Source organism: Streptomyces sp. NPDC039609 (assembly GCF_055596705.1).
Genome location: NZ_JBVIUJ010000016.1, coordinates 1 through 56182 on the forward strand (window position 1 = coordinate 1; position 56182 = coordinate 56182).

Annotated in this window: 52 protein-coding genes and 10 pseudogenes (1 of these 62 cut by a window edge); 30 read left to right on the forward strand and 32 right to left on the reverse strand. The window is 67.8% G+C overall.

Translation table 11 applies throughout. The features are described from left to right. Positions 1-490 precede the first annotated feature (490 nt). Entirely contained in the window at positions 491-1468 is a 978-nt protein-coding gene (locus ACZ561_RS34675; RefSeq protein WP_471002961.1) for a phage baseplate protein, read from the forward strand. Between the two features lie 366 nt (positions 1469-1834). Here the strand turns inward: ACZ561_RS34675 and ACZ561_RS34680 are convergent, their stop codons facing one another. Further along, positions 1835-2845 (reverse strand): hypothetical protein, encoded by a 1011-nt coding sequence (locus tag ACZ561_RS34680; RefSeq protein ID WP_471002964.1) that lies wholly within the window; start codon positions 2843-2845, stop codon positions 1835-1837. Positions 2846-3066: 221 nt separating this feature from the next. Next, positions 3067-4011 (reverse strand): hypothetical protein, encoded by a 945-nt coding sequence (locus ACZ561_RS34685; RefSeq protein ID WP_471002967.1) that lies wholly within the window; start codon positions 4009-4011, stop codon positions 3067-3069. Between the two features lie 378 nt (positions 4012-4389). On the opposite strand from ACZ561_RS34685, the gene ACZ561_RS34690 reads away from it, so the two are divergent. Then, positions 4390-4737: a hypothetical protein gene (locus ACZ561_RS34690; RefSeq protein ID WP_471002970.1), complete on the forward strand. Its 348-nt coding sequence runs from the start codon at positions 4390-4392 to the stop codon at positions 4735-4737. Positions 4738-5012: 275 nt separating this feature from the next. On the opposite strand, the gene ACZ561_RS34695 is transcribed toward ACZ561_RS34690, so the two are convergent. The 3 genes from ACZ561_RS34695 to ACZ561_RS34705 form a co-directional block, all read right to left on the reverse strand. Next, positions 5013-6518, reverse strand: a complete 1506-nt coding sequence (locus ACZ561_RS34695) for a SulP family inorganic anion transporter (protein ID WP_471002973.1) — start codon at positions 6516-6518, stop codon at positions 5013-5015. A gap of 14 nt (positions 6519-6532) precedes the next feature. Continuing rightward, positions 6533-7114 (reverse strand): carbonic anhydrase, encoded by a 582-nt coding sequence (locus ACZ561_RS34700; RefSeq protein ID WP_471002976.1) that lies wholly within the window; start codon positions 7112-7114, stop codon positions 6533-6535. Between the two features lie 69 nt (positions 7115-7183). Next, positions 7184-7567, reverse strand: coding sequence for a hypothetical protein (locus tag ACZ561_RS34705; protein ID WP_471002979.1), 384 nt, complete (start codon positions 7565-7567; stop codon positions 7184-7186). A 706-nt stretch (positions 7568-8273) separates the two neighbouring features. On the opposite strand from ACZ561_RS34705, the gene ACZ561_RS34710 reads away from it, so the two are divergent. After that, positions 8274-8651 (forward strand): hypothetical protein, encoded by a 378-nt coding sequence (locus ACZ561_RS34710; RefSeq protein WP_471002981.1) that lies wholly within the window; start codon positions 8274-8276, stop codon positions 8649-8651. Between the two features lie 204 nt (positions 8652-8855). Here ACZ561_RS34710 and ACZ561_RS34715 read toward each other — a convergent pair whose 3' ends face one another. Next, positions 8856-9182 carry a hypothetical protein gene (locus ACZ561_RS34715; protein WP_471002984.1) on the reverse strand — a complete coding sequence of 109 codons (327 nt, stop codon included), beginning with the start codon at positions 9180-9182 and terminating at the stop codon, positions 8856-8858. Positions 9183-10032: 850 nt separating this feature from the next. Here ACZ561_RS34715 and ACZ561_RS34720 point away from each other — a divergent pair. Beyond that, positions 10033-10266: a hypothetical protein gene (locus ACZ561_RS34720; RefSeq protein ID WP_471002987.1), complete on the forward strand. Its 234-nt coding sequence runs from the start codon at positions 10033-10035 to the stop codon at positions 10264-10266. A gap of 11 nt (positions 10267-10277) precedes the next feature. Here ACZ561_RS34720 and ACZ561_RS34725 read toward each other — a convergent pair whose 3' ends face one another. Further along, positions 10278-10856, reverse strand: a complete 579-nt coding sequence (locus tag ACZ561_RS34725) for a hypothetical protein (RefSeq protein ID WP_471002990.1) — start codon at positions 10854-10856, stop codon at positions 10278-10280. Positions 10857-11235: 379 nt separating this feature from the next. Continuing rightward, complete coding sequence (locus tag ACZ561_RS34730; protein ID WP_471002993.1) at positions 11236-11421, reverse strand: CsbD family protein; 186 nt, start codon at positions 11419-11421, stop codon at positions 11236-11238. A gap of 350 nt (positions 11422-11771) precedes the next feature. On the opposite strand from ACZ561_RS34730, the gene ACZ561_RS34735 reads away from it, so the two are divergent. Further along, the gene (locus ACZ561_RS34735; RefSeq protein ID WP_471003370.1) at positions 11772-12605 is read left to right on the forward strand and encodes an NAD(P)H-binding protein; all 834 of its coding nucleotides are present in this window, start codon (positions 11772-11774) and stop codon (positions 12603-12605) included. Positions 12606-13203: 598 nt separating this feature from the next. Here ACZ561_RS34735 and ACZ561_RS34740 read toward each other — a convergent pair. Beyond that, complete coding sequence (locus tag ACZ561_RS34740) at positions 13204-13971, reverse strand: SDR family oxidoreductase (protein WP_471002996.1); 768 nt, start codon at positions 13969-13971, stop codon at positions 13204-13206. A 410-nt stretch (positions 13972-14381) separates the two neighbouring features. Between ACZ561_RS34740 and ACZ561_RS34745 the strand changes: the two are divergent. Further along, positions 14382-14551 (forward strand): annotated as a pseudogene (locus ACZ561_RS34745) (IS5/IS1182 family transposase); the annotation flags it as partial. 25 nt (positions 14552-14576) lie between these two features. On the opposite strand, the gene ACZ561_RS34750 reads toward ACZ561_RS34745, so the two are convergent. The 3 genes from ACZ561_RS34750 to ACZ561_RS34760 form a co-directional block, all read right to left on the reverse strand. Next, complete coding sequence (locus ACZ561_RS34750; protein WP_471002999.1) at positions 14577-14975, reverse strand: VOC family protein; 399 nt, start codon at positions 14973-14975, stop codon at positions 14577-14579. After that, positions 14972-15493: a cupin domain-containing protein gene (locus ACZ561_RS34755; RefSeq protein ID WP_471003002.1), complete on the reverse strand. Its 522-nt coding sequence runs from the start codon at positions 15491-15493 to the stop codon at positions 14972-14974. Before ACZ561_RS34755 ends, ACZ561_RS34750 begins: the two co-directional genes overlap by 4 nt. Positions 15494-16528: 1035 nt before the next feature. Continuing rightward, a complete protein-coding gene (locus ACZ561_RS34760; protein WP_471003005.1) occupies positions 16529-17035 on the reverse strand; it encodes a MarR family transcriptional regulator in 507 nt (168 codons plus the stop codon). 106 nt (positions 17036-17141) lie between these two features. On the opposite strand from ACZ561_RS34760, the gene ACZ561_RS34765 reads away from it, so the two are divergent. Further along, positions 17142-17498: an HGxxPAAW family protein gene (locus ACZ561_RS34765; RefSeq protein ID WP_471003008.1), complete on the forward strand. Its 357-nt coding sequence runs from the start codon at positions 17142-17144 to the stop codon at positions 17496-17498. 97 nt (positions 17499-17595) lie between these two features. Next, positions 17596-17700: pseudogene (locus ACZ561_RS34770) on the forward strand (nitroreductase); the annotation flags it as partial. A 256-nt stretch (positions 17701-17956) separates the two neighbouring features. On the opposite strand, the gene ACZ561_RS34775 reads toward ACZ561_RS34770, so the two are convergent. Continuing rightward, positions 17957-19321: a HEAT repeat domain-containing protein gene (locus tag ACZ561_RS34775; protein WP_471003011.1), complete on the reverse strand. Its 1365-nt coding sequence runs from the start codon at positions 19319-19321 to the stop codon at positions 17957-17959. Positions 19322-19902: 581 nt separating this feature from the next. Next, positions 19903-20776: pseudogene (locus ACZ561_RS34780) on the reverse strand (sigma-70 family RNA polymerase sigma factor). An 88-nt stretch (positions 20777-20864) separates the two neighbouring features. On the opposite strand from ACZ561_RS34780, the gene ACZ561_RS34785 reads away from it, so the two are divergent. From ACZ561_RS34785 to ACZ561_RS34795, 3 genes are all read left to right on the forward strand, one after another. Further along, complete coding sequence (locus tag ACZ561_RS34785) at positions 20865-21323, forward strand: carboxymuconolactone decarboxylase family protein (RefSeq protein WP_471003014.1); 459 nt, start codon at positions 20865-20867, stop codon at positions 21321-21323. Between the two features lie 329 nt (positions 21324-21652). Beyond that, the gene (locus tag ACZ561_RS34790) at positions 21653-22618 is read left to right on the forward strand and encodes a TerC family protein (protein ID WP_471003017.1); all 966 of its coding nucleotides are present in this window, start codon (positions 21653-21655) and stop codon (positions 22616-22618) included. A 781-nt stretch (positions 22619-23399) separates the two neighbouring features. Then, positions 23400-24560: an ALF repeat-containing protein gene (locus ACZ561_RS34795; RefSeq protein ID WP_471003020.1), complete on the forward strand. Its 1161-nt coding sequence runs from the start codon at positions 23400-23402 to the stop codon at positions 24558-24560. 75 nt (positions 24561-24635) lie between these two features. Here ACZ561_RS34795 and ACZ561_RS34800 read toward each other — a convergent pair. Then, positions 24636-24810, reverse strand: a pseudogene (locus tag ACZ561_RS34800) (VWA domain-containing protein); the annotation flags it as partial. A gap of 209 nt (positions 24811-25019) precedes the next feature. Between ACZ561_RS34800 and ACZ561_RS34805 the strand changes: the two are divergent. After that, positions 25020-25601, forward strand: a complete 582-nt coding sequence (locus ACZ561_RS34805; protein WP_471003023.1) for a GNAT family N-acetyltransferase — start codon at positions 25020-25022, stop codon at positions 25599-25601. A gap of 318 nt (positions 25602-25919) precedes the next feature. Then, a complete protein-coding gene (locus tag ACZ561_RS34810) occupies positions 25920-26459 on the forward strand; it encodes an SMI1/KNR4 family protein (RefSeq protein WP_471003373.1) in 540 nt (179 codons plus the stop codon). A 66-nt stretch (positions 26460-26525) separates the two neighbouring features. Here ACZ561_RS34810 and ACZ561_RS34815 read toward each other — a convergent pair. After that, a pseudogene (locus tag ACZ561_RS34815) lies at positions 26526-27274 on the reverse strand (transposase). Between the two features lie 465 nt (positions 27275-27739). Here ACZ561_RS34815 and ACZ561_RS34820 point away from each other — a divergent pair. The 3 genes from ACZ561_RS34820 (at position 27740) to ACZ561_RS34830 (ending at position 29592) form a co-directional block, all read left to right on the forward strand. Further along, a complete protein-coding gene (locus ACZ561_RS34820) occupies positions 27740-28204 on the forward strand; it encodes a carboxymuconolactone decarboxylase family protein (RefSeq protein ID WP_471003376.1) in 465 nt (154 codons plus the stop codon). Positions 28205-28501: 297 nt separating this feature from the next. Continuing rightward, positions 28502-29065, forward strand: a complete 564-nt coding sequence (locus ACZ561_RS34825; protein WP_471003026.1) for a dihydrofolate reductase family protein — start codon at positions 28502-28504, stop codon at positions 29063-29065. Next, positions 29062-29592 (forward strand): IS5 family transposase, encoded by a 531-nt coding sequence (locus tag ACZ561_RS34830; protein WP_471003029.1) that lies wholly within the window; start codon positions 29062-29064, stop codon positions 29590-29592. Before ACZ561_RS34825 ends, ACZ561_RS34830 begins: the two co-directional genes overlap by 4 nt. Before the next feature lie 171 nt (positions 29593-29763). On the opposite strand, the gene ACZ561_RS34835 is transcribed toward ACZ561_RS34830, so the two are convergent. Then, the gene (locus ACZ561_RS34835; RefSeq protein WP_471003032.1) at positions 29764-30531 is read right to left on the reverse strand and encodes a transposase; all 768 of its coding nucleotides are present in this window, start codon (positions 30529-30531) and stop codon (positions 29764-29766) included. Positions 30532-30580: 49 nt separating this feature from the next. Between ACZ561_RS34835 and ACZ561_RS34840 the strand changes: the two genes are divergently transcribed. Next, positions 30581-30967: a DUF6221 family protein gene (locus tag ACZ561_RS34840; RefSeq protein ID WP_471003035.1), complete on the forward strand. Its 387-nt coding sequence runs from the start codon at positions 30581-30583 to the stop codon at positions 30965-30967. Positions 30968-31148: 181 nt separating this feature from the next. Then, the gene (locus tag ACZ561_RS34845) at positions 31149-31304 is read left to right on the forward strand and encodes a hypothetical protein (protein ID WP_366870508.1); all 156 of its coding nucleotides are present in this window, start codon (positions 31149-31151) and stop codon (positions 31302-31304) included. Between the two features lie 33 nt (positions 31305-31337). On the opposite strand, the gene ACZ561_RS34850 is transcribed toward ACZ561_RS34845, so the two are convergent. Together ACZ561_RS34850 and ACZ561_RS34855 are read right to left on the reverse strand one after the other, a co-directional pair. Then, entirely contained in the window at positions 31338-32213 is an 876-nt protein-coding gene (locus ACZ561_RS34850; protein WP_471003039.1) for an IS5 family transposase, read from the reverse strand. 45 nt (positions 32214-32258) lie between these two features. Next, positions 32259-33371, reverse strand: a complete 1113-nt coding sequence (locus ACZ561_RS34855; RefSeq protein WP_471003042.1) for a hypothetical protein — start codon at positions 33369-33371, stop codon at positions 32259-32261. A 722-nt stretch (positions 33372-34093) separates the two neighbouring features. On the opposite strand from ACZ561_RS34855, the gene ACZ561_RS34860 reads away from it, so the two are divergent. From ACZ561_RS34860 to ACZ561_RS34870, 3 genes are all read left to right on the forward strand, one after another. Beyond that, the gene (locus ACZ561_RS34860; protein WP_471003045.1) at positions 34094-34549 is read left to right on the forward strand and encodes a hypothetical protein; all 456 of its coding nucleotides are present in this window, start codon (positions 34094-34096) and stop codon (positions 34547-34549) included. A 407-nt stretch (positions 34550-34956) separates the two neighbouring features. After that, complete coding sequence (locus ACZ561_RS34865) at positions 34957-36279, forward strand: hypothetical protein (RefSeq protein WP_471003048.1); 1323 nt, start codon at positions 34957-34959, stop codon at positions 36277-36279. A 588-nt stretch (positions 36280-36867) separates the two neighbouring features. After that, positions 36868-37602, forward strand: a complete 735-nt coding sequence (locus ACZ561_RS34870) for a dienelactone hydrolase family protein (protein ID WP_471003051.1) — start codon at positions 36868-36870, stop codon at positions 37600-37602. Between the two features lie 440 nt (positions 37603-38042). Here ACZ561_RS34870 and ACZ561_RS34875 read toward each other — a convergent pair whose 3' ends face one another. Next, positions 38043-38168 (reverse strand): hypothetical protein, encoded by a 126-nt coding sequence (locus ACZ561_RS34875; RefSeq protein WP_471003054.1) that lies wholly within the window; start codon positions 38166-38168, stop codon positions 38043-38045. Between the two features lie 223 nt (positions 38169-38391). Here ACZ561_RS34875 and ACZ561_RS34880 point away from each other — a divergent pair, with 223 nt between their 5' ends. After that, the gene (locus ACZ561_RS34880; protein ID WP_471003056.1) at positions 38392-38925 is read left to right on the forward strand and encodes a barstar family protein; all 534 of its coding nucleotides are present in this window, start codon (positions 38392-38394) and stop codon (positions 38923-38925) included. Positions 38926-39057: 132 nt separating this feature from the next. On the opposite strand, the gene ACZ561_RS34885 is transcribed toward ACZ561_RS34880, so the two are convergent. The 6 genes from ACZ561_RS34885 to ACZ561_RS34910 all read right to left on the reverse strand — a co-directional run bounded on the left by ACZ561_RS34885 (position 39058) and on the right by ACZ561_RS34910 (position 45603). Continuing rightward, entirely contained in the window at positions 39058-39642 is a 585-nt protein-coding gene (locus ACZ561_RS34885) for a hypothetical protein (RefSeq protein WP_471003059.1), read from the reverse strand. A gap of 234 nt (positions 39643-39876) precedes the next feature. Then, positions 39877-41103, reverse strand: coding sequence for a hypothetical protein (locus ACZ561_RS34890; RefSeq protein WP_471003062.1), 1227 nt, complete (start codon positions 41101-41103; stop codon positions 39877-39879). A gap of 290 nt (positions 41104-41393) precedes the next feature. Beyond that, positions 41394-41672 (reverse strand): hypothetical protein, encoded by a 279-nt coding sequence (locus tag ACZ561_RS34895; RefSeq protein WP_471003064.1) that lies wholly within the window; start codon positions 41670-41672, stop codon positions 41394-41396. Between the two features lie 253 nt (positions 41673-41925). Beyond that, positions 41926-42489, reverse strand: coding sequence for a hypothetical protein (locus tag ACZ561_RS34900; protein WP_471003067.1), 564 nt, complete (start codon positions 42487-42489; stop codon positions 41926-41928). Positions 42490-42665: 176 nt separating this feature from the next. After that, complete coding sequence (locus tag ACZ561_RS34905) at positions 42666-42836, reverse strand: hypothetical protein (protein WP_471003069.1); 171 nt, start codon at positions 42834-42836, stop codon at positions 42666-42668. Between the two features lie 34 nt (positions 42837-42870). Further along, positions 42871-45603, reverse strand: a complete 2733-nt coding sequence (locus ACZ561_RS34910; protein WP_471003072.1) for a tetratricopeptide repeat protein — start codon at positions 45601-45603, stop codon at positions 42871-42873. Positions 45604-46319: 716 nt separating this feature from the next. Between ACZ561_RS34910 and ACZ561_RS34915 the strand changes: the two genes are divergently transcribed. The 3 genes from ACZ561_RS34915 (at position 46320) to ACZ561_RS34925 (ending at position 48095) form a co-directional block, all read left to right on the forward strand. Then, a complete protein-coding gene (locus ACZ561_RS34915; protein ID WP_471003075.1) occupies positions 46320-46619 on the forward strand; it encodes a hypothetical protein in 300 nt (99 codons plus the stop codon). 413 nt (positions 46620-47032) lie between these two features. Continuing rightward, positions 47033-47680 (forward strand): DUF6461 domain-containing protein, encoded by a 648-nt coding sequence (locus ACZ561_RS34920; RefSeq protein WP_471003078.1) that lies wholly within the window; start codon positions 47033-47035, stop codon positions 47678-47680. A gap of 118 nt (positions 47681-47798) precedes the next feature. Continuing rightward, positions 47799-48095 (forward strand): hypothetical protein, encoded by a 297-nt coding sequence (locus ACZ561_RS34925; RefSeq protein ID WP_471003081.1) that lies wholly within the window; start codon positions 47799-47801, stop codon positions 48093-48095. A gap of 7 nt (positions 48096-48102) precedes the next feature. Here ACZ561_RS34925 and ACZ561_RS34930 read toward each other — a convergent pair. From ACZ561_RS34930 to ACZ561_RS34940, 3 genes and pseudogenes are all read right to left on the reverse strand, one after another. Then, positions 48103-48803, reverse strand: a pseudogene (locus ACZ561_RS34930) (IS5 family transposase); the annotation flags it as partial. Beyond that, positions 48730-49088, reverse strand: a pseudogene (locus ACZ561_RS34935) (transposase); the annotation flags it as partial. The pseudogenes ACZ561_RS34930 and ACZ561_RS34935, both read right to left, overlap by 74 nt. A 717-nt stretch (positions 49089-49805) precedes the next feature. After that, positions 49806-50525 (reverse strand): hypothetical protein, encoded by a 720-nt coding sequence (locus tag ACZ561_RS34940; protein WP_471003084.1) that lies wholly within the window; start codon positions 50523-50525, stop codon positions 49806-49808. Positions 50526-50846: 321 nt separating this feature from the next. Between ACZ561_RS34940 and ACZ561_RS34945 the strand changes: the two are divergent. Together ACZ561_RS34945 and ACZ561_RS34950 are read left to right on the forward strand one after the other, a co-directional pair. After that, a pseudogene (locus tag ACZ561_RS34945) lies at positions 50847-51014 on the forward strand (IS481 family transposase); the annotation flags it as partial. Positions 51015-51132: 118 nt separating this feature from the next. After that, positions 51133-51642 carry an SUKH-4 family immunity protein gene (locus ACZ561_RS34950; RefSeq protein WP_471003086.1) on the forward strand — a complete coding sequence of 170 codons (510 nt, stop codon included), beginning with the start codon at positions 51133-51135 and terminating at the stop codon, positions 51640-51642. Between the two features lie 15 nt (positions 51643-51657). On the opposite strand, the gene ACZ561_RS34955 is transcribed toward ACZ561_RS34950, so the two are convergent. Beyond that, complete coding sequence (locus ACZ561_RS34955) at positions 51658-52539, reverse strand: IS5 family transposase (RefSeq protein ID WP_471003089.1); 882 nt, start codon at positions 52537-52539, stop codon at positions 51658-51660. 53 nt (positions 52540-52592) lie between these two features. Here ACZ561_RS34955 and ACZ561_RS34960 point away from each other — a divergent pair. Next, positions 52593-53118 (forward strand): annotated as a pseudogene (locus ACZ561_RS34960) (transposase family protein); the annotation flags it as partial. A 56-nt stretch (positions 53119-53174) separates the two neighbouring features. Here ACZ561_RS34960 and ACZ561_RS34965 read toward each other — a convergent pair. Next, positions 53175-53606 (reverse strand): DUF4259 domain-containing protein, encoded by a 432-nt coding sequence (locus ACZ561_RS34965; RefSeq protein ID WP_471003092.1) that lies wholly within the window; start codon positions 53604-53606, stop codon positions 53175-53177. 126 nt (positions 53607-53732) lie between these two features. After that, positions 53733-54278 (reverse strand): SMI1/KNR4 family protein, encoded by a 546-nt coding sequence (locus ACZ561_RS34970; protein WP_471003095.1) that lies wholly within the window; start codon positions 54276-54278, stop codon positions 53733-53735. A 37-nt stretch (positions 54279-54315) separates the two neighbouring features. On the opposite strand from ACZ561_RS34970, the pseudogene ACZ561_RS34975 reads away from it, so the two are divergent. Further along, positions 54316-54432, forward strand: a pseudogene (locus ACZ561_RS34975) (IS5/IS1182 family transposase); the annotation flags it as partial. Between the two features lie 1543 nt (positions 54433-55975). Then, a protein-coding gene (locus ACZ561_RS34980; protein ID WP_471003097.1) for a hypothetical protein crosses the window boundary here: on the forward strand, positions 55976-56182 show its 5' portion. 3 nt of this gene lie beyond the right edge of the window; only the first 207 of its 210 coding nucleotides appear in the window; it begins with the start codon at positions 55976-55978; the stop codon falls past the right edge of the window.

Sequence of the window (56182 nt, forward strand, 5' to 3'; positions counted from 1 at the left end):
CACCACCTCCCAGGGCGACATCGCCGCCCACAGCCTGTGACCCGCAGCCCCGACCCACAGCACCGACAAGGAGCAACACCATGACGAACCCGGCCGTCACGGCCGGAGCGTATACGGCTGATGGGGCTCCCCGAGCCCGCCCGCTGGGCAGCGCCTTCTGGGATGGCCGCCCGTACTACCTGTTCCCCTCGCACCGCCCCTGCGCATCGAGGAGGGCGAGCGCCAGCACCGTGACAATCTTCGCAACTGCTAAATCGGTGTCAATATCCGGGCATGCGCGTGCCGTCGCGAGGAGCCGCCATCGTCCGGTTCGGAGGGTGCGTGCCATGGGATTGTCGGCAAGGTCGTGACATTTCCGTGTCAGCCCGAGGTGCCTGCGAGCTCGCTGTCCTGCGGGCCGCCCCGCGTGGGGGAGGGGGCCCGCCTCGCTCTGCGGCCCGGTAGAATCACCTGTTCCTGATGCCCAGTTGATGCCTTCGGAGGTAACACCTTGAACCGCACCCCGGGTTCCCCCCTTTCTCGCCGCAGCCTCATACGCGCCGGTGCCGGCGCCTCGCTCGCCGCGCTCGGGCTCGGTGTGGGCGCGCAGACAGCCTCGGCCGATGTGGCCGTGACCAAGCGGTTCGATCTCACGCAGCCGTCGTACGACCTGTTCCGGTCCGCGAACACGCACGGTCCGCGCGTGCAGCAGAGCTTCGCCTTCGACTGGGTGAACAAGTACCTCTACGTCGCGACCAAGCGGGACGGAAGCCCCGAGTCCGCAGGCGACCTGTGCATCAACAAGATGGACTTCGACGGGAACTACATCTCGTACATGCACCTCAACGGCTTCGGCCACGGCGTCGCCTTCGCCGCGCTGCCGAACGGTTCCGACACCGAGCTGTGGATCGAGTGCGCCGCGAACACCAACGGGTACGGCACCGCGCTCGCCCCCATCCGTTACACCGCCAACACCACCCTCGGCTCGCCCGCTGGCTCGGCCGCCTACCGGCCGATCTCCGGGGCCACGGAGTACACCTGCTCCGTCGACCCGGTCTACAAGCGCATGATCGTGCGCTACCACACCAGCGCCGGCAAGCGCATCGCCGTGTACCCGCTCTCCGCCTTCGAGACGCGCAGCTTCGGCTCGCCGCTGGTCGACTTCAAGCAGCCGACGATCTCCGGCACGCCGCAGGGCTACACCCTCTACGGCTCGTACATGTACTTCCAGACGGGCGATGCCTACCCCGATCCCGGCACTCCCGTGGGTGACGGCAACACCTACCTCAGCAGCATCGACATCAACACGGGAACCGTGAAGCAGGGCCCCGTCCTCACCAAGGCCGGCTCCACCCTGCACCACCGTGAGCCCGAGGGCCTGGCCATCTACCGCACCGACGCGGGCGAGGCGCGACTCTTCATCGGCTTCGCCACGGGCGAGGTGGGCGACCGGCGCTCCAGCATCTTCTACAAGAACGCGCTGATTTGATCCGACCCGCAGCCGCCGCCCGGGCCACGCCCGGGCGGCGCCGTCGGCTCCTCAGCCGGCCGTGCCGTTCAGGTGCTTGTCAGCCCGACACGCCGGGGCCGGCCCCGAGGTTTCACGGCGGCGCCGCGCCGATACAGGGCAAGCGGTGCCTGCGGGGCAAGGCCCAGGCCAGACTGCGGCGCCCGAGGAACAGCGGCAGGACGACGAAGCCTGCAGCCGGCGTACAGGCGCAGGCCGACAAGCGCCGGCACCCCGCTTCGTGCCGGCGGCGGCGCCGGCTTCGTCGCGTACGGAGCCGGGGTGCGGTGCGTTGCATGGCTCGGTTCTCCAGTCCAGCAACCATGTGGTCGGGCGGCTCGCCTCGGCTCAGGCTTCCTCGAAGGCCAGACGGGGTGTCGAGTCCGAGATTCCTCGAACGTGGTGTCCGGGAGGCAGTACGGGTCGGAGCCGGCGGTAGACCATGCCGATCCGGTCGGGGGTGTAGGTCCGCATGTCCTCGGTCGCCTGGAGCACCAGGCCGCCGTCGGCCAGGACTGTGACATCCGCGAACGCTGCGGAGACGCGCAGCGCGTCGGCGCCGCCGAGTCGGTCCGCGACGCCAGGAGAGCACACCGTGACCCATGAGTAGCCGCGAAGGGTGGTGTCGAGTTCCACGAGGGTCTCGTCCTGGAACAACCCCAGGTGGGCTTCGAGCGCGGTCCGATGCGTCGTGGTGCAGACGTCGTCCGTCACGCTTCCGAACAGACACGTCCGTCCTGCTGCAGTGAGGCGGCGGTGGAGAAAATCGGTCCAGTGCCGCTGGACGTCGGGGGAGTGGTTCGGAGCGAAGAACTCCTCCGCCGACCGGTCGACCATGAGCTGCAGCCAATCGGGAGCATCGACGTCCCGCTCGGCGGTGACCTTCAGCCACGGGCCTGCGGGGTACCCGTCCGCACCCAGCCGCGCCAAACTGAGCGTCACCTCCAGCGGCATCTCCTCGAGGTCTTCGAGGAACGACGCCCACCCCTCCGGCGACCAGACCCGGCCGGAGCGAGTCCGTCTGCCTCGGCTCATCCTCGCGACCCACAGGCTGCCCCATAGCTCCCCGGGCTCACCGTACGGGGCGCCCCCCTTCCGTAGCACCGCTCCACGGCCCGAGAGGTCGAGATCATGCGCGAAGGGGTCCAGTGCGGCCCCGCTCAGATTCTGTGCAGCATCGTCGAACCATGCCTCCACCAGACGGCGATAGCCGGCCCCGTCTTCAGGGAGGGCGTAGTTCAACTCGCAGTGCACACTCGCATTGGGCGCAAACCCATCTGAGTTCCCCACAGTTTCCGCCGAGCTCGCGCACTCCGGGGCCAAGGTCCCTGCCGCCATCTCGCGGGCTTTCTCGGCCATCCAGGTACGCCAGTGGTCAGAGGGTCTGTTCGTCACGGGCCAGACGGTATGCCCAAGCACTGACAACAAGACCATCCGCGCCCCCGTCAGGAGCCTGCAAGACTGTTCCCGGGAGGCAGCAGGCGACGATGCCGCCGCCTCGGACGCCTGTAGCAGGGTGTTTTGCGCCGTCGTCTGCGCGAACACACTCCCTGCCGCCCTGGGCGGTTCAGTGTTGCCCATCAGGGGCTGGTGGGAGCCTTGTTCACCTCGTAGAGGTCCCAGGAGTCAGGGTCGCCGATGTATTGGTAGAGCGTGATCCGCGCGTGCGTACCGCCGACGTTCCAGGGTGCGTACGAGCAGCCCGGGATGGAGAGGTCGACTTCTTGGGTCCAGGTGTTTTCGCTGGTTTGCATCGTCCACGTGCCCTGGCCTGAGCACTCGACGGCTTCGTCGATGTTGCCGCTTCCGAGCCGGTGGTCGACGCCGGAAGCTGTCACCCTGCCGTCCGTCGTGAACGTCAGGGTGCCGCCCTGTCCGTCCGACCAGTTGCCGATCAGCACCGCTCGGGTGAGCTGCGGCGGCCGGTACTCCTCGATCAGGCCAGTGGACAGCGCGATACCGCCGAAGACGCCGGCTGCGACCACCACGGCCGAGCCCCACAGCGCCACCGACCTCAGGAGACCCTGCCCCTGCAGCCGGACGAGCAGCGCGGGGACGACGAGCATCACGGCGGTCGGCAGCCATGACTTGACCGCGGTGAGCGGTTCCATCGCGTCGGCCAGGACGGCGCCAGCGAGCAGGAGGGAAGCGAACACGGCCGTGACTGGCGGTACCCACCACCATGTCTCACGACCGCCGAACCGGCGCCCCAGTTGATGACTCAGCGACACTGCGGGCAGCACGAGGAACAACGCCACCGCACCTACGACGGCGGAACCCACCACGAGCAGGACCGGCAGAAGAAGCACCAGTGCGAGGGCGTAGCTGCCCACGGCGTTGGGCGACTCCTGGGTCTGCCCGTACAGCCCCCCGACCACAGTGGCCAGTACCGCCTCCTGGAACAGCACCAGCATCGATACCAACAGCATCCGGCTGTCGGGCCATTCGTGTCGCGCCTCCATCAAGGCCACCACCCCCGGAAGCGCATCCTGCCAGGTTGATTGAACATGTTCAACATCCATCATCGCAAGTCAGTGCGTTGTCGACCGGAGTCAGCGGCTGCGGACCGTGCGCCCGCCACCAGCCCGCACCCCTGGCCCCGTTCACGCCGCGCGACGGGGGCAGCTGGTGGCACTGACCGTCGGCGCCGCTGGCGGCATCTACGGGATTGGAGGCGGGCCCTCGTGATCGCCAGCCACCGCTTCGCCGCGTCCGCCAGGGCGAGGGGCGTCGACTCTTGGGCTCGCCCGCCGCCTTGACGGTGGCTCGATGCGCTATTTTGAGCGCGTTCAAATATGGTTGGGATTCGGCCGATGAGGACGTGACGAGGGCAGCTGCCCGGGGGGTGGGGAGGGTTTGGCGTGAGCCGACGGTCGTTGCGCTCAATCGCTTTCATAGGGACGGTGGTGGCGCTGGCGGTGTCCCGCGGCTGGGGTGCGGCGATCCATGCCGTCGAGGTTTCAGCGGATCAGGTTGAGGGGCGATGGACCAGTAAGGCAGGTGCCTCCCTGACCTTTCATGAGGATCACACCTTCGCTGCCGAGCACTTCGACGAGTTGCCCGTCGCGGCAGACTGCGAGAACTCTTCGGCCTTGTCGTCTGGCCGCTGGGTGTTCTACGCCCCTGCTGAAGCCGGCCAGATCGACACCGTGGACGAAACGGCCACACGCGGCACCGTTCTGTTGCTGATCTTCTCCGCCGGCGACTGCGAGGTGAACACCTACCTCTGCGGTGACGAAGACGACCTGTGATGTGTCCGACCGGGGACCCGGATGTCGGCTGCCCTAGCGGCGAATATTTCGGCCGAAACCAGGCCGCGGCGTCCGGCTACTGAAGTGGCGGCATCACGGCCGGCGCCTACGCGCCCGATGGGAACGACGCGACGACATCCGTGAGGCGTCCTCGGCCTCGCCACCTGCCTCGTCACCCACCCACACACATCCAACGCATGTGCGGGGTCCTCTCGCACGCCTCACCGCGAACGGGGGCGACACAGCGCGCGTCGCCCCCCGTAGGCTCTCCAGTTTCAGCGCGGGGTGCTCACCGAGCCCGCGGCGGCACCCTCGTGGCGGTCCGGGGCCGTGTCGGCGCGGACGGCCTCGGCGTCGGCGCCGCTGTGCCGTTCGGCCCACGTCTCCAGCGCCGCCCGGCAGGCGTGGTCGAGGTGGTGAACCCCCGAGAGGTCCAGAACCACCCGGCGGTCGCTGGGCAGGGCTTCCAGACTGTCGAGTATCTGGGGCAGCCGCAGGAAGGTGACCGTCCCCTGGAGTCGTACGCGGACCGCGTCGCGTCCGTCGTCGCTGTGCTCGATCCGCAGGTGCGAGGCCTCCCAGGCGGCCTTCGCGACCGACAGGACGAGGCCGATCAGGACACCCTCGAACATGCCGACCGCGACGATCGCCGTAGCCGTCGCCACGAGGACGAGGGCTTCACCCCGGTGACGGCGCCAGAGGGTCAGGACACCCTTGAACGGGATGAGCTTCCAGCCGGCATGGACGAGGATCCCGGCCAGCGCCGCCAGCGGGATGTACGCGAGTACGGCGGGCAGCAGAGCGACGAAGAGCAGCAGCCAGACCCCGTGGAGGACCCGGGACACCTTCGTCCGCGCGCCGGCCTCGACATTGGCCGAGCTGCGCACGATGACCGCGGTGAGTGGCAGGGCGCCGAGCAGGCCGCACAGCGCGTTGCCCGAGCCCTGGGCGACGAGTTCCTTGTCGTAGTCCGTGCGCGGCCCCGAGTGGAGCCGGTCGACCGCCGCCGCGCTGAACAGCGACTCGGCGGAGGCGATCAGGGCGAAGGCGAGGACCGTGCCGAGGAGGGCCGGGTCGGCGAGGGAGGAGAGGGCTTCGGAGCCCGGCAGGTGGACGGCCTTCAGTACCCCGCTCACCCGCACGGTCTCGACCGGAAGGCCGAACACGGAGGTCGCGAGGGCGGCGAGAAGGACCGCTACCAGGGCACCGGGCACTGCTCGGGCGCGGCGCGGCATCCGCCGCCAGCCGACGATGAGGAGGACGGTGCCGGCACCGAGGGCGAGTGACACGAGGGCCGTGCGGCTGCCCAGGGCGTCGACCAGGGCGCCCGGCAGGCCGGTGAGCTTGTCGAGACCGGAGTCCGGGGCGGGCATGCCCGCTGCGGCGTAGAGCTGTCCAGCGATGATGACCAGGCCGATGCCCGCGAGCATGCCTTCGACGACGGAGAGGGAGATCGCACGGAACCAGCGCCCCCACCGGAGGAGGCCCATGGCGATCTGCAGCACGCCGGCCGCCAGCACGATGACTCCGAGCGCGGGGAGACCGAAGGCGCGGACCGCCTCGAGGACGAGCACGGTGAGGCCGGCGGCCGGGCCGGAGACTTGGAGGCTGCTGCCCCGCATCAGGCCGGTGACGACGCCGCCGACGATGCCGGTGATGAGGCCCAGTTCGGCGGGGACGCCCGAGGCGACGGCGACGCCGAGGCAGAGCGGTAGGGCGACGAGGAAGACGACGAGCGAGGCGGCGAAGTCCTGCCGCAGGAAGGGGAAAGAGCTTGGCATCCGGATGCTCCTCCTCACAGCGCCTCGAAGGCGTCGGCACCGGAGCGGTACTCCAGGACAGCGCCGGTGTGCACCTCGTCGTACCAGCGGCGCAGGCGGAGCCGACCGTCCGCCGGCCTCCGTTCGACACTCGGATGGGAGCGTAGGCGGAGCAGTTGGGCGAGGACGCGGCCGTGGACGGCGTCGGTGACGCCCGGGTCCTGGGGGCGCCTCGGGGCGCCGTCGGGGGCGGTGTGGGCGAGCCAGTCCCGTACGGCGGGCACGGCGCTCAAGGCGTCGCCGCGGACGAGGGCACCCACCGCGCCGCAGTGGGAGTGGCCGCAGACGACGACGCCCTCGACGCCGATGACCTCGACGGCGTACTCGATGGTGGCGGCCTCCCCGGTGGGGTTGCCGGTGTCGTACAGGGGCACGATGCCGCCCGCCGTGCGCAGCTCGAAGAGCTGGCCGGGTCGGGCGCCGGTGATCAGGGCGGGTACGACTCCGGAGTCGGAGCAGGTGACGAACAGGACGGCCGGGGACGGGCCCGCGGCATGCGGGGCGAACTCCTCAGGGCACTGTCCGAATCGGCGGGCGTCGTCGATGAGGGGCTGCATGAATGATTCCTCCTGGCGCGCCGTGGGCGCGTCGGGCTGACAGATCGGCGCAGGGTGGTGGCGCGCCTGTCAGCAGAGGAACACCTGGAGGACGGAGGAGTCGTAGGCGGTGAACGGTCTCGGCCGGGCGTCCGGGCCGTCGGTGCGGCCGGTCGGCGGGTCCGTGAGCGGGTCGGTGCGGGTGACGAGCGGCGGCGGGCCGGGAGGGCCTGCGGGCGCGGTGACCGCCCGCCGCCGGTCACGGTGGAGGACGGAGCCCCTGGGTGCGTCGGCCTCGCCGCCCCCAGCGTGCGTGGACTCGTACGCCGCGGCCGGTGCTGCCTGCTGGACGCCGGCCTGCTGGAGCCGGGGCGCGGGCCCTGTGGGGCTAGGCAGGAGGCAGGTGCCGCAGACGAGGGCGAGGATGAGAAGGAGGGTCGCGCGCAGGGCCACGGACGTGCGGACGAACGGCATCGTGAACGCTCCTCCATCCGGTCGCACCATCGCCAGAATTCACCAAAGCAAGCCCAAGGGTGAGTCAACGAAGAGTAATGCGCCCATGTGAACGGCACCCTGCAACACCCTTGCCGTACGAAGGTTTTCGAATGGAATCAGCCTGATGTTGACGCGAACGGCAGCGTCGGAACGGGTCCACGCCCCTGGAGTCCGTCAGGTCGGGCGCCGCGGCCACACGTGTTCGTGCCCTGCACATGGAGCGGGCGTGGTTCTCCCTCGCACGACCGACGGGACGCCCACGTGCCTCTTGATCCCTTTGATCCCCGACATCCCAGCCACGGTCAGCCATCCATGTTGCGGCAGCTCGTTCTTCGTGGCTGCTCAGGCTCATGCTGCCGGATGGTGCACCTGCAGGCGCGCCCTGGCCGCTTCACGGTGGCCCAGGCGACGGCCTTACTCGGGTGCCGAGGACTCACGCTCATCCTGTCGACGATGGGCGGCACGCGGCCTTGCCCACCGTGACGACGTCCTGGGCTTCCAGAAGGGCAAGTTCTCCACCGTCAGGCAGCGCCTCCGTCAGACCTGCCTCATCGGCCGCGGTGCTGACCGTGCAGGGCAGGGTGCTTCCTCGGGCCGGTCCACAGGCGGGCGTGCTCAACCGTCGGCCCGGGCCAGGTGCTGAATCAGATGGACCGTCGATCGGTGACTGTGATCCACTTCGAAGATGAGTTTGCTGGTGAGTGTTTTCGTCGTTGATGCGGACGGCAAGAGGCAGGTTCTGGACGTTCCGGAGGGATCCTCTGATCTAGCCGGATTTGAGCGCTGGCGTACCACGGTATGGGGCTCGGAGGCGGTTCGTGCGCTGGGAGCGCAGTTCTTTCCGGTCCTGGCCGACGCCAACTTGCAGGTCGAGGCCGGCCTGGTGCCTGAGTTCCGCCGTGAGTGTGCCTTGCTCCGCGAGAATCTCGAGGGGATCGTTGCCGGTAGTCCCCCCGTGAGGACGGTCGAGGAGCTCAGGCGACAGATCTCTGAAAGGTTGGCGCACATCGAGGATGCCGCCAGGCGCGCGGAGGAGATAGGTGGGGGCGTCCTCATCTGGTGAGGTGACCGCGGGATTTCCCCGGCTTCGCCTTCACCAGGACGCTGAGATCATCGATACGGCGCGGATCTGCGCCAGGGCATGCTCGAACTGGCCTGCAGCCTCATATGCCTTCGCCGTCTCCGAACTTCATTCTGAAAGATCAGTGAGGGGCGACATACCGGAGGCCATGGCGGCAACATCGGTTCCTGCCCTGGGGGACTGAACTCAGGGGAGGTCGAAGGTGATGCTCACCGAACCGTCCCCGTTTGGCGCCTCCGTGAGCGTGAGAGTCCCATCCTCTGTCTCGAAGACTCTCACCAAGTTCCCGCCGTTGTCCTCGCCGGGAAACACAATGGAGAAGTGGGGGTCCATCTCCATGAGGAAGTCCCAGCCCTCGCGCTGGGTCGTGTCGAGGGCATTGGCATGCCGGGCGGTTGCCCACCACGTGCCGACCGCGTCGACAGTGACGGTGATGTCGATGTCGTACTTCTCAAGGCACGTCGCGTGATTGGCCCACCATTCGAGGCGGGCCTGAACCGCGAATCGATCCATGAGCACACTATGCACGTGCCCAGGCCGGACGGGCGAGTCTGTTCGGGCTGCCGGCCGCCGTGGGTCAGGCAGTGAGACAGAGCCGCATGGGACAGGCCGGACAGGTCCTCGCCTCAACCGGCTGGACCGCACCTGCCTTCGCTGCCTCCGACTCTCATTCTGAAACCATCAGCAAGAGGAGCTGCTGCTCCGCAGCCGGCTGACGGCAGCGGATGGGCCGCGCGTACGCCAGTATGCCCCGTAGGGTGGTCTGATGTTCGATCGCTTGGAGATCCAGGTTCTGCCGCTTGGCCCCCGCTTTCCTGCCCATCTGCGGTTCTGGGTCAACGGCGAGGATGTGGTCGCAGAGGCGGTTGGCGCAGGCGGACGCGGACCGTATGCGGCTGATGCTCTGCCGGCCGACCGCCACAGCCCCCTCCGGGCGACCGGCGAAGCAACCCGCCTGGCTGGGTGAACCCGAATGCACCGGCGGCTGCTGCGGCTTCCTGACCGTGGTCATTCAGCGGTTCGGGGAAATCGTGCAGTGGTCGGATTGGGAGGTGCCATCGGCCGCGGTCCCCGCGCCCAGCCCCCTGCCGGAGCTCCACTTCGATGCGAGGCAGTACGATACCGAAGTGGCTCGCGCTGAAGCGGACCGCTGGTGGCAGGTGTACTCGTAGCCCCAGCTTCGGCGCCCCCCGCCCGGCTGCGGGCTCGCCCGAACCGACATAGGAGTGCTGCCCGTTCTGCGGTTCTGGCTCAGGTTGTGCGGTATGTGCACGCTGAGTGATGACTGAGGCCGTCCGGTTGGTTCGGGAAGTTGCCCGAAAACGAGGGGTGGCCGGTGCGGTGTGGCTGACAGTTCGGGGTCGTGGAAGAAGTCGTGGTCCCGTTGGAGGAGCTGTTGCTGCCGGCGGTCGAGGGCGTCGTGGTGCTGTCGGTGAACGTGAACGTCGCGATAGTGCGTGTTGAGGTGTGCTGCACTGCGAAGGGTGCCGAATGCCCAGGGTGCGGGACGTGGTTCGAGCCGAGTTCACGGCTCCTGCCGATGTTCGGCCGAGTCGGCTTCGACCTGCTGCGCAAGCGAGTCCTGCTGGCGGGCTGAGCCCCACGTCGTTACACGCTGATCCAGCAGTACAACCGGTGGCCGCGAGCGGCCGCCCTCTCTGCCAGAGCAGCGAGATCTTCCAGGAAGCCCGTGAGTCCACTCGGGTCCGACTGAGGGTCGAAGACACCCGACGCGGACCAAGCACGTGCCACTTCGCCCGACTGCTTCCGGTCGAAATGGGCGAGCGAGTCACAAAACGAATCCGTGAGGGACACGCTGACCATCTCGCCGTCACCCACCATTCCGACCAAATGCCCATGCCGCGGATCGGCCTCGATGGCATCGGCAGTCCGCCCCGTAATGACCACCTCTGCGGGCAGCAACTCGACCACCGGATCGACGCCCTTCACGACAAACGAGTCGTACCTCGTTCCCGTCGGCTGTCCGTCCTCTTCATGAGCCAGAGCCCGAACGGCGTCTTCATCGTCAGCAGCGGCGTAGTAGCCGAAGAGAACTCCCATGCAACCGATCATGGCACTCACCACCGACAGCGAGCCCGGCAGGCAGCCAAACCCAATCATCGATCGCCACGCAGCGTCACCGACCACGAGACCTGAGCCAGAGCCCGTTCTGCTGAACAGAGCCACGCCAGAGAGCTCTTCGAGACCAGTCGGTCGCCCTAGTTGCCCAGGTCCCGAACACTCTCAGGCTGGCTGCGATCGCGTGGACTTCCTCACCCGGTACGGACGCTCGGTCGGGCGATCTGAAGTGGATCCATCCGCTCGAGGGGCCCGTGGCCAAGGCGAAGGCCTCCCTCGGCGAGACTGTCGCTGCCCACGAGATGCCGAAGCCGAAGAAGAAGGCCGCGGCCAGGAAGCCGCGGCCAAGAAGGTGACGTCCGCGAAGAAGACGGCGGCCCCAGAACCGCAGATGGGCAGGAAATCGGGGGCCAAGCGGCAGAACCTGGATCTCAGAACCCCGGCGAAGAAGGACCCTGCGGAACCGGGCCTCTAAGAGTCGGCTCGATCAGGAGCGGTCGCGCTTGAGCGAGTCCTTGATGCCCTCGGCACGCTCGCGAACGCTCTTCACCGCCTCGTGGATCTTGGTCTTCGCTTGGTCGCTACTGCCCTCGGCTTCAAGTCGCTCGTTGCCGGTGATCTTTCCGGCGACCTCTTTGAGTTTGCCCTTGGCCTTGTCCATGGCGCCGCTCATGGCCGTGATCCCTTCTCTGGTGGACCAGCTGCACGTCCACGCTAGGCCCGGGTGAGCCCGCGTGCTTGCCGGCGCCTGTCGCGGCCCACCACCGAGGTGTCCACCAGGGTGCCTGACCAGGCGTTTCGGAGATGCGTGAAGATCGTTTCCCGAACCGCCGGAGATTGTTTCCCACCTCGCTCGATCCAAGACGGGTGATCATGTCCAGGGCATCCCGAGTGGGCCCTACCTGTAGATGGCAGTGATCAGAACCTGCCCAGCCGCTGGGATGACCAGGCGCCTTCTTGACCTCAAGCGCAGTTGAGGCTCTAGGGTCGTTACTTGATCATCTGACGACGGGAAACATGCACATGATCCTCGTGACAGGAGCCACCGGAAACATAGGCAGCGCCCTTCTGGAGGAGCTGCAGGCACGTGGTGTCGGGCCGCTGAGAGGCCTTACCCGTGATGCTTCACAGGCTGTCTTCCCCGAAGGGGTCGACGTGGTGGAGGGCGACTTCGCGGAGCCGGCCTCGTTGAAGCCCGCGCTGGAAGGAGTGCGCTCGCTGTTTCTCGTGTCGCGTCTGGGCTCGGACGCCGACATACTCGAAGCCGCCCGGCAGGCGGGTGTGGAGCACGTCGTGCTGGTGTCGTCCATCACCGTCCAGACCCACCCGCACCTCGGCCCCGCGGGCGAGAACCTGGCGGTGGAGCAACTGCTCAAGGCGAGCGGCATGGCCTGGACGATCCTGCGGCCGACGCAGTTTGCCTCGAACTCCCTGATGTGGGCGGCTTCCATTCGTGACCGTGAGACCATCCATGCGCCGTATGCCGCGACCGCACTGCCGACCATCCATCCTGCGGACATCGCATCGGTGGCAAGGGTGGCGCTGACCGAGCCCGGCCACCAGGGACGCACGTACGCCTTGACCGGTCCCGAGCCGGTGACCGCCCGACAGCAGGTCGAGGCCATCGCGGCAGCACTGGGGCGGGAGGTTCCCTTCGCCGAGATCAGCCGCCAGGAGGCCTTCGCGCAGATGGCCGCGGTCTTCGGAGCCGAGGCCGCAGACGCAGTGCTCGACGTCACGGGCGGCGATGTGAACGATGAGCTGCTGATGGTGCGCGACACCGTCTCGCAGGTCACTGGAACGGCGGCCCGCCCCTTCCGGCAGTGGGCTTCTGAGAACGCCGACGCCTTCCGTTGAATCGCCCGGGGCCGGGCACGCCCAACGGCTCTGTCGCTGATCTTGTGATGCGGGGCTTTTCGGCTGGGCAGCCTCCAGGTGTGTGAGTCTGGGGTTGGTTGGGTTTCGTAACTGTGGGGTGTGGTCACGGAGTTGATCTCGCAGGAGCGTTCTGGTCACGTTGTGTACGAAGGCCCGCCCTGTGGTGCCGTCGCGAGGTACGCACGGATGCCGGGACTGACCAGCACGCACACCTGCCACACCCCGGCCCTGCGCGGACTCCTGGCCCCGGTCCCCGCTCTGCCAGGCCCGAGCTCGCCTGGCCCAAGGGAGGGGACCGCGGGTGGTCAAGGGATGGGGCTCCGGTGGCCCAGGGGACACCTAGTGGGTCACGCCGTCACCAGGGCACGGTCGATCTGGCGCAGCCACACCAGCGCCGACGGGCAGCCTCCCTCGGGCGGAGCGGATCGGTCTTCCGTGGCCCGATCGCCGGTGGCCGGTGCTCTCTGCGGGTGTGTCCTCCGAATCAGCCGCGGCGTCCGTCGAGGCGCCGACGCGCGGCAGCCCGCTGAGTCGGCGCTCTCCCGTCGGTGCGACACCGTGGAGAGGGCGGGGCCGCTCAGATCTGCGACGTGCCGCCGGTTGAGGTGGAAGGGTGCAGGGACTCGAAGTGGAAGGCGCTGATGTAACAGTCGCGCGGCTGCTGGATCGCGAAGGTGACGCAGTCGATCACCGACTGCGCCGCGAGCGGGTCCTGGGCGCCGCGCGGGGTGGCGTCCCACTCCGGGGACAGCGGGTCGCGGCCGCTGTCGAAGTCGGGCGGGAACAGGGAGATCACGCGGACGCCCTGAGGGCGCAGACGTCGCGAGAGGGCTTCGGTGAAGCCCCTCTGGCCGTGCTTGGCCGCGTAGTAGGCCTCGTGTGCCACGGGGTGCTGGGCTCCGGGAACACCGCAGGCGGAGACCATCGTGACCACGTCGGGGTGGCCGGAGGCGAGCAGCAGCGGTAGGAGGTTCTTGGTCACGAGGATGGTGCCGGTGCTGCCCGAGGCGAGCGTGTCGGCCACGTCTTCGTCGGAGACCGAGAGGAGGTCGGGGCCTTCCAACCAGCGGGCGCCGTTGTTCACGAGGACGTCGATGCGGTCGGTGCGGCGGCCGACCGCCGCGGCGAATTCACGGATTGAGGCGGGGTCGGCGAGGTCGCAGGCGAAGGCGTGCACCTGGTCGTGGCCACGGTCGCGCATCTCACCGCAGGTGCGTTCGGCCGCTTCCAGGGTGCGTGCGGCGAGAAAAAGTTCGGCGCCGAGGCCGGCGAAGTGGTGGGCGAGCGCGCGGCCGAAGTCGCGGCCCGCACCGGTGATGACCACGCGGCGGTCGGTGAGGTTCATGTCGTCCTTCGATCGGGTGAGCGGTTGGGGGCGGCAGCGGTGAGCTATGCCTGTCCGGCGGGCAATGCGACCCGCCTTGGGTGCGGGGCGTAGGCGTGACCATTGGGGCGAGGAGGCGTGACGAACGGCGAGAGGCTCCGACTGAAGGTGCATCCGACCAAGGCCGGTCAGCAGAACGGGTGTTGGGCCGATCAAAGCAACGTGATCGACGGCTTCCTCAACCGGAAGCCCACCGGTGAGGAACGCCGGGACACGCTTGCGCGATACGGGCTCTGGAGGAAGGGCCGGGCAGCCAACCCCTCCAGAGCCCTCAACGGACATCTCCCGCGCTGCCGTGACCGCCACTGCCCACGCGGACGCCACCAGCCCCGTACCTCAGGAACCAGCAAGACAACTGCTGGTACCGCGACAGCCGGGGCGGACGGCCCGCCGGCTTCGACAAGACGAGCTGCAGACGCAGGAATGAAGTCGAGCGGAAGATCAACCTGCGCAAGAACTTGCGGGCCGTCGCGACGAGGTACGACGAGCGGGCCACCTCTTTCACGGTACGTCAAGCTTTGCCGCGATCCGGCTCTGGCTGGGCTCCACGGCTCGCCGGACACTGCTCAGGTCCAGGTACGGGAGCACAGCACCAGGCGGTAGCCGTCCGGGTCGGCGATCGTGACTCCGTGCACGTCCCAGTACGGGTTGTGGGCCGGGACACGGGTACCGCCGGCCCCCACCAAACGGTCGACCAACTCCTCGTCCGCCGGTTTGCCGAGGTAGAGCACGAACAGGTCGTCCACGGTCGGGGTGGGCTCCAACGGGTGCTCGGGGTCGTGCGTCAGCTCGAAATGCCAGCCGGCGTCAGAAGGGCCGACCATCAGGAGGTCATGCTTACCGGGGACGCGCTCGGTGGTACGCCACAGGATGTTCAGGCCCAGGCCGTCCACATAGAAGCGTTCGGCCGCAGCCAGGTCCCGCGAGGGCCGCGCCACCCTGACATGAACAGTGGAGGCGATCACGCCGACGCCTCCAGCGTGGCGCGCCAGACCGGGCTGTCGACGTAGTGGTTGTCGAACCGCTCCGCCGACTCGGCGATCTCCTTCGGGTCGGCCTCGCCGCGCATGACCCGCCCGAGCAGCCGCAGATAGTCGAACCGGCCCATGCCCGGCGTGAACACGAACAGAACGTCCGCCTCGCAGCCGGGCGCAGCCGCGAAGGCATGCGGCGTATGGGGCGGCACGGCCAGGAAGTCGCCCGCCTCCAGGACAGTGACCTCCTCGCCCACCAGCACCTGGAGCGATCCAATGATCACGAAGAACAGCTCCGTCGCCTTGGTGTGGAAGTGCGCGGGTGCTCCCACGGCCCCCTTGGCGAAGGTGGACCGGTAGCTGGTGAAGCCGTCGGCCGTGCTGTCCGAGTCGGCAAGAAGCTTCATCACACTGCTGGGGTCGGCGCAGGTCTCGGCGTCGGCATGACGGGTCAGCACTTGCCGGAACGGCGCGGCGGACGGGGTCCCGGTGGGTATTTCCTGGGGCATGACCTGACTTTACGATCTTGAACGTTGCCTTGACCAGGCAAATTCGGAGTCCTCACCGGCCTATGGGCCAGAGGCGTCTCAGATCGACGGACCCCCTCCATGTCAGCCGTCGGCTTTCCGCCCTCCCGCACCGGCTTGTCGGCCGGTTTCGTCGTGTCCCGCCTTGCGGGCGCCGAGGATGGAGCCCCCGGCGGACAGCCCCACCACTCACGCGGCGCGCAGCCCGACGGTCTCGCCCATCGCCCTCAGCGAGCGCCGCCGAGGGGGGCGCCGGTGTACGCGTGGGCGCGCGGTGGCAGGGCTGTCTTCCGGATTTACGCCTCCAGGCGCACCGGGCTGACACCTTGACGCAGCCTCATATCTGCGCTGAACCGGGCTAGTTGGGCGACGACACGAGACGAGACGAGACGAAACGAGACGAGGCGGGCGGCTTGCTGCCCTTCGCGGCATGCGTGGAAGTGCTGCTGGGCTGGGCGCACTGGTGGGAACACCGAGCATCGGCACGTCGGTGTCGTGTCGAGGCTGCCCCCGGTGGCGGCATGGGAGGCGGACCCGACTCCGAGGGAGGACGTGGACGAGGAGCGGCCGGCGCTCTTCGCGCTGGAGGAGGGCGGAGTGCGGACGGTCCCGACGAGCGGTGTCAGGTAGTGGCGCCGGTTCTGCATCGCGCCGTGGTTGGTCGGGCGTTCCGGTACCCGCGTGTGGCTTGGCTCGGTGACGCAACCCGGCTCCGACGAACCCCCTTCGGGCCGCAGCCATTAGCGCCGTATGGTCCCTGCCGAACGCCAAGCACGTCTGCCGCGGGAGCGTGAGGACCACTTCGTGCGCGCGCCCGGCGCCCAAGTTCTCGCCACGCGGGCGCCCGGTGCAGTCCGCCTTGCCTTCGGCGCTGTCACCGGCTCGTCCGTTGCCGTGGAGTCGTGCGGGGGAGCTCGTCGTCGCGTTGCCCGCACTAACGCACTAACGCACCAACGCACCAACGCTCCACCGCCGGGAGGGGGAGCCGATGGCGGGGTTGTGGGAATCGACGGGTGTTCAGCGGTCAGACGGAGACCATCCGGAGACGCCCTGGCGGATCTCGTCCAATGAGTCCTGGACCAGGGCTTTGGCGCGGGTGAACCAGTCCGCCAGTACGGCGATTTCGTCCGGGCTGTAATCGGCGAAGAGCAAGCCAAGGCGCTCGTAGAAGGGGCCGTAGGCCTCAAGGATGCGCTCCAGTGCGGACTCCTCCATGACCACCCGGACCCTTCGGCGGTCCTGCGGGTCCGCCTGGCGGCGGATGTACTGGGCCTTCTCGAGGCGGTTGAGGACGCCGGTCACCGCACCGGTGGTCAGTCGCGCCCGGTCGGCGAGGTCGCCGGCCACCAGAGATTCGCCCGCCGTGGCAGCTTCGACGAGGAAGCCGAGGCAGGTCAGATCCGTGACATTGAGGCCAAGCAGCCGCGCGATGTCCTGTTGCCCGAACTGTGCGGTCGCGATCATCCGGTCCATCGCATACAGCGCTTGCTCGGCTGTCGCCGCCGGTCGCACCTTGCCCTGCACCACATATCCCCTTAGCATCTAAGTAAATTATCTTGCGAGATAAGATGTTTCTGGCGGGTGAGCCACGGCTCGCCGCTCCAGCATCCCATTTCCTGAGGAGACGGCCGTGAGTGTGCACGGAGACAACGACATGGGCCACACGGTTGCCGGCTGGACAGGCACCGGGATAGCCACTGCTGGCTGCACGGCGATGGGCGTGGCATTCGCAGCCCGCTCGACCATGGGGTTGGCGCTGGGTGGAGCTGTGGTTGCCCTTGCCGCGCTCACCACCTGGTTCCTTCACCTGGCAGGGTGGGGCAAGGCCACCGGACCGCGTCCGGTCGATCAACAGCACTGGCGCGTCCGTGACACAGCGGCACGGCGAGGCCACCCCGACTGCCTTGGTTGCCGTCTGGCAGGACGCAATCCCGCCGCCGTCCCTGCCATCGCGATCGAGCTCACACCCGCGGAACAACCGTCATAGCCGGGTTTCACCTCGATGCAGGTGAACCTCCACCGTCAGTGTCCCAGCAGGGCATCGACATGCACGAAGGCCTTCACGCTCCGACAATCGATCCCTGGTGCTGTTCTGCGGGATCTCAGTGGGATTCGAGAAAGACTGCGTGCCAAGGCTGCGTACCGGGCGGGCGGACATGACGCAAACGGTGAGCTTCATCGGAAGGTGACCGCTGACGGCCGAGATCGACAGGACGCGGTCGAGCTCCGGCCGAGGAGCTGGATGACTTCAACGCCCACATTGTCGGTGAGATCCGGGTGGTCCACGCGTTTCGCTGAGGCCTGCTGACGGACGTGCTGGCCACGGCTGCAACGCTCTTGTTGTCGCTGGTGTGATCACGGCGTCGGAGCCGTCAGCCTCCCGAGCGGTTCGCCACAGGAACCGTGCTCATCGTGGACGGCACCCTGGTGCTGTCACTCGGCGCATCAGCGTTGGACTCCGGCGATGTCGAGTAGCCGGTGCATGAGTTCGGTGGGCAGCGCGGGGTTGCCAGCCGCTGTATACGGCATGTGGTTGCTGCCGAGGAGTTCGACCAGCCGCGCGTGCGGAAGGCGTGGGTCGGCGGCCGCCCGGCCGCGGACGGTGTCGTCCGGGTCGTGGGAGAGTCGTTCGACGAGTTCAGGTGTGGCCTGGGGGTCGGAGAGTGCCGCAAGTCGTAGTCGGTAGTTCGGGTCGTCCGCGTACCGGGACAGGCCGGGCCGGGCGAAGTTCCGGCGGTGGGCCAGCATCCCCCAGCTCAGCCCCTTCCAGTCGGCGAACATCTCCACGAGCAGCTCGTGCGGGGCGTGGTCGTTCTCGCAGAGCATCAGCCTGACGAAGTAGTCCTCGTCCGCTGCCAACTGCTCGATCACATCCGCGGGAAGCTCGGGCGCGCACGTGACGCCCCGGCGCAGCAGGACGTGACTGGAGGCCGCGAGCTCCCGCAGCGCATCCGGGTCACCGAAGCGTTCCTCCACCCAGCCCGGTACTCCAAAGCGGCCTTCGGGCACGGTGTAGTCGATCGCTGTCCGCTGCTCCTCGGTGATGTCGCCGCGCATGGACAGGGCAAGACGGACGGCGGGCTCGGGGTCGGCGGCCAGCGTGAGGGCGAGCGCCGTGGACACGTGCGGGTTGCTGACGGCTCCGCGGCGCAGCGAACTGTCGTCGTGGGTGGCGAGATGGACAGCCAGGGCGGCGTCGACGGGTGCCTTGTACGCGGCGTCGCTGCGGCGGCGTTCGTCCGCTTCTGTGAGGAAGTCTGCGAGCGTCGTCGGCAGGGGCATGTCGATGTGGGCGGCGCGCTCGGCCGCCTTGCGTACCCGGGGATCGGGGTCAGCCTCGGCCGAGGCTCGGACCTCGGGGCGCAGCCTGGGCCAGCTCCAGGAGTCGACGGCGCCCGCCCTGACGTGAGGGTCGGGGTCCTCGGCCAGTGAGAGCCGCGTCTCGTCCGGCAGGCCGGGCAGTCCGATGGAGGCGAACCGCAGCCTGGCCTCCGGTCCGGTGGCGAGTCGTACGGTCAGCTCCGTCGGGAGGGTGACGTTGCGCTCGCCCGCCATCATGACGGCGATCCACCGCACTTTCGGGTCAGGGTCCTCGGCGAGTGCGGCGAGCGCGTCCGCCGGCAGGGAGTCATTTCCCGCGAGGTCCCTGCGGAGCCGAGGGTCGGGGTGAGTGACCGCGGCCCGCACGAGTACGGGGGGAAGGTGGCGAAGGTGGCCGTAACGGAGCCACCGGAGGATGCCGTCGGGCAGGGGGTCGAGGGTGAGCACGCGGCGAAGGATCTCCTCCGGCGCCGACCGGTTCGTGGCCAACCCCGATATCCACGCCGCGTGCAGCGTGGTGTCGGCTTCAAGTAGCCGCAGGGCTTGGTTGCGATCCGCGTCCGTCGCTTCTGACACGCCAAAGGCGACCTGAGTCAGCTGATCATGCTTGTCTGCCATGGAATGATCCTCTCAAGTCCCACGCGGGGTCGGGTCGTTCGCGGATCGTGATCCAGCCCGCGGCGGCACGTTATGGCGGGCTCCTGCCAGGCCGAGTCCAACGTCTTGCGCACGGTCCACCACGTCACGCCGTGCGTACACTCCCGCTCCCGTTCCCGCCTCGACATGCCGCCGCCGTCAGGGTCCATCGGACGTGTGCGGTGCCTGGTGGCAAGGATCCTGCGACGACAGGGTGGTAAGCGGCGGGCTGAACGACGGAGGGAGCCGACCGCCGGCACCGGGTGGGGCGGTCGTCGTACTTCAAGGCAACCTGTCGATCGGTGCGGGGCACTCAGGCGATCCCAAGCCCCGCACAGCCCCGCACTCTCCGCCCATCGGGTGGATCCGTTCACCGTCTCTACGAGATCAGGCATGGGCCACATCGAGGCGAGCGGCCTGTCGCGGCCAAGGAGTCACACCGGAGCCGGCAGGTCCATGAGCGCGAGTTCTGCCGGATCGATCACCGCGGTGATCTCGGTGATCCGGCCGTCGGCGACGATGAAGGCGAGGAGGGAGAGCAGGGTGCCGTCTTGGCTCCAGGCGATGACACCGGGGCAGCCGTTGACGGTCGCCGCATGCGCTCGAGCTATGCCGCCGGCCACTCGCGCGCGGGTGGCGACTTCGGTGGCTCCGAGCGTGACGAACCGGCCATTCGGGGCGTGGACGGTGAACTTCACTTCGGGGTGCAGGAGTTGCAGCAGCTGCTCGAACTGACCGTCGCGGGCCGCGGCCAGGAACGCCTGGACCACCTCGCGTTGCCGGCGTCCGGCGCTCGCCGGCTGCGGGGCGGCCTGCACTTTCCTGCGGGCGCGGCTGGTGAGCATTTTGGTCGCGTCGGCGGACTTGCCGAGGATCGTGCCTATCTCCCCGTGGGGTACGGCGAACACGTCGTGCAGCACGAACGCCAGCCGTTCGTCCGGGCGCAGCGAGTCGAGGACCGTGAGGAGCGCGAGGCCGACGGTCCCCGAGCGCCACGAGGTCTTCCGGAGCAGAAGCGTCGTCCAGCGTCACGGTGAATTCGGGCAGCTGGTCGTCGAGAGCGACGTGCGGGCGGGTCCGGCCCGACCGCAGGACATCGAGGCTGATGCGGCCGACCACGGTGGTCAGCCAGCCGCCGAGGTTGTCGATGGTGCCGGTGTCCTGTCGGGACAGACGCAGCCACGCCTCCTGGACCACGTCTTCCGCATCGGCGTGCGAGCCGAGCACGCGGTAGGCGACGGCTCGGAGCCGATCGCGATGGGCCTCGAAGGCCTCGGAGACCGTATCCGCGGGGTGGGCATCGGGCATGTTGTTACCTTCCTCGAACCTGCTCCGTCATAGGGGTGACGGGCACGAGCCCCGGAACGTAACCCCGATCAAGGAGAGCACCTCTCACATGGAGAACCGGCTCAAGAACAAGAACACGACCAACCCCGACGTCTGGACCGCGGTCGGGCACCTGCAGAAGGCGATCGCCGCCGGCGGCGTCGACCCGAAGCTGCTCGCGCTGGTCCACCTGCGCGTCAGCCAGATCAACAGCTGCTCGGCGTGCGTGTACGCCAGTGTCGCAGGGGGGAAGAAGGCCGGTGACACCGACGAGCGGCTGCACAACGTGGCGACGTGGCGCGAGGCGCCGTTCTACACCGATGCGGAGCGCGCGGCACTGGCCCTGGCCGAGGCTGCCACCCGGCTGCAGGATGGCGCGGAGGGGGTCACCGACGTGATCTGGGAAGAGGCCAACGCCCACTTCACCGAGGAGGAGATCGGCGCGATCAACCTGGAGATCGCGCTGACCAATTTCTTCAACCGGATCAACCGCACCATCAAGGAACCGGCCGGCCAGACCTGGGGCTGAGCCCGGCGGGGCTCCACACCCGCGCCGCGGGCATCGACCCTGACGACGATGCCCTCATCGCCGGTCTCACCCGGCCCTTGAGGCGGCCGCCACCACATCCTCTCGGCCGGCAGGAGCCCGAAGCACCGATCGTCATCCTCGGGCCTTCGTCACCCGTTCCGTGAGCATCACGACCACGTTGTGGCGAGGGGGTGCCGTCAGCGCCGGCTGCAGCAGTCGTGCACTACGGCAGAACCGGGACCGTCCCGCCGGAGGACAACTCCGCGCGGGTCCCCCAGACTCATATGTAAGGGGAAGCTGCCCCACCTGCCGTCCCGCGGGGGCCCGCCGTGCACGATGTGCCCTACTGGCTGTGGATCGCCTTCGCCGCCACCGTCCTGCTGTCGCTGGCGGTCGATCTCCTTGCCCACCGAGAGGCACACGTCATCGGTTTCCGCGAGGCTGCCGCGTGGAGCGGAGTGTGGATCAGCCTGGCTCTCGTCTTCGGTGGTGTCGTCTTTGCCGTCGTCGGCACGCAGGCCGGGGTCGAGTACACCACGGCGTGGTTGCTGGAGAAGAGCCTGTCGGTCGACAACCTCTTCGTCTTCGCCCTGATCTTCGGCTACTTCAAGGTCCCGCGGGCATACCAGCACCGGGTCCTCTTTCTCGGAGTGCTCGGCGCCCTGGTGTTCCGCGGCCTGTTCCTTGCTGCCGGCGTCGCCGTCGTCAGCCGGTTCACGGCCGTCCTGTACGTCTTCGCCGCCATCCTCTTCTACAGCACGTACAAGATCCTGAAGGAGGAGGACGACAGTTTCGACCCGGGCCGGAGCATCGCAGTCCGGCTGCTGCGGAAGATCATGCCTGTCCGGGACGAGTACGCCGGGACCAAGTTCTTCGTCAAGGAGGCGGGGAAGTGGGTCGCGACACCGCTGCTCGCCGTGGTGGCCGCGATCGAGGCGGCCGACCTGGTCTTCGCTGTGGACAGTGTGCCCGCCGTGCTCGCGGTCAGCAGTGACGCCTTCATTGTCTACAGCAGCAACGCGTTCGCCATCCTCGGGCTACGGGCGCTGTACTTCATGCTGGCCGGCATGTTGGACCGCTTCCACTACCTCGGTCAGGGGCTGGCCCTGATCCTTGCCTTCATCGGCGTGAAGCTGGCCCTGCAGGCCTCCCACAAGCTCATCAGCCCCGCGGTCCCGGAGATCCCCTCGCCGGTGAGCCTTGCTGTGATCGTTGTCGTCCTTGCCGCGTCCGTAGCCTTGAGCCTGCTGCGGCCACCACCGACAGACAGTGACGATATTGCTCACAGTAAGTGACGATTGCCTAATGTCTCTTCAAATTCGGGCAAAAGGGACGTAAAGTCAGTGCATGTACGAAGAAGAGCACCCTGCGGCAACCCGCCCCGGGCATCTCTGCCCGTCCTGCAAGGAGCCACTGCCGGCGACGGTCCATCGGCACAAGACGATGGGCATCTACGTCCCGCAGTACGCTGACACCGGCTGCGCGAACCCCTCCTGCCCCGAAGTCGCACAAGCGGAGAAGCGCTCGCCGGAGGCCGACCGGAGTCCGTGGCCCGAAGGGCAAGCTCCTCCCTGAGGTGCTGCCTGCCGCATGCACCCGATCACTGGCCACCCTCCAGTGGGGTGTCCGTCGCGCTGCTGATCGAGATCGATGCCCCTCGGCGCGTAGAGGGCCACGTTCAGAACGTGAAGAGCAGCATCGGGTGCGGAGTCTTTGACGCTGCCTTCTGTGTGCCGGGTTGTCCCGCCCGAACGGGCGCCAGTGGTGGGGGATCAGCGCGATGCCGTGAGGGGCGTAGAGCACGGTCCAGGCCATGGATCGGCCGGGCAGGCCGAAAATCGACGCTCGGACGCCGAAGACCCATCCGAGCGGAATGAGCATCAGGTGGTCGCTGGGACGCGACTCGCACCGGAGTGCGTGGCGATCACGCCCTCACGTAGTGGGCGGCGAGGGGGTCACATTCGAACGAATACGCCTGGCCTCTACAACCTTCTGTGGGAGTGGTGAGTCTTTGCAGCGCAAAGACCATTCCCTCTGGGGGTATTTTCTGTGAAGTTGTCCCGGATCGCCGCGGCTGTGACCACTGCTGCTCTGGCTCCGGCCGTCCTCCTCGCGTCGCCGGCGTTCGCCGACGGAACCGAGACCGCCGCATCCACCAACCCACCGGCTCCGACCGCACCCGACCACGAGGCCGCGGACGCGTCCGGCGAGGCTCAGGCGGAGCAGGACCGCAAGACCATCCTCGCGATCATCGCCGACCCGATGGCAAGCGGGTACATGAAGGAAGCCGGCCACAAGGCCATCGCCGACGGCCCCGCGGCCATGCGCACGTTCATCGAGACCGACCAGCACCGCATCCGTCTCGACGACTACCGGATCGCCATCACCAGGCTCCTGAACCAGGCAGGCCCCGGCCTGGAGGAAGGAATCAAGGACCTCCTCCGGGCCGACGGGCTGACCCTGGCAGACCTCCGGAAGTTCTACGAGGTCACCCAGCACGAGCTCCGTGACGACGACAACAAAGTCGAGATCGCCCGCCTGACCAACACCGCCGGTCCCGCAGTGAAGGAAGCCGCGAAGAAGGCCCTCCTGGGTACTCCGGCGGACCGCTCCGCGTTCCTGGAGAAGGGCCGCCACGTTGCGCAGGCCGAGGACGACCTGGTCGAGCTCGCCCGGATCGACGAGAGCTGGGACGGCCCCATCCTCAGCGAGGAGATCCGCAAGCTCCTGAACGGCTCCCCGACCCCTGCCGAGCTGCGCCACTTCCTGGAGGTGACGCAGCACGACCTGCGGGACCAGGACAACCGCGTCGCGATCGCCCAGATCATCAGCGGGGGTGGCCCGGAGCTGGTCAAGGCCGGCCGCGCCGCTCTGGCGGGCACCCCCGCCGACCGCGCCGCGTTCCTGCTCACCGGCCAGCACGAAGCCCGGGAGAAGGACAAGAAGGCCCAGCAGGAGAACGACAGGAACGACGGTACGAACGACGGCAAGAGCGACGACGGGCAGGGCGGGGACGGCTCCGGAACCGGCGCCGGGAACGACACCGGCACGGGCAACGGAACCACCCCCGGCACCGGCAACACCGCTGTGACCCCGCAGGGCGGCAGCGGCTCTGCGCTGGCCTCCACCGGCGCAGGCGACACGGCCCTGATCGCGGGAGGCGCGGGCACCGCACTCGTGGCCGGCGCGGGCTTCCTGCTTGCCGCGAGGATGCGCCGTCAGGGCTCCGGCTCCTGACCGGTCCCGGACCTGCCGTAGTAGGGGCCGGCCGCGTCACGTACGTGGTCGGCCCCGCTACGCCTCCTCGCGGCGTCAGACCATGAGCAGCAGCCGCGCCTGCGGCACCAGCTTCCGATTCAGGCCAGTGCTCTGCACGAAGGTCGTGCGGTCGTCGTTGTGGTCCGGCTTGAGGCTTGACCCGGACCTGCTTGTTCGGCAGGCCGAGCAGGGTGCGGGCCTCCGGCCCCGTGCGTACCCGGTCCGACTGGGCTGGGCCAAGGAGGGCCGGGTGGTGCCGCCCTGACCTGGTGTCTGGTCGACCCGCGCCCACAGCTGCTGCTTGCGGTGTCCCACCGACATACCCAGCGCCGGGCGGAGCGTCGTACGCCGGCTCAGGGCTCGGCGGTTCCCTTGCGGAACGCCATGTTGTCGGTGTACGGGATCGTAGCCACGTTCGGCTCTTGGCATGATGCCGGGATGGATTCGATACCTCCTGTGGTCCCAGCCGGCAGCATGGGTCGCGCCGAACAGCCCGTCTTCTGCCTCGCCGGCGGCTTCCACCTGCGTCCTTGGCAGCAGGAGGACGCCGAGGTGCTGGTCCGCTCCTGCCACGACGTGGACATCCAGAAGTGGAACAGGCCTGGATACCTTGCGCTGGACGAGGCTCGAGAGAAGATCGCACGGTGGGGCCAACGCTGGCGGAATGAAGCAGCTGCGATCTGGGCGATAGCGCCTTCCGTCAGCGCCGAGCCTGTGGGTCTGATCGGACTCGCGGATATCGACCTCGGTGGAGGCAGCGCTGAAATCCTGTACTGGCTCCTCCCCGAGGGTCGTGACCACGGTGCCGTGGTCGACGCGACCGTCCACATCAGCCGGTGGGCCCTGGACGATCTGGGGCTGCACCGAGTCCGGATCACTCACTCGGTGGCGAACCAGGCGTCCTGCAGAGTGGCTGTGAAGGCCGGATTTCCCCTCGAGGGGACCATGCGGAGTGCCCTTCTTCATGCCGATGGGTGGCACGACGAACACCTGCATGCCCGCATCCAAGGCGATCACTGAGCGTTTTCAGCTTCGCCGCTCCAGGGTGACGCCGCGGCCCTCGCTTGAGTCCTGGAAGCTCCGAGGCTGGGGCAGCCGGGCGCGGTGGGTTGTCTGTGAAATGTCGCGGGCGGTCACTTCGCTGAGGGGCCGGCCCTGCGCTTCGGGGCGGAAGATGATCGTGGGGCGGGATGGAACGCATGCTCGAAGTACCATCCCTGCAAGCTTCTCCGGCCGGTACTTCCCAACCTCCGCAGTGGCGTAGTCGGACGGAGACATCCCTGTAGAGAGGACAGAGGGCAGAGGGCGATGAGTGTGGCTGAGAGTTGGTCGCGTGTGATGAGTCTTCTTCGGGAGCACGCGCCGGCCGATCACGCGGATCTGCCGGGGCCCGCTACGGAGCAGATGCTCGCGGCAGCCGAGGAACGGATGGGGATCTCCCTTCATGGGGACCTGCGGACGTGGCTGTTGCAGAACAATCTGGATCTGCCGGAGGAAGATTTCGACGACGGCGTGATGTGCTGCGGCTTCGACGGGTTTCCAGACGAGGGAAGCTTCTTTCTGGGCATCCGGGCGATGGAGAGGCTCTATGCAAACCGCTCCACGTCCTGTGGATTCGACCCTCCGGACCAGCCGGACTACCCGTTCTGGCGTAACGAGTGGATCCCGTTCCTGTCGGACCAGGACGGCTGGATGGGAAAGTTCATCGATGTGCGGGACGGGCGCGTCGGCAGCTGGTTCGTGGGTGACCCCACGGTCATGGGCGAGTACGAATCGATGGCCCAGTATTTCGACTCCGTAGCGGAGACGCTGACGAGGATCGCCGATGGAAGCTCCCCGGTCTGTCGGTTCACCGAAGGTCGACTTGTCTGGTCGTGAGACGGTTCCCAACTGGATGACGGTCATTGCCAATCCGTCCTCACCCTGGTACGGCACTGAGATTCATCAGCGTTGACGTTCCAGGGTGAGGATGGCTGCGGCGATGACGGTCATGCGGTTGGGGCTACAGCGGGCCCGGCGGAGGATCTGCCAGGACTTGAGTCGCGCGATGCTTCGTTCGACCGGTGCTCGTGCCGCTGACAGGGCTCGGTTGATCGTCCGCTGGGTTGTGGTGAGGTCCCGGTTCGGAAGCCGTCTGATCGGTGTGGTCACCCAGGGGCCGGCGCCGATGTAGGCGCGGTCGGCTAGGACGGGAACGCCCTGGCGTTCGCAGATCCGGATGATGCGGTGTGTGCGGGCCGCGGTCAGGTCATGGGTGCGGCCGGGCAGCGCGGGTGAGATCCACAGCAGCTTGCCGGTGGGATCGGCCACGACCTGCACGTTCACGCCGTGACGGCGGTGCTTCTGGGAGAAGTCGGCCCGGCTGTCGCCGACCCGGTCGCACTCGGCGAGCGTCCCGTCGAGCAGGACGTGATCAGGATCGGCTTCCCGCAGGACACGCAGCAGGCCGGGTGCGCGACCGGACAGGTGCTCGACGACGGCCTTGACGTAGGCGTGGGCGGTGCCGACGGATGTGCCGAAGCCAGCGGCGATCTGTGCGAGCGTGTCGTGCCGACGAAGGTAGACCAGGCCGACGAGGGCGCGCTGGTGGGGCGGCAGCTTGCAGCGTCGGTCACCCTCACGGGTGACGATGAGCATGGATCCCACTCGACCAGAGCGTGAGGCAGGTCGAGTGCGGCAGGATGGGCAACCAACAGGGCTCCTGTGCCGATGGGTTGAGACTTCGAACACCTCCCTCAACGGCGCGGGAGCCCTGTGCGTTGTGGTCCTCATCCTGACTCGGCCAGGGTCACTCGATCAGTGGCCACTCTGAAAGAGCTCACTGACCGGGAAATGGCGGACCGCAGGCAGGTTGCGGATTCTTGAGCTGTCCGCCACTTCAAGGATGACCCGGGAGTCAGGGACTTGTGGTGGCCGTGTCGTTGAGGGCCGTGATGTGGTCTCGAGGCGGTAGCTGGGGTTGTTGATGGCGGTAGCCAGAACCTCTTCACTGGTCGTCCGGGCGAGAGCGCGGTTGCTGCGTGGTCCGGAGCCCGCGGGAAAGTTCTCTCCGGGAAGCTGTCACATCTTTGTGGTGCGGTCCGTCAGTGGTGTGAAGACGGCAATCAGGTCGCTATGAAGGAGAGACAGTCGTGACGGACAAGAAGTCGATCTCGCGGATGCCCAACCCCGGTGAGTTCGTTCCCGAGTTGAGTGAAGTCAGTGCCGCTCTGTTCCGGGCGACGGGTAACCAGTCGGTGCCGCGTACCACGGTGAACCTGGTGCACCTGCGTGCCGGGCAGATCGTCCACAACACGTATCTGACCATTCTGAACACCGGTTTCCTGCGGAAGGCGGGGGAGTCGGAGGAGCGCATCACGGCTGTTTCGTCCTGGCAGGATGCCCCGTACTTCACCGACGCGGAGCGTGCCGCGCTCGCTCTGGTGGAGGCCACTCTCCAGCCTGCTCAGCATGGCCGGGAGCGGGTTTCGGACGAGTTGTATGCCGAGGTGGCAAGGCATTACGACGAGAAGGCGCTGGCCACCTTGACGATCGCGATCGGCCAGATCAACTTCTTCATCGCCCTGGCCGTCATCGGCAAGCCGCAGCCGGTCACCTCCCTTGCGGCCCAGCAGTGGGACTGACCTGACCTGACCTGACCTGACCTGACCCACCCGCCGACGCCGCGCCCGCCGGCGATGGGTCAGGTCACGCGAGCTGCAGTTCCGGGGGCGTTCCCGTTCCCGTACCCGGTCGTGGACACGCTCATGGCTTGGGCGCCCTCTGGGAGCGCAGATGATCTTGCAGAGATTCCGGCCAGTGAGGATTTCTCAACGAAATTGATCTCGTGAGGTGACTCGGCCCGGGATCCCGCGAGCCGCGATGAGTCCTGCGGCGTCCGACGGTCATACTGTCGAACCCGTCCCCGAGGAGGACTTCAGATGCGCAGCGTGACCTATTCGATGAGCGTCTCACTCGACGGTTACATCGTGGGGCCGGACGGCGAATTCGACTGGGGAACCCCCGACGAGGAGGTCTTTCGCTTCTGGATCGACGACATTCGACAGGTCGGCGTCCATCTGTTGGGGCGACGGCTGTACGAGACGATGCTGTACTGGGAGACCGCCGATCAGGATCCAACGCTCGACGACTCAATGCGCGAGTGGACCGAGCTCTGGAAGCCGCTACCAAAGGTGGTGTTCTCCACCACGCTGTCGGCAGTGCAGGGCAATGCCCGCCTGACCTCCGGCGGCCTGGCGGAGGAGATCGAACGGTTGCGAGCCGAGCCGGGGGAGGGCGAGATCGCGATCGGCGGCGCGACTCTCGCCGCCGAGGCGGCCGCGTCGGGCCTGATCGACGAGTACCGGGCCATGGTCTATCCGGTGCTGGTCGGCGGCGGCACCCCGTTCTTCCCCCAGCACGAGCGCCGGGTGGATCTCGAACTCCTCGAGACCCGCACCTTCAACTCGAGAGTCGTCTACCTCCGCTACCGCGTGGCGCGTTGACCGGCGCAGGGGCCAGCACCGCAGAACGGGCCCCAGTCGGCGAGGCGGACGACCATGCTCTCGGACGCTCTCGCGGGAGGCTGACCACCCAGCTCCACCTCGCCGCGGACAGTCTCTGCCGCCCCACTGGCCTTCGTCATCACGCCCGGCAGGCAGGTAACGCACCAGCGTTCCCCGAGGTCATGGCCCGCTTACGGGTGCCCCGGCCCAGGACCACACTGGACATGATCCTGGCCGACAAGGCCTACTCGTCCCGCGCGATCCGCTCGTATCTGCGCCAGCGCGGAATCCGGGCCGTGATCCCACAGCCCGCCGACCAGGCCGCCAACCGCAACGCCTCGGCAGCCGCGACGGCAGCTACCGCCTTCGACCGCGATGCCTACAAGCAACGCAACCGCAACACGGTCGAGCGCTGCATCAACAAGCTCAAGCAGTGGCGCGGCCTGGCCACCCGGTACGACAAGAGCGCCACCAGCTACCCCGCCGGACTCCACCTCGCCGCCATCTTCATCTGGTCAGCGAGATGATCCGAAAGAGGCGCCCAGCGATGCACGGTCGCAGCGACTTGCTGAGTCGTCGAACCGCACGACGAGGCGCACGCTGTCGTCACCGTGCTGTGCTGCGCGTGCCTAAGGGCTGTCCCGTAAATGATCTCCGGGCTAGCTGAGGTGTGGCTGGCCGCGGGCCGGGATGGTTGCCTATCCGGCGAGGGCGAGGTTGTGGAGGCGGGCGATGCCGAGCATGGCGTGGTGGACTCCGTCGCCTTTGAGGCGGCAGTCGCGGAGGATCTTCCAGGTCTTCATGCGGGCGAAGACGTGCTCGACGCGGGCGCGGATCTGCTTGTGGGACTTGTTGTCCGCCTCTTTCCAGTCGGGCAGGTCTTCGCCCTTGCGGCGTCGGTGGGGCATGACGAGTCCGGTGCCCGGGTAGCCGCCGTCGGCGATCGTCATGGTCCGGCCGACGGCGGCTTTGGCGCCGGATTCCTCCCAGGCCTTGCAGTCGTTGCGGTTCCCGGCGAGTGGCCGGCCGACCACGACGACCAGGCGGGTATCGGCGTCGATGACGACCTGGTGGTTGGTGGAGTACCTGTAGTTCTTCGACTGTGCGGCGATGCTGTGGTCCCGGGTCGGGACCAGGGTGCCGTCCACGATGAGCACGGTGTCCTTGGCGAACCGCTTGCGGGGCTGGAGCGCGAGCATCGGCCCGAGGTGGTCGATGATCCGGTCCGCCGCCGACTTGGACACCCCGAACAGCGGGGCGAGCTGCCGCATGGTCAGGTTCGTGCGCCAGTAGGCCGCGACCAACAGGGCCCGGTCCTCCAGCGAAAGACTCCACGGCCGGCCCCTGCGGACCGAGTCCGCCCCCTCGCGCCGCAGCACCGTCACCAGCTTCCCGAACTGCCGCGGGCTCAGCCCGGTAAACGGGGATATCCAAGACGGCTCCGACGCCGTGATCACACCAGCCACAGCACGGAAATCAGGCGACCGGGCCTGGCGCAGCGTCCAGGATGACCCCATGAACCAAGACCTTGTGACGTTCCTCCACGCACGGCTGAACGAGGAGGCCGACCTGGCCCGACGCTGCGACGGTGACGACTGCGGGGAGTGGACCGCTCACGGGCACACCGTCGGCTTCTGCCAGGCAGAACTCTCCGGCTTCCACCCCACGATCGCCCTGCACGTCGCGCTGCACGACCCGGCTCGCGTCCTGCGGGAGGTTGAAGCCAAGCGACGCGTGCTCGCCCGCCATGCACTCAGTCCTGCCACCGGAGACCCCGAACTGCCGTGGGACAACCGCGATGACTGCCAGTACGACGGCGAGACCTGGCCATGCGACGACCTGCTCGACCTGGCGTCACCTTACGGCGATCACCCTGACTACCCCGTCACCCCTGAGACGTAGATCATTTTATGGGACAACCCTTAGGGCGTGTTGCGAAAGTGGCTGAAGATGCAGGGTTTGTTCAAAGACTGCGGATGGCCTCGACCAGGTCGGATCCATAGGAGGCCCAGCAGATCACCGAGCCGTCATCGTCAAGCTGCCCCATGAACCACTCACCGTCGTCCCTCACGAGGCACAACTCGTGGAACGCAAGAATCACATCGGGCCGGAGCGGCTCGTAGTCGCCCTGACCGGCCGCTTCGACGACTACGAGCCGATCGAGGGAGAGCGGGACGGCGCTTGGGTCTCCGGAAAGAGCGCGCACGCGCTCAATCGTCCATCCGGCCGGGAGTCCTGAGTTCACCGACGCATGGTCCCAGCAGGACGCCTCTCACAGCCACTCGTTAAGGGCCGCGACCAGCACGGTCGCCTCGTACCGGACGGCGAGCTTGTCGTAGCGCGTGGCGACAGCGCGATGTCTCTTGAGGCGGTTGATGCCGCACTCGACCGCATGGCGCTGGCGGTAGTCGACCGGGTCGAAATGTGGCGGCCGGCCGCCACGGGAGCCAAGCTTCTTCCGGTTGCGCGCCGGGTCGGCCTTGTCTGGGATGGTGCAGCGGATCCCGCGTCGGCGCAGGTAGGCGCGATTCTTGAGGGAGGCGTACGCCTTGTCGGCCCGCACGCGGTCGGGGCGGATGCGTGGTCGACCCGGCCCGATGCGGGGCACTCGGACCTTCTCCAGCACGGGTTCGAACTGCGGCGAGTCGCCGCGCTGCCCTGCCGTGACCACGATGGACATGGGCTTCTGCCCCTGCCCGACGGCCAAATGAAGCTTGGTCGTGAACCCGCCCCGCGACCTCCCCAATCCGTGATCACGGGGCTCGGTAAAGATGCCGCCCGGTGGTTCCTTCTGCAGGTGGCCCTGCTTGCGGGCCCCGGCCGCGTGCTGATGGGCGCGGCACACCGTGGAGTCGACGCTCAGGTCCCATGTGATCGCACCCTTCGCGTCGGCCAGGGACTGGAGCCGGGTGAGGACCTGGTGCCAGGTGCCGTTCCGCTGCCACTGGCGGAACAGGTCGTAGACCCGGCCCCACGGCCCGCACTCCGACGGCACGTCCCGCCACGGAACACCGGTCCGGACCCGGAACCGTATGCCGTCGATCAGTCGCCGCCGGGACCAGACGGACGGCCTGCCCGCCTTCATCCCCTTCGGCAGCAACGGCTCCAGCACTGCCCACTGTTCATCGATGAGATCACCCCGGCCCATGAACCTTGATCATTCACGGCTCAAGATCCACTTTCGACACACGGCCTAGCGGCCCATCCCGTAGACCTTCTGTGTCGGGGCGGGACGGGTCCGGGAGAGCTTTGCTGCCGTGCCGCGGGCCGTTTCGAAGGCCATGACCGGGTTTCCGTCCTTGCGCCAGGGTTCGGCGCCGCACCACGGTCCGATCAGGCGGAACTGCTCCAGGGCGGGCGAGTACATCATCGACCGGAGCATGTAGTGGGCCAGTAGGTGGCGCAGGGCCGGCAGGCGCTCGTCGTCGGGCGCGACTCGGTCGAACGAGGCGGCGATCTGCTTCAGCAGGTTCCACGTCATGGGCGTGACGGGCAGCGCGGCGGCGGCGGGCCGGTCGGTGAGCTCGTTCAGCGCGTGCAGGTAGATACCGGCGAGCGGGCTGCCGGGCGGGGCCTTGCGGACCGCCTGGCGGGCGAACCGCATCATCCGCCGGTCGCTGCCGAACCACTTGGCGCACCAGTACTGGAGGGCCTGCCAGTGTCCCTCGTAGTGGTGGGGCGCGCGGGCGATGAGTCCTTCCCAGAGCGGCTTGAACTGCGCACGGCCGTACTGAGCTCCGCGCGCTGCCGTGACCATCACGACCCACGGGCCCGGGTTCGCGGGGTCGAGCAGCGCGGCCCGCCGCGCCTCCTCGATCGCGGCCGGGAGCATGGCACGGAAGCGGTTCATGTCAGAGGTCATGACCTCGTCGGCGAACCCGCTGCCCCGGATCTCCCAGGCGCGGTGGACCATCATGGTCGCGTGGAGGGTGGCCGCGTCGCAGTTGCCGGGTTCGGCGACGCGCCAGGCATCGAGCCAGGCGTCGTCCTCCTGGGCGACCTGCTGCAGGAGCTCCAGCCGGGACCAGCGCTCGTCCCAGTCCTCGCCCGCCGCCTGCACGTACCGCTCGGCGGACTTCCAGTTCCCTTCCCACGCAGCGTTGGCCACGGCCTGCCGCTCCTCCGTCCGATGCGCCGGTGGGGGCGGTCCGGGGCGCCGCGAGTCGAGCCCCTCACGGGGCGGAAGCCCGTACGCGGATGCCACGAAGTGCTCTCCGACCCAGCGGACGACACGACGGGGGGTGATGAGAAGGCGGTAGAGCACGACGAGGAACACGCCGAGTGCGGCGGTGAAGAAGATTGTCACGGCGGGAAATCATTCCCGAACCAATCACTCTCCGCAATAGTCCAGGCCAACGATAAGGCGAGGTCAGGGCCGGGGTCAGGGTGACACCCCTTGGTCGGCTCGGGGACTCGTAACCGTCAGCAAGCGAAGCCGGGCACGGATGCGAACCCGGGCACGGGCGCGGGACCGGGCTCGGACGCGAACCCGGGCTCGGACGCGAACCCGGGCTCGGACGCGAACCCGGGCACGGACGCGGGACCGGGCGCTGGACTGTGGAACTTCCGCGATCCCGACCACGGTTGACGACGGACCCGGCCTTCCTCGAGGGGTGGTTCACCTTGACCGAACCCCCGGCTTGGAAGGTCTGGTCGTCAAAGGCCTGGGACAGACGTACCTGCCGGGCGTCCGTGGCTGGTGTGTGACTGCGCCGACAACGACTATTCGACTCGGCGGCTCCAACGCAGCCTTGCCCTGGGCCTCGTCCTCTGCCAGTAGCCCTTCTCCAGCGGCCACGACGTCCCTTGCGGGGGGCGATCCGATCGTGTTTGGGGCCGGCCGGCGTTCGGTGGTCCCGGGGCTCCGGACACGCTTCATCATCGCGGACGCGTTGATCAACTGGAGCTGCTCGACTTCCAACGCCTCGCACTGCCGCTGCCGCTTGGATACTTGGAGGGTCCGGCGTCTCTGCGCCGGCGAAACGCCGCCTCGGAGCGGTGAGTGGCGAACGGGCCTACGGTGGCGGCATGAATCCTGCGATGGTGTTCGGTGAAGACCTCTTCCCCGCTGATCAGCCCTGGGACGTGGTGTTTGACTCCTTGTGGGTGTCACACAGCGAGTTCTGGCTTGTCGCCGACAGCGGGCATGGTGCTGACATCGTGAGCGCCATTCCTGAAGGCGATTCGGTTGAGGGCGGCGGGGACGCGGTCGGCGTTCCCACGCTCAGTTCTGCAGCGCATGTCGGCGTCGTGCTGTCGGTCTGGGAAGGCCCGGCGCCCGACGGCGCAGGCACGCTGCTGGGAACTTCGCGGATCGAAGCGCCTGACAGAGAAGTCACTCTCGTCAATGTGGAGGGAAGGGAGCCCGGGCCCGTGTTGGTGCTGCCAGACGGCGGCGAGCACGAGGTGAGGGTCTGGCGGCGCTCCGAGGGCCCGGAGCGGTACGACATTCGAATATGGCCGTGCCCCACCCGCGTGGGGTGAGGCACGGGGCGAAGGTTCAGCCTCACGAGCCAGAGGTTCCCGGCCAACCGGGGGAGTCGGTGGAGCGGTGCGAGCAGTTGGCGGAGATCGATCCTTCCTGGGCCCCGGCCTGGCCGGTGGTACGAGCCGTATCTGCCCTGAGGCGCCGGGGGCCCCACGACTCCACGCGCAGACTTTCGGCCTGGCACTGCTCGAGGTCCGGGGGCAGGCGACGGCGCGGGCGTTCTCCATCCAGATACTGACCTCGTGGCCCTTTTTTGCGGCCCTTGTGGTTGGGGTCGAGCCGGGGCCGCGCGGCGCCGTGCAACGGGGCTGGCCGGCGTCCAAGAGCGGCCGCCTGCGTACAGCACCGCTGGGGTCCGGGTTAGGGCGACGACGGCGGCCTGGACGGCTGAGGACCCGGCCGGATGACGATCCCGAACGTCGATGTCGGAGGGGTCTGTCACCCTGACGCCATGATCGTGGAGTACGAGGAAATGCTGGCCGGCCTGGACGAGGTGGACTGGGCGGGGCTGAATCACGCCTACGGGTCGGCCGAGGACGTCCCGGGCCGGATACGCGCCGTGTGCGGGGACGACGAGACGGCCCGGGAGGACGCCTTCCTCGGGCTGTTCAACCACCTGGCTCATCAGGGCACGCGCTGCCAGGCCTCTCCGTTCGCGGTGCCGTTCCTCGCCCGGATCGCCCTCGCCGGCCGGGCGCCGGCCCGTGAGCGTGTACTGGACCTTCTGACCAGGCTGGCGGTGAGCTGGGACGATGAGCTCGAGATCCTCGACGGGGCCGATGTCGCTGTCTGGCGCTCGGAGGCAGCCGAGCGCACCCCGGAGAAGCTGCTGCCCTGGTACGACGAGCAGCTGGCCGTCGAGCACGACGAAGAGCGACGCCGCAATCTGGCCGGAATGCGGGAGTGGCTGACGGCCGGCAACCCGGTCGACGCCCGGGACGCGACGATGCGTTCGTACGACGCCGTCCTCGCCGAACTCCCTGGCCTGCTCGGCCTCCTCGGCGACGCCGACCCTCGGATACGGACCCGGGCGGCCTATCTCCTTGCCTGGTTTCCCGAGGCCGCCGAGACGACGCTTCCGCTGCTGCTCGCCCTCGCCTCACGCGAGCCCGATCCCGTCGCCACGGCCACCGCCCTCGTCGCTGTGGGCATCGTCGGAACGCCTGCGCTGTCAGAGGAGTTCGCCTCCTACCTGGAGGCCGAGGACAGCCTCGTACGCTGGGCGGCTGCCGTCGCGATCGCCCACCTGGCCGGCAGGACCGGTGCGACTCCCGGCACCGCGCTGCTCGACCGCGCCGTCGCCGAACTCGCCGCGGCCGCCTCGACACCCACGCCCGTGCCTGCCACCGACTTCGGCCAGGGCGACTTCCACCGCCACACCGCCGAGACCCTGCTCGCCCTGCCCGCTCCTGTCCCGAGCGCCGTCGTGGTCACGTGTCTCCCACGCATCGCGCCCCACAACAGGACTTACGTCGCAAGGACGGTCCTACCCGAGGTGTTCCCCGTCCCGCTACCCGAGCCTCTGCCCCCGTACGCCGATCTCAGCCGCCCCCAGCAACAACTCCTCCATACGGTCGCCGACCTGGAAGAAGGCCACTGGAACACCGCCGACATCGGTATACGACTCGCTCCCCAAGGGCTCCCCGACACCCACGACGCCCTGCGCGCCTACGTCGGGCTTCCCCCGCTCCCGGCGCGTTGCGGCTGCGATCACGCGCGGACCTGACTCGGCCTCCGCGACGCACCCCAGTTCGTGAAGACCGCGCCGATTGCGAGTTCGAGCGCACCGAGGAGGCCTGCTCTCGCCCCTACGGGACTCCGCCAGGCGCCACCGACATGCCCCGACGAGTTGGCCGGCGGCTGGTGAACCGCCAAGAGCCAGGGACGAGCCGCAGTTTGAGGTCATGGGTCAACGGCAGGTCGAGAGTCTCTTCTCGATCCCTGGCGAGCCGCTGGACGGCTCGGATTCGAGCAGATCCTTCGAAGTGTTGCGAGGACCATGCGGGCACGAGCTCGGCATCGCTTTCACGGTTGCGCGTCGGACTGGAAAGAGGCCGAGTGCTGACCGAGATCATTCTCGCGAACAGGACTGTGCACTGAGGCTGGTATCGCATCTGTCCGGTGGGCTACGTTGTGTGGCGATGACTACCGGGACGGCATTGCGCCACACACTGATTGGTGACCCGGCGCTCCTCTGAGCGCCGTACGGGCCGGTGTTGGCCTGTTGTTGGAACGAGGATCTGGCGCTGCTGCGCGGGCTCCGCCTCCTGTCGTGTTGATCCAGCTCGACACGTCAACCACGACAGGAGAAGACATGCCCACCAAGATGTTGCACATTCCCACCGCGGACGGCCAGGCCGACGCCTTAGCCGCATTCCCCGATCGCGGCGAGCGGCACCCAGGGGTGCTGATGTACGCGGACGGCTTCGGCATCCGGCCCGTGCTGCGGGAGATGGCCCGCGAGTTGGCCGGGCACGGCTACTACGTACTCGTCCCCAACCTCTTCTACCGGCACGGCCCCGCACCGGTGATCGAACTTCCCGAGTACATCGGAGAAGAAGTCCGGCCCGCGGTCTTCGCCCAGCTGATGCCCTTGATCGAGGCGCACACCCCCGAACGTGCCCTGAGCGACGCCGACGCCTACCTCAGGTTCCTCACCGCCCAGCCCGAGGTCGGCGCCGGACCAGTGGCGGTGACCGGCTACTGCATAGGCGGCCTCCTGGCGATGCGCACCGCCGCGGCCCACCCCGGCCACGTGGCCGCCGTCGCCGCATTCCACGCTCCCGTGGGCGTCGACGGGCCCGACAGCCTCTCCAAGATCACGGCCCAGATCCATCTCGGCCATGCCGAGGGAGACTTGACGCCCGAAGCCCTCGGTGAGCTCAACCAAGCCCTGGACGCCGCGGGTGTCGGCTACACCTCCGAGATCTACCCCGGCACCGCCCACGGCTTCACCATGTCCGACACCGACGCCTTCAACCCCGCTGCGCTGCAGCGCCATTGGGGCCATCTGCTGCCCCTCCTCGACCGTACCTTGGCCAACAACTGAGGCTCCGGCCCGGAAACCAAACCTGGAGTTTGGCTCCGGAGTGATAGCGATGTTTCGAAGCCGGTGTGAGGCGGGTGCAGCCCGCCTCACACCGGCCGGCAGGGACGAACACGGACTTCGCCGCTCACCCCCGCCCCGTCGACACAGCCACCACCGTCGGCGCGCCCCGAGGCCCGGGACGAGGAGTACCTTGCCTCGTCGGGGTGGCCGGCCGTGGTGACGGCGACAGCTCGGTTGGCGCAGGTGCTGGGGAAGCCGGACCCAGAGGCGGGGTACCCGGGTCGGCTCCGGCCAGGCTCCGGCCAGCCGAAGGCACGGGAGATGTGTGCAGATCGGGTTCGCCGCCTCCCGTTCGCGCGGTGTTCAGGGTTCCTGTGTGCCCTTGTACATGGCTGAGATGAGTTCCGCGTAGCCGTGCTCGACCACGGGTCTCTTGATCTTCAAGCTGGCAGACGCACCCCGAGATGACGCTCGGCATCCTCGACAGCTACGTCGGTCAGCGGCTCCTGAACCCCATACAGGCCCTCGCCCCAGAACGTCGCCTTGACCTCATCGAACCGAGTCACGCGCGCATCCTATGGCCCCTCCAGCACCACAGGCCGGAGCTCATCGAACTACTGGCCGACATCGCATTTCATCGACTCATGGCCGACACAGGCCGCGAGTGACGTCCAAACTCATGGACAAACGACTCCCGCAACCGGTTCTGGCACAGATCTCGGGGAGCCGTCACGGAGTGTGACGAGATGCCGCGCCCTCCTGACGCCACGACCGGTTAGGGTCAACAGCATGGCTTCTTTTGCCCCTGACGCCGGGCCAGACCTCGATTTCCGCCTCGTGCAGAACACTTTTGTCACGCTCTTCTGGCGCCGGAGTCTGCTGGAGGAGTGCACAGCATGGCTGGACGAGCACGGCTACCAAGTCACAAGTCTGGACGCGGCCGCCTGGTCATCGGAGGGAGACCTCCTCAGAGGGGTCGGCGCCGCACTAGACTTCCCCGACTACTACGGACGCAGCTTTGACGCGTTCAACGACTGCTTCGGTGATGTCGCCTCGTACGCCGCTTACGGGATCGCCCCGGAGGCCACCGGCCTGGTCCTGGTCTTCACCGACTTCGATGTCTTCGCCGCAGCACATCCGGAGAGCGCGCAGGTCATCCTGGACATCGTCGCCGACAACGCCCGCCGGGCCGCGTTGTTCGGCCGCCGCGTGATGTGTCTGGTCCAAAGCTCCGATCCACAGATCAAGTTCGCACCGGTCGGGGCCATGCCCATCATGTGGAACGACGCTGAACAATCCAACGCCAGCCGGCGGGTGGGCTGACCCACGTTGCTTCACTCCGGCGCAGGGGCTTGAGGGAGCACCCCTCGACTCTGGTCGCGCTGGGTGATCACGAGATGTTGACCAGGGCCACCCGGACTGGCTGCTGTAACAGACCAGCACCGTTGCGAGGGGTTATTGGAGCAGGATCATCTTGCGGAGCAGTTCGAATCCGGCTCTGCCGTAGAGCTGCCGCTTGGTCTTCTTGATGCGGTCGATGGCTGTGGCCAGAAGAGCGCGTCGCAGGCGGCCTTCGATGTGCGGCAGTGGTTGTCCGGCCCAGGGGTCGGCCGAGGTGGGTTCGAGGAACCAGGAGTCGACGGTCGCCGGGTCGAGCAGCGCCTCGAGGATCAGGTGCTTGGCCTTGTCCTTGCATCCTGGGGACAGCGCTGCGCAGGCACGGATGGCGGGGTCAGGGTCGGTGAGCCAACTGGCGGTGTCCTCCCCCCAGGCGCCGATGTTCAAGACCGCGGCAGCGCGTTCACGCCGGTCGGCGCTGTCGGAGAGCAGCCGACGCATTATCTGGGTGGTCTCCGGGATTCGATCGGCAAGGTCGGGAGACTGAAGTAGTGCGGTGGTGGCGCCGAGGGCGGCCTCCCGGACCGTGGAGTCGGTGGTCAGGAGGTGTGGGAGGACGGCGTCGCTGATCAGGCTGCGGACAGCGCGGACCGCATCGGTGTCCCGCGGATCGTTGCCGTCGTCCTTGCCGGTCGTCAGCACTCTTGCCCTGCTTCGCGATCACGGCCCCCACCGACACGCGTGGACCCGCTTCGGCTACACCCGCCCCACCCCGATCACCGGCGCCTTCAGTTATCGCAACCCCCTGGCCGACTACCACGCTCGTACGGTCGACCGCCGGGCCGCGGCTGACCAGCAACAGCACGCTCACAGGCCTCGTGTGCGCATTCGAGTCGGCATCATCCGACAGATGGCGTGCTCAGTACGGGCTGTTGCTCAGGGGGTACTGAAGTCCTTCGTGTCCGGGTACGTCACGTGAGTGCAGCCGCGCCGCTTCGTGATGTCGTCGACGTACGCGCGGAACAGGACCGACAGCGTCTGGGGGCCGAGCACGTTGTCATAGGTGTAGCTGGAGCTGAGGGTGTGCAGGGCGGGCTTGCCGCCGCATACGGAGGAGGCCCACCACGCGCCGCTTTCGTGTCCGGCCGTTCCCGCTGTGATGACCTTGTCCTCGCCGCGAAGGCCTTCGTATCCCACCGTGTGCGCCTCCGCGTCGAAGTAGGAGGCGGTGCGCAGCCACCACGGCGAGTGAGTGAGCGCGCTGCGTGCGGAACCGTGTTGGTCTTCGGGCAAGCCGTCGTCGATACGGCCCACCTGGTCGGGGCTGACCGCCAGAAGGCAGCTTTCGGTGGGGGACGCCAGGGCAGGTGTCGCGAGGGCACGGTCGGGCAGCCGGCCTTGCCCCTGCTCCTGGACGTGTCGAGCAAACCAGCGGCATGAACCGTCCGTCGCCTGCGCAGGGCGGAGGTCAGAAGGTACGGACGGCAACTGGTGGTCAGGCAGGGCCGGCAGCCGGCTCTGGCAACCGATCCGGTCGGTGAGCGCCTCGGTGGCCGAGCGGGCGATGTGGGCGAGGCGCTCACGGTCCGCTGCGGAGACGTCGTCGTAGTCGGCGCGGGCCGTGACGTTCAGCAGCTTCGGGGACGTCGCGCGGCTGCCGGGGCCGCACTCGGCGCGAATGGTGGTGTACCAGTCTCCGTACCGGCCCAGGGCGCCATCGCCGATGGGTCGTGGTTCGGGGCGCCGATCGGCGACAGCGGTGACATCGGATTTCTGACTGCCGAGACTGTCGCGAAACGGCTCGAGATCGTTGTCGTCACCGATCCAGTACAACGGCTTGGAAGGGTTGCTGACTCGCACCGTCAAGGTGAACAGGCCGGTGGTCTTGCCGGGACCAGGCACCTTGGAGATGGTGCAGGAACCGGGCAGCTCGTCCACATCGAGCCTGAACTTGTCGTAGTCGCTGGCTTTTGCCCGGACCATCCCGCCCTGCAGGTCCATCACCGCTGCCCCGGACACAAGCCGATCGCACGCCGCGCTGATGTCGCGCTCACTGGAAGCGCGGTCCCGGATGTCATCGAACGTCAACCAGCCCGCGTACAGACTCAGCCCGATCCCGCCATACGCCGTCCACTGCCACAGCCTGATCCACCCAGCGCGCATCGCGCACTCCCCTCGGAACCCGTCCGGCGCGATCACTGCCGCCTGGGAACCGAGCGTAGTTGCCCGGGCTCAAGCAAACGGAGTCAAGGTGCCGACCCGCAATGCCGCGACATGCCGGGACGTGTAACACGTCATGTCCGGGGCCGGGGGTGACTGAGCGCGCCCACACGCCACGGATACCCCGTCATCTGCCGGAACGCCCGCGCCGCAACTGAACTGCTCACTGGCGCCAACTCACGTGCACAAGTGCCAACCGAGCCGCACGGCCGCATCTGGTGTGACGGAGTGCTTCAGGAACCGTCCGGCCGATCAAGCTCGGGAGAGCGACCACACCCGTGATCGGCCCACTCGACGAGCAGGTCGGCAAGGCTGGCCAGAGGCGTGGTCATGGGCCAGGGGAGGTGCTCTTCGCGTCCCTTCCAGGTCAGATGCACGACGGCCCAGGGGAAGGGCCCGTCGGTCACGGCGAAAAGGACACCGTCACAACCTTCACATCGCGCAGCCGCCACGAGCTGTGCACCATGCAGCAGATGCCCTGGAGGAAGCTCGCGACGCAGCTCCTCCTCCACGCCCGACATGCTGGTGTCAGGTACCCACCAGGGTGCGGGGAGCTGTGATGGGTCACTGGGTGTGAGAGGCATGGAGACATCCTGGCAGAGCGAATCGGCGGGGCGGCAGGGCCCTGGATCGCCCGGACACTCCCTGGAGCGCTCACTCACACCGCCATCGCTCGTGTGACTGAGCCCTGTAGATGACCAGCTCGGCCAACGATGTGTTCACCGCCCGCCGCTGAGGGATCCGGCTCGGCTTCCGAGTGGTGCCTCATAGGCCAGAGCCGGGTGCGGTGAGGCTCGCCACGGTGCGGAACAGTTCCCGCCCCGCCTCCACGCTTGCCTCCCACAGCACCCCGACATCGCCGGATACCGACAGAAGCTGCAGCCGTTCTTCCTCGCTTCTGAAAGCAGCGCCTCCCACGTTCTGATCCAACATCCCCATCGCGGTGAGAGCCGCGTGACCACAACACACCGCGTCGTCCGCGCTCCCGGAGCCGTTGGCCAGCAAGGCGTGGCGCAGGACGAGAGCGGCGAAGAAGGCGTACGTGCCGGCGACATCGGAGATCCCCTCGTCGCTCGGCCGAAGCTCGGGGAACTGCTCGAGCACACGAACGCGATCGGAGGCGTCGGCGAGCGGGCGGTCGGCGGACCAGAGGTCGCGTCCGGTCCCCACGTACAGATCCAGGTCGGCTTCGCGGCCTACCGCGCCGGCCCGCAACCCCACGAACAGCGGCGCCATCCGCTCGACGCAGGCTGCCACATACAGACGGATCGTCTCGCCTCCCGCGCAGCGCAGAGTCTCTGCGACGGCGTCCTCCACCAGACTTCTCACCGTTTCCCCTCCCTCTCAACCACCCCTCGAAAGACATCTTCGCAGGCCACAAGTGTTGGGCGACGCTGACGATGAGTACGAACGCGACAGTCTGGTTGTCGACGGGGCAAGGTGGAACGACCCCGGCGTTCGTCAGGACCGCGGGGGTCGTCGTATACGCCGTGTCGTCTGCGCCGTCACTCTGTCGCGCGTGTCTCGGTGATGGAGATGCGAGTGGAGGAGTCGTGGACGCTGCCCGGCTCGTCGGTGAAGACAGTGATGAGGAACTGCCTGGCGATGTTGTTGACCGAGCGGGGCAGGCCGGGGCTGGTGCGATGGATCAGGCGTCCCGGCCGGGCCCCAGGCACCAGGCCGCGAGGTAGGACCAGGACGTCGGCTGGTTCAGTCCTCGTCCGGCACCGCGACCGCTCCGTCCCGGCCGTGCATATGGCCGAAGATCGGGTTGGCGGCGGAGATGTCCCGCTCCATGATGTCGGCCTCCCCAGTGAGGCCTTCCGCTCGGAGGGTGCGGATCACGTCGTGGGCGACCGCGGCCTCGTTCCATTCGTACGAACCGGACCTGTAGACCTCGAGCGCGGCGTCGAAGTCGGCATGGGCCTCCGGGAACCGGCCCAGTTCGCGGTAGGCCACGCCGCGCAGGTGACGTGCCATGGCGCCCGCGTAGGCATCGCCGGCTGCGGCGCAGGCATCCACGGCGTGTGTGAGCGGTGCCTCGGCCTCCTGGGGACGCCCGGCACGCAGGTGCAGCCAGCCGACGTCCCGCTGGGTGTGCGCCACCCACATCTCGTTGCCGAGCTGCTCGAACAGCGCGATCGCCTCGCGGGCGGTGGCGGCGGCGTCATCAAGCTGGCCCATGCCGGCGAGGACGCGGATACGGGCGTTGTTCACGCGGCCGACCCACAGCCGCTCGCCCATCGGTCCGAAGATGCCCTCCGCCCGGCTGTAGCAGTCGAGTGCCTTCTGGCGCTCTCCGAGAAGCCGGTAGATCCTGCCGAGGGCGTACTCGGTGGCGCCTTCCCAGCGGCGGTCGCCGAGAAGCCTGAAGCCGTCCCTGGCCGACTCGAGCAGCGGGGCCGCCTCCGACGGACGTCGGAGATAGCCCAGTGTCTCAGCCAGGGTTCGCCGCAGCCGTGCCTGAGCCCTCAGGTCGCCCGCCTGTTCGGCGATGCGTAGAGCCTCCCGTTGGCTCTGCTCGCCCAGCTCCGGTTTGCCACTCCAGCGCTGCAGCTCGCCCAGTAGTTCGAGGGAACCGAGGGTGTGCCAGGAGTCGTCGGCCGCGCGGAGCCGATCCACCGCGATCGTCATGCGGTCGAGGGCGGTGCGGTAGTCGCCTTTCACGGTGTGCGCCCGGGCGACGACCATCGCGTCCCGGGCCCATGCGGCCCGGTCCCCGGAGTTCGCCACTGCATCGTCGTTGTTTGAGGCCAGGAGCGACAGCACTCTCTCCGGGTCGCCTTCGGCCAGGGCAGCCCTCGCGCGTGCCCTGCAAAGACTGGCCAGCACCCGCGACCGCGTTTCCCCCGGAGCGTTGAAGAGCCAGTCGGCGGAGTTCGGGGCCAGTGTGATGTCGTCGAGGAAGTAGGACAGCGCCTCTCCGATCTCTGCCGCCACCGTGTTCAGCCCAAGGTTTCGTGCACGGTCGATCGCCCAGCGGAGACGGTCCTGCTCTCCGGCGACCCACTCGGCGGCCGTCGTCGGCGAGTCACGGAGGTCCGGCACGCGCCCGGGGTCGACCTCGGCGCGCAGTTCCGGGGCGCGCTGAGCCGCCCAGTGGACAACGGCGTCCCGGTAGGCCCGGACCAGGCGTTCCTCCAGAGCGTTCCGTTCCTCCGGCGGCAGCTCTTCGTACTGGCGGGCGGCGAAGACACGGATCAGATCGTGAATCCGGTAACTGCCTTCGGAGTTGCCGCCCCCTTCCCCGTCCAGCGTCTCCATCATCGCGACCTCGACCAGTTCGTCGCCGGCCGCGGGACCGGCCCCGGGGGTGGCCGCGAGCCGGGCGAAGTGCCAGTCCGTCAACCGGCCTGCGGGCAAGGAGGCGAGCATGGCGAACGAGGAGCGAGTGGTCGGCGTGAGGCCCTGGAAGCTGAAGATGAGGCAGGCGTTCAGGCTGCGGTTCTCGAACTTCAGGTGGTCCAGGCGGCTTCTCTCGTCCTCCAGAAGCGCGCGCATGCGGCCAAGACTGGAACCGGAGCGCTGCTTCAGCTTGCAGCCGACCAGGCGCAGGGCAAGCGGGAGGTTGCCGCAGAAGCGGACGATGTCCATCGCCGCCTCCATCTCGGCGGCAATGCGTTCCTGCCCCGCGTAGTGGGAGAGCACGGCAAGTGCGTTCTGGTCGTCCGGCAGATGTACCGGGACGGGCTCCCGCTGCGTGATGCTGTTGAGGGAGAGCGCCCGCCGGGAGGTGATCAGTACCGAGCACCCGGCGCCGGTGGGCAGCAGAGGCTCGATCTGGTCAGTACTGTGCGCGTTGTCCAGGAGGACGAACAGTCGCCGGCCGGCGCTGAGTGTCCGGAACATCGCCGCCCGCTCGTCGACGGAGTCCGGCATGTCCTCCCGCGCCACATGCAGGCTGCGGAGCATGTGGCCGAGGGCGTCCGCGCTGCTTTTCGGAGTCGCCTTGTCACCGTGGAGGTCGAGGTAGATCTGGCCGTCCGGGTAGGCGTCCTTCACCTCGTGCGCGGCGTTGGACGCCAGGGCCGTCTTTCCCACGCCGGGCTGACCATGTACGACGACGAGCTTCGACTGGCTCTCGGCGCTGCTCGAAGGGAGCGTGCGGTTGCCGGGCGCGGGCACGTCTCGGAAATAGACGCGTAAACCGTCCAGGGCCGTGGTGTCGCCCACCAGCACTTCCCTCGGGGGAAGTTCGCGGGGCGGCAGCGCCTGTGGCACCGCCTCCTGGGCAGGCGCCGAGTCCTCAGCACGGTTGCCTCTGAGTGTCCCGTACGCGCCCAGGCCGGCCGCGACCAGGGCCGCCCCTCCGCAGACAGCCCAGGCGGTGCGGCCATTGAAGACGTCGAAGATGATGTCGCCGGTGAGTCCCAGCCCGGCGACCACACCGGTCGCAGCGGCCACCAGCAAGGTGTTACGCCGTGCGGCGACTTGTCCCGACACGCAGCCTCCCCCGAGTTTCGCCGGTGCCCGATCGTATCGGTTCCGGGTGGATCTTGGCAGGTGCGGGAACCGATCCGCCGGGACGCAAGAGACCCCACTGTCCGACCCCTTCTCATCCCCTTCGGCTTGCTCGACTCGCCCTTGTCGTTCAGCCGGGTGGGGTTCGTGTGCCTGCCTGGATGGATTCGGCGCGTTCGATGGTCCTGCAACATCGCGGCACCCGACTCGATGCTTGTTCCCCGTGACAGAGGCCGTCCGAAGACAGGGTTCACTCGCGGGTCCGGGGACAGCTCCGCACCCCACCTGATCGACGCCGACTACGGCGCCGTGCGCGTCGCCGCCGCAGGGCAGGGCAGCCGGCAACATTGCCGCCGTGTACGCCAACTCCGGCGATGCCGGCGACTCCGACTGCGGCGGCTGCCAGACAGCGTTGGCGCGCGCCGGCGCGGGCGGGTCGATCCCCTGTAGCAAGTCGCGTTGCTGATACGCCGGCTGCGGCTGCGGCTGCGGCTGCGGCTGCGACTTCGACAAGTACCGCCGTCTCTCGTGGAAATGCGGCGTCAAACCCGTGATCGACTGCCACGGTGTCGCGCACGGCTTCGCCCTCGGCCAGGTGCGCTGCGTGTCGAGCGTACCTTCGAGGCGCGGGCGTTGAGGCTAGTGTGTTGCGCTGTCGGTGGGCGTTGATCCTTGGGGGGACCAATGGGCGCAGCAGTATGCCTGTAGAGAACCAGGGAGACATCAACCTCTGTCTCTTCATCGAGCCGTACTGCGAGGACTACTGGATGAAGCCGGGGGAGGCGCTCACGGTCCGTTCCGAGGCGGAGGGGATCGACGTCTGGTTCGACACCTACATCTCGAAGGGCTGCGTCACCGTGTGGCTCTACGAGGACGGTGACCCATACAAGATCGTGGGCGACTACGCGGTCGTCGATGCTAACGGCAGTCGCCTGGCTTCCGGACATCAAAGACCCCGTGGCCAGCATTGGTCGGCAGCCGGGCCCATCATCGACTGACGCTGAAGCAGTTACGGGACAGCCCTCACAGCATGTTGCAGGACTGATCCGACGTCGATTCACGCCGTGATCGGGACTGGCTGGTGCCTTTACCTGCTTCTCTGCCAGCTGTCGACACCCGTCGATCGGGCCTGAGCCCGAACTGAGGCAGGGGTTCGGCTGTCCCGCACTCACACCGGCCACGGCGGAGGTGACTCCGAACCTGATGGGCATCATCTCCGGTCGCCAGGCGGCAAGGTGTACGCGCACTCATACGACCCATCCCCTCACAATCGAGGGCGTGGTGACACTCTGCGGCCGCTCCCCAAGATCTGTGCCAGAACCGAGATTCGTGAACGCGGGATGCCGGCTTCTGGACCGCTGGTACGGGAAACACCTAGGCACTGTCAGAGGCAGCGGTCATGATGACGATCATGACAGACGGAACGACCTGGCTTGCCGCTCCTCAATCCGTGGCCTTCGGGGGCTACCACGTGGTGCTCGCTAGTGGACTCAGCGCGCATGAGCTCGCTGAACGCCTTGCGGCGACCCTGGTGTACGACACGGAGCACATGATCGTGTCGGTCGGGGAGCAGACGGGAACCTCGCTCCTGGATCTCATGGACGACAACTACGGCGATTCCCTGGACGGCATCGGCCTGCGCCTCGGCCGCGCGGGGGACTGGACGTACGCAGTCGCGTACGGCGGCTGGCAGGGCGAGTTCGGCCCGCTGGCTCCGGTCTCGCGCGGCGGCGCGCACGTCTGCCTCCTGGAATATGAAGAGCAGAACGGCAAGCCGGTCCCGCCCCAGTTCGAGTACTTCCACGACGGCGAACTGCTGAGCGGCTGCAACCTGCATCTGGACAGCTCGTGGGGCTACCAGGGGGTCGAAGGCGCCCCCGTGACAGCCGCTCGAATGCAGGAGCGGCTGACGGCCGCTGGGCTCCCGGACCCGGAGCGGGACCAAAGAGAGGTGCACCGCGCCGCGCTGGGTGTCGTCGAGGAGTTCTTCGGGCTCTCCCTGCCGAAAGACGCGATCGTGACTGGGACGCTGCCGGCCGTCCTGCTGGAACCGGCGTGATCCGCAGCCCGCCAGCGGCCTGCCGGCACGGGCTTCCAAGATCCTTTGTCAGACAGGTCTAGGGTGCTTCTTTCGGATCTTCGTCCCGAGGTCCCGGGCGGGCGATACAGTGCGCGCCGTGGACATACCCGACTGGTTCGTCTGGATCGCTCTCGGTCTGGCCGTCTTGCAGGCCCTCGCTCTCGTCCCCGTCATCCGCCGACTGCGCGGACCTGACTCTGCGGTGCGCTCCAAGGCGCGGCTCGACCTGCTGGAGACCGTCGGCACCCTGCTATGTCTCGGTGGCCTGCTACTGAGCCTCGTGGTAACGGAATCCTGGCTCTGGCTCACGCCCACTGGCTTCGCGCTCATGACCGCCGTCTACGCCGTGAAGGGCGTCCGCCTGCTCCGCGCCCGCCGCCGCCCCACGGCCTGATCCGGAAGTGGAGGGCGCCCTCGTAGGCGATGGCGAGATTGTCCGTCCGCATGGCCAGGCCGCGCCGCTGCTCGAGACGGTTGATGCAACGCTCGACGGTGTTGCGCTGCTTGTATGCACCGCGTCAAAACTGGGTGGACGACCGCTGGCCCGGCCTCGCCGGAGGCGGTGTCCGACCTGGTCAGAAGGCTGCGGACTAACGGCCCGGATGCCTCGGCGACGAAGACGCCGGCGGACGGCCCGGGATAAGTTGGCCCGGTCCGCAAGGACCGTATCGGGTCGGCTTCGTGGCCTGCCCAGGGGGGCCCCGGCACCGGATGCTGATGCGAGCCATGACCGCCTCGAAAACAAGCGCGTCGCCAGCCTGACCGCGGTGACATGAACGGCGAGGGGCCGTGCCGCCTGTCACCGGCGAGGTCAACTTTCGTGCTCAGGCCGCCTTGGGAGCGTCCCGAGTGCGTGATCGGCAGGTTCAGTTCTGCCCGCCCCCTTTCCTTGCCCCGGGCCGAGTGCTGGCGAGCCCGGCAGACAGTGGATTCCACGGACACCGCCCGCTTCACTTCTTCAGCCGCGTCCGCCTGGCGAGCACGGCGCGAAGATCCGTCGCCAGGTGCCATCGGCAGCCCACCTGATCAGGCGCTTGTGTGCGGTCTGGAACGCACCAAGTTCGTGGGGCAGGTTCCGCCAGGGCGAGCAGGTGCGGTACTTTCACGCGATGGGCACGGATGGAGGTGGAATCAACCGAGACGTCCCAGTCGATCTCACCCGCGACATCGGCCTGGGCCTGCATCTGCTGGAGCAACCGTTCCCAGGTTCCGTCGGCCGACCAGCGCCGATGGTGCTCGGAGATGGTCTTCCACGGCCCGTTGTGTTCAGGTAGGTCACGCCACTGCACTCCGGTCCGCACCCTGTACAGGATGCCGTTGACCACCTTGCGGTGATCGCGCCACCGCCCCGCAGCGGTTATTGCCCCGTCGGCAGAAGCGGCGCCAGACGTCGCCACTCCGCCTCTGTCAGATCCCCCCGATCAGTCACACAAGAGCCAACGCCCAGTGGGTGGCGTGGGTGCGGTCAGCACCTGCGATGCCACCACGCCAACTCTGGATCTGCCAGCGGCTCGTGATGCGTTCGCCCGAGGAGCATCGCGTCCAGGCGCTCGACCTGCACCCGGAGTTCGCGGGCGGCCCCGGGTGGAAGCATGAACAGAGCCTCTTGCAGCTTGTCTCGGGCCCACCCCTCGCCGCAGCACGGGCAGGTGAACTCAGCCTCCCACTGCCTCCACCGGCGCTTTGTGCCGTGAACACGCACAGACCATACGCTCAGCGCCACCGCCACAATGCCCGGAGACAATCGTTCCCGTTCGAGCATGCGGACGGCAGCATTCCCCGCTCCCGACAGACCTGGGATATCGCGATACCGCACCCAGGGACTTCCCCAACCGCGTGCCCGCGATCGAAGCGAGACCGGTGTTCTACGAGGCACGGCCCCTTCGGATGCAAGTCATAGACGACATCCTCCCACAGCCCATGATCGGCCGGACAGGTCCGAGTTCTCTCCGGAGCTGCGGTGCACGGTGACGCGCCATTCGGGCGACGGCGCGCTGGTCGTCATCGGCGCTCCTTGACGCTCCAGCCCGTGCGTGCCCACTCGGGCGGCCCGCTGAATCGACGTACCGGTCGGGCCGCGACCGGCGGGACCGCTGGCTGGTCGTCAGCATCCCCGGCTTTGAGCAGTCTTCCGTGGATCGTCGGCAAGGATGCGGTTCGCGTGCTGCCGTACCTGGTCTTCCGCGGATCGGTCGCGGATGACGAACAACGCGTACTCGTAGAGGACGGGAGGCTCGCCCGGTCCTTGGAGCTGGTGGAATTCCACATCAACACCCTCGGGGCTCGTGAGCTCCTCGGGGGCGTCACGCTCCTCCCGGCGTGGCCAGACGTCTGTGAGGACACAGTTCCAGCGTTCGAACCAGCCGCTGTCCGTAAGGGTCTGCTGGAGGAGCCGGGCGACGGTGTCCACCGGCTCTTCCCAGCTACGGTCCGCCGCGGCTCGTGCGAGTTCAGCCTCGTACTGGACGGCGTCGAAGCGGAACTCCGTCGGTACGGCAGTCATGTTGCTGGTGTTCTCCCAGGCATCCCAGATGACCTGATTGCCCTCGCGGCGGATGGTGACGTACAGGGCGCCGCAGCAGCCGACTGTGCAGGTCGGCTCGGCGATCATGATCCTACTAGGCTGCTCCGTGACCGTCAGCGGCCAGCTCTCGGCCGGTCCCGTCCAGTGCCGGCAACTGAGAGCCACCCCTTCGGGATGGACCTCCTTCAGGACGTCTACGCCGTTGATCAGAGGCCGCACCTCGGCCCAGGGATCCTTGTCCCAGGTGTCCGGAATCCTGTGCTGCAAAGTCAAGGTACTGATCGTCAGCTGATCGGCCATCTGTACATGATCAGTCGATGTCACGAAGTCGCGTACTCATTTTCTGACGAGGAGTCCCTAGGCTGGTCGCATCGAGCGCAGTCGCCGCTTGTGACGGACTGGAACTGCCTGCGAGTGTTGGCAGCGTGAACACGTCGGGATGAACGTGGTGGTGGTCCTTCCCGGGACCTCTACCAGGACGAGCCGTCGCTGGACCACACCGTTCACGTTCACGCCCGGGATCGGAACGGCGACCAGATCGCCCGCGTCCACTGGCTCGCGGATCAAGTGGGTGGCCGGTTCACAGGCAGGGTGGAGCTGGCGCCGCTGTAACCCTTCAGCTCCGGCCGGCCAGTCGCGTATGTCGCCGTCGAGAAGGGGCCTCCACTCCCGTGCAGCGCGGCCCACAAGTAGGTGCGGCGTTGGCGGACCGAGGGCGAGGCGGGGCTGTACGACCGGTCCAGCAGGCCCCGGACGACACCGCATCAAACGCCCGTCACGCACGAGGCCTGAATGTGCAACCTGAGGCAGGACCGACAGCTGGGACCGGCCCGGACTAGGGCCTGTACGACGGGTCGTCCACGCAGTCTGAGAGGATCGGATGGACGGATCGAGTAGGGGGTGCCGGTTGCCGAGCGCGCTGTGGCTGCCATATGACGCGAGCTCTCTCGCCCGCCTGGGTGTGGGCGGCGAGGCGGTGTCTGAGCTGGTCGAGCGAGGGTTGCCGGCCGACTGCAATCGCATATTCGTGCCGGACTCGGGTCGGGAGCTGGATGTCCGCGACCTTCCATCGGGTCGGGCTGCGTTCCTCGGTGCGTTCGAGGACGGCGTCAACACGTACTGGCTGCTGATCGACAGCGGTGAAGTGTGGATGGTCCGCGGCTATGAAGGCGATGGGGATCAGCAGTACGGGCTGGTCAGCTCTTCGGTTGCTGGTCTGCAGAACGTTCTGGAGGTGTGGGAGGCGTTCGCCTTCTCGGGAAAGAGCGATGCGGACGACGACTACGAGGACTTTGTCGAAGACGTGCTTGAACGGGCCCGGCAGAGCGATCCGCGGGTGTTCGAGGATGACGACGCCTGGTGGTCACGCGTTTTCGAGGAAGTCGAGCTCGGCGTCTTGGTCCCGGAAGAGGTGTAGCCGCGGAAGCGGTGGTCACGGGCGGAGCCACAGTCGGATCGCCGCGACCGTGACTGTCCCGTGGAAGACGTAGGCCCGCTTGTCGTAGCGGGTGGCGACCGCACGGAACGTCTTGAGGCGGTTCATGGTGCGCTCAACCTCATTGCGGCGCCGGTAGACCGTTGTGTCGAAGCCGGTGGGCCGGCCGCCCTTGCTGCCCCGCCGTTGGCGGTTGGCTCGCTGGTCCCTGGCTTCATGGATCGTGTGCTTGATCTGTCGGCACCGCAGGTACCGGCGGTTTCGGCGAGAGGAATACGCTTTGTCTCCTCCGACGTGGTCTGATCGTGTGCGTGGGCGTCCGCCGCCCAGCCTTGGGACTTTGACCTGTTCGAGCACAGGTATGAACTGCGGGGCGTCACCCCACTGTCCGGGCGTGATGAAGAAGGCCAACGGGCGACGACCGCCCTCGCTGGCCAGGTGGATTTTGCAGTTCAGCCCTCCCCGGGAGCGGCCCAGGCCCTCGTCGGAACGGTGTCTGGCCGGGCGACTGCGGCGGCCCGGAATTCGTGGCGCGCGGGTGAGGGCGCCGGCTGCGTGCTGGTGTGCTCGGCAGGACGTCGAGTCGACGCTCACCATGCTCCAGTCGATTCGCCCCTCCGCATCAGCATCGGCTTGGACGGCCCGCAGGATCTTCTCCCAAGTGCCGCCCGCCGACCATCTGCGATGACGATCGTGAACCGGCTTCCACTTGCCAAATTGCGGCGGAAGATCCCGCCATGGCAGGCCGGTCCGCTGCCGGAACAGAATGCCGTTGATCACCCGGCGGTGGCACTGCCAACGCCCGCCCCGACCGCGGTTACGCGGCAGATGCCGCTCCAGCCGCATCCACTCGTCTTCTGAAAGATCGCCTCGCCCCACACCGACCGAAACGATCCAGCGTAAGGCGAGTCACAGGACCCATCGGACACGGCCTAGGTCCGTCGTTGGTCCTGCGCGCGTCGAACGTGCACCGGATCCTGACCCCGCACCGGGTGAACCCGGCTCGCGTGGATCGACCGCCCGACCGGGCCAGGTCATCCGCCGTTCCGAACGACACCGGCCCGGCGAGCTGATCCACGTGGGTGTGAAGAATCTCGCCGGATCCCTGACGGCGGCCACAGGACACTGGGCCGCCAGGCCGGCCGAGCCACCCGCGGCCAGATGGGCTTCGACTACATCTGCTCCGCCGTCGATGACCACTCCCGCCTTCGAGATCCGCCCCGACGAGAAGGTCGCGACGTGCGCAGGTTTCCTCACCCGCACTGCCGCGTTCTCCCACGCTCACGGCATCACCCGCGTCGAACGGGTCCTGACCGGCAACGCGTGTGCCTCTCGCAAGAGCTCGGCCTCGAAGGCCTCGCGGCTGGGTATGACTGGGAAACTCACCCGTGCCTACCGGCCGCAGACCAACGGCAAGGCCGAACGCTTCAACGCACCCTGCTCGATGAAAGGGCCTACTGGCCCTGTTTGCGAGAACGGCATCCGACTCGACTTCCGAGCCAAGTGGCGCTCCGTTAGGGCTGGATATCGAAGAGAGCAAGGGAAGGGGGTGGCGGGGCGAGCACTGCGCGAAGGCGAGTGAGTACGGCCCGCCACTGCTTCCAGTCTTCCGGGTCGACCCAGTTCGAGGCCGGCCCAGCCTCGTCGCTGACGATGCGGGCGAGGGCCTCGTCGGCGAGTCCCCTAAGGTCGGTAGGGAACACGGGCATTGGTGATTCCGGACCGTAGGGCCAGTCGACGGGTTTGCCTCCTGGGCATTGCGCCGCGATCAGTGCGGCAGCGGCTACCGCCTCCTCCGCTTCCGTGAGATAGCCAGTTGAGGCGATCGTCCGGATGAGGACGCCTCGGATCAGGGCTTCGCGAGCCTCGGGCCCGGCGTCGTCGAGAGCGTTGGCGAAGTCCGCAGCTGTGTCGTTGTCGAAGGGGCCGGTATCCCAAGTGCCCATGCTGATCTCCTTGCGAATGGTTGCCCGGATCCTCGCAGCACGTACTGACACCGTGACTTCGGTGCGAGACCTGCGACCAGATGGTCGAAGAAGCCCAGTTCAAATAGCTGATCCCCGCCACATCCATCAGTTCAGCCGCACCACACCGCCTGGCGCGTCGATGTCAGCCGTGCAGTCCGCGCAGTCCGTGATGGGCGGCGGCTGCGGAAAGTCCTCATTCCTGCCTTCAAGCCAGCCGACCAGCCGCTGGGCCAAGGTGAAACCCTCTGGGAACAAGGCGTGACCAAGGCATCTCTGATTCGGGTCCCACCCCCACATGCGCCCCTCGGGAGTGCTGAAGTCGACGAAGGACCAGATGGCACACCCCCATGTCAGCAGGGGGACAACCGGCGCCGGATGACTCGGACGGGAACGCCACACCGTCAGGTACTCCTCCAGGAGGGGGCCGCTGTCACTGAACGAATATGAATCATCGGTCAAGGACAGTGCTTCGCCCCAGCGCCCGAACCCGCCGTCTGCCACCTCGATATAGATTCGCTTGAGCAGTACGGGCATGGGGTGACCCACGGCGGCTTCGAGCGCCGCGACAGCATCAGGCGGCGCACTCGGCGGCAGCTGACCGGGCGGGAACTGCGCGCGCACCCTTTCAAGAACCTCATCGTCGTCATTCATCCACGCAGTAGTACCAGGCCTCCCGGCCCGACGACGCGTCGAGCGCTTGTGGATCGTGGTCGGCACCCTCACCCCGGTACGCGACCACACGGTCGGAGCCTCCTCGCGCAACCACCGCTTCTCGGCAGACGTGCAAGTCATCATTGATGCCGATCGCCCCACCCGTCGGGCGGACGACGCTACCTCTAGAACCGGCCCGAGCAGGACTTCGGCGGGGCCAGGGCGCTCGCTCTCGCGCGTACGAAGCTGAGGCTACGCTCGTCAGCACGCTGAACCGTGTTCCGTTCAATGAGGCCCTGCTCGCCACCGTTGGCACCCCCAAGCAGCCCAAACTCCTGGACAGCAGTCCGCGGTCACAGGTGTGGCGGGTGCGGCTGGCCTGACCGGCGGTTGGTGATCGTCAAGCAGATCACCGGCGGCGGGGACACGGGCGCCGACGCGAACACGCGCTTTGCGCGGGAGGTCGCCGGGCTGCGCCTGGCGGGGCGGGCCTCCGGACCGCCGTGGCGCCCGCGGTGCTCGCCACGGACCGGCCCTCGCGGGTGATGGTGCGAAGCCGCCGGCGCCCGGATTGCTTCTCACGCTCCCGGCCGATGCTGACCGGGTGACCAGCGAGGACAATCTCGACGAGGTCCGCAACGTGAGCTTCGTGATCGTCGAGGGCGGCCCCAGCGTTTCGACCACGTCAAGCGCAGCAAGGGCATGGGGCCGGTGCACCAGGCGGTCGCGAGGTTCCCCTCCGGCCGGATGGTCACCTTCCTGGCATTCGACCACCCCGGGCACGGTTGGGAGCTCGACCCGGAGGCAGAGATCTGCAGGAGCGACCGGTCGGTCTGCTTCCCCTCCGAGCCCGTGCCGTACTGACAGGGCGGCGGTGTGCGGCCGGTAGCCGCACACCGCCACACGGGCCCTGGTCTGGTTCAGTCCCACCAGAGTGACCACATCGTCGAGCGGGCCATCGTGTCGCCGGTCTCCACCGGGTCGTGCACGGTGTCATGGCAGTAGGCATGCAGTTACGCGGTCGCCTGCGCGGCGCCCCGCGGGTCCAGGGGCGGCTGGTCGACGACCAGCTCCAGGTAAGGGCCCTGGGCGAAGGAGAGCTCGGCCCCCTCTACGGGTAGCCACCACCCAGGCCGCGAAAGGGCCATCGCTGCGAAGGCGATGGCTAGGGTGAAGCCGTTCCTCATGAGGGTCTTTCAAGGGGCCGGAATCCAGAGCGCTTTGGAATCATGTCGTTCCGATCCGATCTCGCCGAAGCCCGCGCCGCCGCCGACCCGCCAGGCTCCACGCCGACAAGGGTTACGACGGCGACGCGACGACCTGCCTCGATGGCTACGCGGGTGAGGCATCCGACACGGCATCGCCCGCAGAGGTATCGAATCCTCCACCCGACTGGGCGGCACCGTTGGACCGTCGAGCGCGGGATGTCGTATCTCGCCGGCTGTCGCCGCATACACCGCTGCTACGAACGCAAGGCCGAATACGTTCTCGCCTTCACTGCTATCCCCTGCAGCCTCATCTGCTACCGCCGCCTGAAGACGTGAAGGCCAGCTTGGCGCAGCGTCTGCGGCAACATGGTGCAGGTGAGCGAATCATCTGAACAGAGGCCGCACGCAGTTCGTCTCTGGAATGAACACCGATATGCGCCCTTTCCCGCCAGCCTACGGGGTATCAAGGGCGGAGACACAGACATGTGGTTGCTTGACTTGTACACCGCTGGCTGCGTTGTTGCGTGGCTGGACAACGGCGGCACTCTCGACCTGGAGAACGGCCGCATCCTGCAGAGCTGCCTCGAGGACCTGGATCAAGTCATCCTCGAGATCGACGACCCTGCAGGAACCCGGTACTACCAGCGGTTGCACGAGCTCGCCCGACTCGTATCCAGGGACCTGACGAGCGCCAAA

Bases quoted from the DNA above. Each gene is read 5' to 3' on its own strand.
- ACZ561_RS34755 (WP_471003002.1), bottom strand. From the start codon at position 15,493: ATGCCCCAGGAAATACCCACCGGGACCCCGTCCGCCGCGCCGTTCCGG.
- ACZ561_RS34850 (WP_471003039.1), bottom strand. From the start codon at position 32,213: ATGGGCCGGGGTGATCTCATCGATGAACAGTGGGCAGTGCTGGAGCCG.
- ACZ561_RS34940 (WP_471003084.1), bottom strand. From the start codon at position 50,525: ATGGCCGATCAGCTGACGATCAGTACCTTGACTTTGCAGCACAGGATT.
- ACZ561_RS34920 (WP_471003078.1), top strand. From the start codon at position 47,033: ATGACAGACGGAACGACCTGGCTTGCCGCTCCTCAATCCGTGGCCTTC.
- ACZ561_RS34805 (WP_471003023.1), top strand. From the start codon at position 25,020: ATGGATTCGATACCTCCTGTGGTCCCAGCCGGCAGCATGGGTCGCGCC.
- ACZ561_RS34740 (WP_471002996.1), bottom strand. From the start codon at position 13,971: ATGAACCTCACCGACCGCCGCGTGGTCATCACCGGTGCGGGCCGCGAC.
- ACZ561_RS34965 (WP_471003092.1), bottom strand. From the start codon at position 53,606: ATGGGCACTTGGGATACCGGCCCCTTCGACAACGACACAGCTGCGGAC.
- ACZ561_RS34695 (WP_471002973.1), bottom strand. From the start codon at position 6,518: ATGCCAAGCTCTTTCCCCTTCCTGCGGCAGGACTTCGCCGCCTCGCTC.
- ACZ561_RS34705 (WP_471002979.1), bottom strand. From the start codon at position 7,567: ATGCCGTTCGTCCGCACGTCCGTGGCCCTGCGCGCGACCCTCCTTCTC.
- ACZ561_RS34820 (WP_471003376.1), top strand. From the start codon at position 27,740: ATGCCCAACCCCGGTGAGTTCGTTCCCGAGTTGAGTGAAGTCAGTGCC.
- ACZ561_RS34825 (WP_471003026.1), top strand. From the start codon at position 28,502: ATGCGCAGCGTGACCTATTCGATGAGCGTCTCACTCGACGGTTACATC.
- ACZ561_RS34680 (WP_471002964.1), bottom strand. From the start codon at position 2,845: ATGGCCGAGAAAGCCCGCGAGATGGCGGCAGGGACCTTGGCCCCGGAG.
- ACZ561_RS34715 (WP_471002984.1), bottom strand. From the start codon at position 9,182: ATGGATCGATTCGCGGTTCAGGCCCGCCTCGAATGGTGGGCCAATCAC.
- ACZ561_RS34915 (WP_471003075.1), top strand. From the start codon at position 46,320: ATGCCTGTAGAGAACCAGGGAGACATCAACCTCTGTCTCTTCATCGAG.
- ACZ561_RS34685 (WP_471002967.1), bottom strand. From the start codon at position 4,011: ATGATGGATGTTGAACATGTTCAATCAACCTGGCAGGATGCGCTTCCG.
- ACZ561_RS34785 (WP_471003014.1), top strand. From the start codon at position 20,865: ATGGAGAACCGGCTCAAGAACAAGAACACGACCAACCCCGACGTCTGG.
- ACZ561_RS34970 (WP_471003095.1), bottom strand. From the start codon at position 54,278: ATGAATGACGACGATGAGGTTCTTGAAAGGGTGCGCGCGCAGTTCCCG.
- ACZ561_RS34880 (WP_471003056.1), top strand. From the start codon at position 38,392: ATGGCTTCTTTTGCCCCTGACGCCGGGCCAGACCTCGATTTCCGCCTC.
- ACZ561_RS34735 (WP_471003370.1), top strand. From the start codon at position 11,772: ATGATCCTCGTGACAGGAGCCACCGGAAACATAGGCAGCGCCCTTCTG.
- ACZ561_RS34700 (WP_471002976.1), bottom strand. From the start codon at position 7,114: ATGCAGCCCCTCATCGACGACGCCCGCCGATTCGGACAGTGCCCTGAG.
- ACZ561_RS34865 (WP_471003048.1), top strand. From the start codon at position 34,957: ATGACGATCCCGAACGTCGATGTCGGAGGGGTCTGTCACCCTGACGCC.
- ACZ561_RS34860 (WP_471003045.1), top strand. From the start codon at position 34,094: ATGAATCCTGCGATGGTGTTCGGTGAAGACCTCTTCCCCGCTGATCAG.
- ACZ561_RS34840 (WP_471003035.1), top strand. From the start codon at position 30,581: ATGAACCAAGACCTTGTGACGTTCCTCCACGCACGGCTGAACGAGGAG.
- ACZ561_RS34710 (WP_471002981.1), top strand. From the start codon at position 8,274: ATGAGTTTGCTGGTGAGTGTTTTCGTCGTTGATGCGGACGGCAAGAGG.
- ACZ561_RS34810 (WP_471003373.1), top strand. From the start codon at position 25,920: ATGAGTCTTCTTCGGGAGCACGCGCCGGCCGATCACGCGGATCTGCCG.
- ACZ561_RS34870 (WP_471003051.1), top strand. From the start codon at position 36,868: ATGCCCACCAAGATGTTGCACATTCCCACCGCGGACGGCCAGGCCGAC.
- ACZ561_RS34890 (WP_471003062.1), bottom strand. From the start codon at position 41,103: ATGCGCGCTGGGTGGATCAGGCTGTGGCAGTGGACGGCGTATGGCGGG.
- ACZ561_RS34730 (WP_471002993.1), bottom strand. From the start codon at position 11,421: ATGAGCGGCGCCATGGACAAGGCCAAGGGCAAACTCAAAGAGGTCGCC.